This window comes from Serratia proteamaculans (genome assembly GCF_004684015.1).
Taxonomy (GTDB): domain Bacteria; phylum Pseudomonadota; class Gammaproteobacteria; order Enterobacterales; family Enterobacteriaceae; genus Serratia; species Serratia proteamaculans_F.
In genome coordinates this window covers 57,672-111,248 of sequence record NZ_SRIA01000005.1, presented here as the reverse complement: position 1 = coordinate 111,248, position 53,577 = coordinate 57,672, and the positions used below count along the sequence as shown (strand labels likewise).

Below are 53,577 nucleotides of genomic sequence, written 5' to 3'. Positions count from 1 at the left end.
TGTTTTCACCGGCTTGCTTCTTCCTGGCTGGGCGACTGGTTCTCGTTAGAGGAGTCGTTGTTCCCGGTCAGTGGAGGCGCATTATAGGGAGTTCTCAGAAGGCCGCAACCCCTAAATGCAAAAAACTTTTCAAGCGCTCAAATAACAATCAATAAAGCCCTTTTAGGATATTTATTAGCCAGAAAAGTGGTGTTTTAAGGCCGTTAGCCCGGAAAACTCTATGAGAGTAATGAAAACAGATAAAGAAAAGGGAGCGGTCACCCGCTCCCTTTTATCGCAATGACTATAGATAGCCGTTATTGTTTGGCGACGATATGCTCGTCTTCTACATCCAGCGTCACCGGTATGCCCGGAATCAACTTGCCGGAAAGGATTTGCTGCGCCAATGGGTTTTCGATCTCCTGCTGGATAGCGCGTTTCAACGGACGCGCACCATACACAGGATCGAAACCGGTTTTGCCCAGCAGCTCCAACGCCGGTTCGGTCATAGTCACTTCGTAACCGCGTTCTTCCAGACGTTTGTACAGACGCGCCAACTGAATCTTGGCGATCTCGGCAATGTGTTTCTGGCTGAGTGGGTGGAACACCACCACCTCATCTATACGGTTGATGAATTCCGGGCGGAAATGATGCGTGACCATTTCCATCACCGATTCCTTCATCTGCGCATAGTTCATCTGACCGAAGTGTTCCTGGATCAGATCGGACCCCAGGTTAGAAGTCATGATCACCACGGTATTACGGAAATCAACGGTACGACCCTGACCATCGGTCAGACGCCCATCGTCCAATACCTGCAGCAGGATGTTGAACACATCCGGGTGCGCTTTCTCCACTTCATCCAGCAGGATCACTGAATAAGGTCGACGACGCACTGCCTCGGTGAGATAACCGCCCTCTTCATACCCAACATAACCCGGAGGCGCACCCACCAGCCGCGATACCGAATGTTTTTCCATAAACTCGGACATATCGATACGCACCATCGCGTCGTCACTGTCGAACAGGAACGAAGCCAGTGCCTTACAGAGTTCGGTTTTACCCACCCCGGTCGGACCGAGGAACAGGAACGAACCGATAGGACGGTTTGGATCTGAAAGCCCGGCTCGGCTACGGCGAATTGCGTTAGATACCGCGCTTACTGCTTCATCCTGGCCAATGACCCGAGAATGCAGTTCCTGCTCCAGACGCAACAGCTTGTCACGCTCGCCTTCCAGCATTCTGGCAACTGGAATACCGGTGGCACGCGCCAGCACTTCGGCGATTTCTGCGTCAGTCACCCGGTTACGCAACAGCTTCATGGTTTTGCCTTCGGCCAACGTGGCGGCGGCAAGCTGCTTTTCCAACTCTGGGATCTTGCCGTACTGCAGTTCCGACATCCGCCCCAGATCGCCGACGCGACGCGCCTGCTCCAGGGTGATCTTGGCCTGCTCAAGTTCCGCTTTGATATTCTGCGTACCGGAAAGTGAGGCTTTTTCCGCTTTCCACTCTTCTTCCAGCTCAGAATATTCACGCTCTTTCTGCTCCAGCTCACCGCTAAGCATTTCCAGGCGTTTCTTGCTGGCGTCGTCCGACTCTTTACTCAGCGCCTGCTGCTCCAGCTTAAGCTGAATAATGCGGCGCTCCAGACGATCGAGCGATTCCGGCTTGGAGTCCATCTGCATACGGATGCTGGATGCTGCCTCATCGATCAGGTCAATAGCCTTATCCGGCAATTGACGATCGGAGATATAGCGATGTGACAAGGTCGCCGCCGCAACAATCGCCGGGTCAGTGATCTGCACATGGTGATGCAGTTCATAACGTTCTTTCAGGCCTCGCAGGATCGCGATGGTGTCTTCGACGCTGGGTTCCGCCACATAGACTTTCTGGAAACGACGTTCGAGCGCCGCGTCCTTCTCTATATACTGACGATATTCGTCCAGCGTGGTGGCACCGACGCAGTGCAGTTCCCCACGCGCCAGCGCCGGTTTCAACATATTGCCGGCATCCATCGCGCCATCGGCTTTACCCGCGCCAACCATAGTATGCAATTCATCAATAAACAGAATGACGCTGCCTTCCTGTTTGGACAGATCGCTCAGCACCGCTTTCAGACGCTCTTCAAACTCACCGCGATACTTGGCCCCGGCGATCAGCGCCCCCATATCGAGGGACAGCACACGTTTATGCTTTAGGCCTTCCGGGACTTCACCATTAATGATGCGCTGCGCCAAACCTTCGACGATGGCGGTTTTACCCACGCCAGGCTCGCCGATCAATACCGGGTTGTTTTTGGTACGACGTTGCAGCACCTGAATGGTACGACGGATCTCTTCGTCACGGCCGATAACCGGGTCAAGTTTGCCCTGCTCGGCACGTTCGGTCAGATCAATAGTGTATTTCTTCAATGCCTGACGTTGATCTTCAGCACCTTGGTCTTCCACGCTGTCTCCACCTCGCATTTGCTCAATAGCCTTGCTGATTTTATCGGTTGTCGCACCGGCCGCTTTTAACAGATCGGTCAATGTTCCACGATCCTCAAGCACTGCCAGTACAAAGAGTTCGGAAGAAATGAATTTGTCCGCCCGCTTTTGCGCCAGCTTGTCGCACAGGTTAAGGACACGCACCAGTTCATGGGACGGTTGAACGTCACCACCGGTACCTTCGACTTGAGGCTGACGAGACAGTGCCTGTTCGATTTCAGTGCGCACGCGCCCTGCATCGATACCGGCAGAAGTTAAGAGTGGACGAACCGTGCCCCCGTCCTGATTGAGCAGAGCGCTCATCAGATGTAACGGTTCAATAAACTGGTTGTCGCGCCCAAGGGCTAAAGATTGGGCATCGGCGAGGGCAAGCTGGAATTTGTTAGTAAGACGATCCAGACGCATAACACCTCCAAGATTGGTCGAAATTGCTACTGGAGATTAAATGAGGTCATCCCTCAAAAATTCAAGGTTATTTCGACTGTATATTTTCGGTACTACATCATGCGTCTTTGGACCGTCCTAATTCAATAGGTTATATCAGCCAGATTAAACTTGCCAGACGTCCGGTTATTCCATCGCGACGATAGGAGAAAAAATGACTGATTTCGCTCACCGTACAGCGATCGCCACCGTAGATGGCGTGGATGCCTGCGCGTTGCAGGCGCTGACGAGCTAATAAATAGATATCGGCCAGGAATTTATCACCCTGGGGGGTAAAAGCTGCCGCCGCTGCGTCATCCACAGCAATAAATGCCGCACGGACCTCGGCCCCTACCTCAAACTGCTGCGGGCCAATCGCCGGGCCGAGCCAGGCGCTGATGCGCCCCGGTTCAGCAGCAAAAGCAGCCAGCGTTTGTTCCAGCACGCTATTGCACAACCCACGCCAACCGGCATGGGCTGCTGCAACTTCATCACCGGCCTGCGAGCAAAACAGCACCGGCAAGCAATCCGCCGTCATCACGGCACACACTTGCCCCGGGACATTACTGTAAACGGCATCCGCTTGCAGGTCGGCTGGCGTTTGCCCATCCAGCCGCACGACACTAGTACCATGGACCTGCTCCAGCCAGATTGGCATCTGCGGCAAGTCGGCACCCTCCACCAGCCGTTGGCGATTCACCGCCACCGCCTGCGCTTCATCACCCACGTGGGTTCCGAGGTTGAGCGAGTCATACGGCGGCAAACTAATACCGCCATGACGAGTGGTGCTGCAGGCTTTTACCCCTGCAGGCAACGGCCAATCGGGCAGGATGAGCGAATCCATTACCAGTTCATCTGATCTTTAAATTCTTCGGTATCGGCTTTCAGCGCGTTAATCAAATCGACCATATCCTGAGGTAGCGGTGCATGCCACTCCATCTGGATACCGCTGATTGGATGATATAAACGCAGCATGGTAGCGTGCAGTGCCTGACGATCGAAACCGCGCAGCGTGGCAATAAATGCATCCGACGCTCCTTTTGGTGGACGTGGACGGCCACCGTACAGCTGATCGCCCACCAACGGATGGTTGATGTGTGACATATGCACGCGGATCTGGTGAGTACGGCCGGTTTCCAGACGCAGACGCAGACGGGTGTGCGCACGGAAGTGCTCCATAATCCGGTAATGCGTCACCGCGGGTTTCCCCATCGGGTGCACTGCCATATGGGTGCGTTTGGTCGAATGGCGCGAAATCGGCTCTTCGACGGTACCGCCGGCGGTCATGGTGCCAATGGCAACCGCTTCGTATTCACGGGTAATATCCCGCGCCTGCAGCGCTTCTACCAGTCGGGTTTGCGCCGGAACGGTTTTGGCCACGACCATCAGACCGGTCGTGTCCTTGTCCAAACGGTGCACGATGCCGGCACGCGGCACATCGGCAATTTCAGGATAGTAGTGCAGCAACGCATTGAGCACCGTGCCATCCGGGTTACCGGCGCCAGGGTGCACGACCAGGTCGCGTGGTTTATTGATGACCAGAATATCACTGTCTTCGTAGACGATATTCAGCGCGATGTCCTGCGGTTCCCAACGGGCGTCTTCTTCTATCTGTGCATCAATGGCGACCGTCTCTCCCCCCAGTACCTTCTCTTTCGGTTTGTTTATCGTTTTGCCATTAACCTGTACCCGATCGTCCAGGATCCAATCTTTTATGCGAGATCGTGAATAATCAGGGAACAATTCGGCCAAAGCCTGATCTAAACGTTGTCCGAGTTGAGATTCGGCCACCGTTGCGGTGAGTTGTACTTGTTGTGCCATATGCAGCTTCTTCGTTAACGTTGGGTTTTCACGGCGATGCCGTTTAATATAATGTGCTATTGTAACTGGTCTTTGTCGGGAGCTTAACGGACAGTCTCCCGGAATAACACCCTGAGGATAATCAAAACGTCATGACGCGTATGAAATATCTGGTGGCGGCAGCCACGTTGAGCCTGGCGCTGGCAGGTTGCTCCACATCCAAGGATGCGGTTCCCGACAACCCACCTTCGGAAATCTATGCTACTGCCCAGCAAAAACTGCAGGACGGTAACTTTAAGGGCGCGATTACGCAACTCGAAGCGTTAGATAACCGCTATCCTTTCGGGCCGTACTCTCAGCAGGTTCAGTTGGACCTGATTTATGCCTACTACAAATCTGCCGATTTACCACTGGCTCAGGCGTCTATCGATCGTTTCATGCGTCTGAACCCTACGCACCCGAACATCGACTACGTGATGTACATGCGTGGTCTGACCGATATGGCGTTGGATGACAGTGCATTGCAAGGCTTCTTCGGGGTCGATCGTTCAGACCGCGATCCACAGCATGCTCGCGCTGCGTTTCGCGATTTCAGCCAGCTGATTCAGCAGTACCCGAACAGCCAGTATGTGACCGATGCCAACAAGCGTCTGGTGTATCTGAAAGACCGCCTGGCCAAGTATGAGCTTTCGGTGGTGGAATACTACACTAAACGCGGTGCCTACGTCGCGGTCGTTAATCGCGCCGAACAGATGCTACGTGAATATCCGGATACCAAAGCGACGCGCGACGCGCTGCCGCTGATGGAAAATGCATATAAGCAGTTGCAACTGAATGGTCAGGCCGACAAAGTGGCCAAAGTGATTGACGCCAACCCGGCATAACCGAATTGGCAACGATAGAAAAACAAAACGGCAGCTTCGGCTGCCGTTTTCATTTGCTGCGAACTTAGCCAGAGCTGGAAAAATACACAAGCAAAAACACGATGTTAGCAAGTCTGCCTCACCGCTTATCCTTTCAATAATGCGCGTTCCGCTCACAAGACTCAAGTGTTAGATAGCCAATTCAAATGCTGAATCACAGATTGAACTAACTTTGCAAAAAGTGACAAAAATACGTGATTTTCATCACGCATTTAAGCAAAAAGCGGGGTATGCTGGATCCATCCAAGACGGAAAGACAGAGAGGTAAGTTATATGACATTGAACATTACCAGCAAACAAATGGATATCACTCCCGCAATCCGCAGTCACGTCGAAGACCGTCTCACCAAACTGGAAAAATGGCAGGCCCAACTGATTAACCCACATATCGTCTTATCCAAAGAACCGAAAGGGTTTGTTGCCGACGCCACCATTACTACGCCTAACGGCCCGCTGGTCGCCAGCGCAAAACATGAAGACATGTACACTGCCGTTAACGATCTGATCGCCAAGCTGGAGCGTCAGTTGAATAAGGTGCAGCACAAAGGCGAAGCACGCCGTGCCGCGACCAGCGTGAAGGACATCATTCCGGAAGTCGAACCGGAACAGGAATAACCGTTTAGCGGCTGTTTCACATCAAACGCGCCTGAGGGCGCGTTTTTTGTCTGGTTTTTTTATTGACGAGATAAAGGCCTGCGGTTACTTTAAAACCTGTCTCGTACATACTCTGGATGACCCATGCTCCGTAAACCGTTTTTCTTCGCATTCTTTTTTACCTTCCCCTGATTGGGAGGCGTTTCGTCGTGTGATAAAGAATGCGAAGACGAACAGCAAAGCCTCCTGAAACCAGGGGGCTTTTTTTATGGCTTTTTTTATGGCTATTTACGACGTATAAAAAAATAAGGCAGAAGCTGATTATGACTGACAACCCGTTACTCGTGCTGCGCGAACGCATCAGCGCACTGGATCTGAAACTGCTGTCCCTGTTGGCAGAACGCCGTGAGCTGGCGGTAGAAGTAGGGAAAACCAAGCTTCACTCTCATCGGCCAATCCGGGATAAAGAGCGTGAGCGCGACCTGCTGGACGCCCTGATCGCCGCCGCCAAACCCTATGACCTGGACGGGTTCTACGTCACCCGCCTGTTCCAGCTGATTATCGAAGACTCGGTATTAACCCAGCAGTCGTTACTGCAAAACCAGCTCAATCAAGTCAGCCAGCATTCCGCCCGCATCGCTTTCCTCGGCCCGAAAGGCTCTTATTCACACCTGGCAGCACGCCAATATGCAGCTCGCCATTTCGACCAGTTGATCGAGTGCGGTTGCCAAAAATTCCAGGACATATTTACCCAGGTCGAAACCGGCCAGGCGGATTACGCCATTCTGCCGATCGAAAATACCAGCTCGGGTTCTATTAACGACGTTTACGATCTGCTGCAGCACACCAGCCTGTCGATCGTCGGCGAGTTGACCAATCCTATCGACCACTGCGTCTTGGTCGCCAGTGACACTGATCTTGCCCAGATCGAAGTTGTGTATAGCCACCCGCAGCCGTTCCAGCAGTGCAGCCAGTTCATTAATCGCTATCCGCACTGGAAAATCGAGTACTGTGAAAGCACCGCTGCAGCCATGGAAAAAGTCGCCAAATTGAATTCACCGAAAGCTGCAGCATTGGGCAGTGAAGCTGGTGGTGCGCTGTATAACCTGCAGGTGCTGGAGCACAATCTGGCCAATCAACAGCAAAACATCACTCGTTTCATCGTGCTGGCACGTAAGGCTATCGACGTCTCCGAGCAGGTGCCGGCTAAAACCACGCTGATTATGGCGACCGGGCAGCAGTCTGGTGCACTGGTTGAAGCGCTGCTGGTGCTGCGCGAAAACGGCATCATCATGACCAAACTGGAATCTCGCCCGATTAACGGTAATCCGTGGGAAGAAATGTTTTATATCGATGTGCAGGCTAACCTGCGTTCTGAATCAATGCAGAAAGCATTGAGGGATCTGGCGCCAATCACCCGCTCACTGAAGGTATTGGGTTGCTACCCCAGCGACAACGTGGTGCCGGTCAATCCATCCTGATGAAGCAAAATAAAGGGTTCGGCATTGCCGAACCCGGATACTTTATTGCCGACTGTCGTTCGCCTGACGCAACAGCGAACGGCTTTCCACCAGAAAACGCTGCGCATAGTCGCCAAACCAATGTTCGACCTTCTGGAAGCTGTGGATAAACGCCTGTTTATCACCCTGTTCCAGCAGTTTGATCGCCTCGCCAAAGCGCTGGTAGTAACGTTTGATTAGCGCAATGTTCTCTTCCGACGACATGATGATATCTGCGTACAACTGCGGATCCTGGGCAAATAGCCGGCCAACCATCGCCAGCTCCAGCCGATAGATCGGTGAAGAGAGTGCCAGCAATTGTTCCAACTGAACGTTTTCTTCTGCCAAATGCAGACCGTAGGCAAAGGTGGCAAAATGGCGCAGCGCCTGAATGAACGCCATGTTCTGATCGTGTTCAACCGCGCTGATACGGTGCAAACGCGCGCCCCATACCTGCAGTTGCTCCAGCAACCATTGATAGGCTTGCGGCTCGCGCCCATCGCAATAGACCACCACCTGTTTGGCTACGCTGCCTACGTCCGGACCAAACATCGGATGCAAACCCACCACCGGGCCAGAGTGTGCTGCCAACATGGCATTGAGCGGGCGATTCTTTACCGAAGCCAGATCGACCAAGATACAGTCCGCTGGCAACGGAGGTAATCTTTCAATCACCTGTTCAGTCACGTGAATCGGCACACTGACAATCACCATTCCGGCGTCTGCCAGCAAAGTATCGGCCTGTGGCCAATCTTGTTGATCCAATACCTTGACCTGGTAGCCTGACAGCGTCAGCAGGCGATTAAACAACCGGCCCATTTGGCCGTTACCGCCGATAATGACAATCGGACGCAGTTGTGGATTCAGGGTTTTAAAGCCTTTGTCGTTCTCGCTGACATAGGACTCACGCATTACCCGGCGTAGCACGTCCTCGATCAGATCAGGGGGAACACCAAGATTTTCAGCTTCCTGACGCCGTGAGGCCAACATCGCCGCCTCACGTTCAGGAACATACACCGGTAACCCGTGGTGGCTCTTAACCTCACCCACTTCTGCCACCAGCTGCAGGCGTTTTGCCAGCAGCTCCAGCAGCGCCTTATCCACTTCGTCGATTTGATCGCGCAACGCGGTCAGTTCAGCCACCATAACTTACTACTCTCCAGTACGTGCCGTCAGCGCAGTGCCGAGTTCCTGGTGCATATGACGCAGCAGCGTCTCTGTACTTTCCCAGTTAATGCAGGCGTCGGTAACAGAAACCCCGTAGCGCATATCTGCACGCGGTTGCTCAGAGGACTGGCTGCCTTCGTGCAGGTGGCTTTCCAGCATGATGCCGGTGATCGAACGGTTACCCGCTTTAATCTGCTCTACCACGGACTCGGCAACCGTCGGCTGACGGCGATAGTCTTTATTCGAGTTGCCATGGCTGCAATCTATCATCAAGGACGGGTGGAGTCCCGCCTCCTGCATCTGTTTTTCACAGGCCGCAACGTCTTCGGCACTGTAGTTCGGCGTTTTGCCACCGCGCAGGATCACATGCCCATCCGGGTTGCCCTGCGTTTGCAGCAGGCACACTTGCCCTGCCTGGTTGATACCGACAAAGCGGTGTGGCATCGCCGCAGCACGCATCGCATTGATTGCCGTGCCCAGGCTGCCGTCGGTACCGTTTTTGAAGCCCACCGGCATCGACAAGCCTGAAGCCATCTCACGGTGAGTCTGCGATTCTGTGGTACGCGCACCAATCGCTGACCAACTGAACAAGTCGCCCAGGTATTGCGGGCTGTTCGGATCCAACGCTTCGGTCGCCAGCGGCAGGCCCATCCCCACCAAGTCCAGCAGCAGGCGACGCGCGATGTGCAAACCGGCTTCAACATCAAACGAACCATCCATGTACGGATCGTTAATCAGGCCTTTCCAGCCAACGGTGGTTCGTGGTTTTTCAAAATAGACGCGCATAACGATATACAGCTGATCGCTCAATTCAGCCGACAGGGTTTTCAAATGACGGGCGTAATCCAGTGCAGCATCCGGGTCGTGGATAGAACAGGGTCCGCACACCACCAGCAGGCGATGATCGCGCCCCTGCAAAATATCGGCGATGGTTTTACGCGCGGTAGCGATTTCATTTTCATCGCTGGCGCTGAGCGGGAACTGGTTCTTCAGTTCTTCCGGAGTGATCAGAATTTGTTCTGCACTGATATGAACGTTATTGAGCGCGTCTTTTTGCATGATGCTATTCCTGTCGTTTGCCGTTATGCGTAAGCGTTAGTACAACCTTGAGCGTTTCAGGTCCTTACCATATCATGCGATGTAAAGTTTTCAATCCGCTATCTGTAAATAAAAAATTACCACAGTGGAAATACCACCCTGGAACATCGTTACCTCCGGAGTAACCAGAAATCAATATAATGATAAATAACAAGTTAATTGATTTTACACTTAAGGGTATTCTTCACTTTTTTTAAGCGTTAATCATGAAAGCAAATACCGGAACAAGTAAACATATGTTTACATCACTCTTTTGCACTGTACATCAGACCACCGCACGACATCGGTAAACCATGATTATCAAAATAGAGAACTCCCCATAGCGCTGTTGCCTACAGACGACAACCTCGGTCAAAGCCCAGTCAAAGGCTATGGATACTCAGCATGATATGCCGCAGGAAGGGGTTAATTAAGTAGAAGAAAAGTGAATAAGTGAGGATGAGAAATTAAAAACTTAAGCTAATCGTGGCTATTTTGGTCGCCATGACGAACCGATATAATGTGACTGACATCACTTATAATCACACTTAACAACTGGATCCAAAATGCTCTCTTTACGCGCTCGCCGCGCTATTCCGCTGTTCATTAGCTGCTTAACGACTTTCACCAGTGTTTCAGCCCTTGCCGACAATACACTTTTCACCGCGATGGACGATCCGGCCACCGCTAAAAAGCCGTTTGAAGGTAATGTCCAGGCCGGTTACAACTCGCAGTCTGGCAACTCTCAAAGCTCGACGCTGCTGGCCAACACCAGCATGACCTGGTTCAACAGCGATGCCGCCTACAGCCTGTGGGGAGCTGCCAACAACACCACCTCCTCTAACGTGCGCTCGTCTGAAAAATATCAGGCCGGTGGCCGTACTCGTTATAACCTGTCCGATCGCAACTACCTGTTCGGTCAGGCCAGTTGGCTTAGCGACCGTTTCAACGGCTATGATTCCCGCTCCACGCTGACCGGCGGTTATGGTCGCCAAATCCTCAACGGACCGCTCAGCGACCTGCGTGTTGAATTTGGTCCAGGTGTACGTCACGATGAATATCATGGCGGTGGCCGCTCAACCAAAGCCCTGGCTTACGGTGCAGCCAACTATTCGTATCAGTTGACCGACAATACCAAGTTCACCGAAGGCGTTTCCGCCCTGGCGAACGAAGAAACCACGCTGAACTCCGAAACCGCGCTAAGCGTCGCGATTAACGAAAAGTTCGCACTGCGTCTGGCTTATACCGTGACTTACAACAGCAAGCCGCCGGCATCAGCGCCGAAGAACACCGACACCACCACATCCATCAGCTTGGTATACGGTCTGTAATCTCTTCGCCCTGTGCCTCTGATGCCACCAAGCCCATCATCGATGGGCTTTTTTTATGCCTGAGGTGTCAGAGTCAACCAGACCATGCCCAGGGCTTTCAGCGCATCGGTGGAACACTGGAAGTCAGTATTCCCCCCGCTGACCTGAACCTGATTGCCCGGCAAGCGCGCAATATCATAGACATCGATATTACCGTCGATATCGATCAGCCATCGACCATTGGCAATATGCGTCACGGCCAAATCCACCAGCCAGGATAACCGGCCGCCGTCAACGTAGGCTGGCTGCGCGACCCCGGACGGGATCAGTGAACTGTCTGCCAGCCATTCGCCAATATCTTTCAACTGCCCGGCCACCAGCCGGTATTTTGGCAGCGCCCGCCCGCCAGTGGGTGCAACCTCCGCCGTGCCGCCATTGCCCATTTCCCCCTGCCCGGTCGCCAGCCACAACAGAGAAACGCCGGTATCCAGAGCGCAAGTCACCACGATATCCCCCGGGAAATAGTTACGACGAACCCAGGTGCTCATGGTACCCGACGAAATACCCAGTAAATCGCCCAGCTCTTTTTGCAGACTGAAACCATAGGCATCGAGGATGCGGCGCAGCACACTTTTACCACCGGAGGCCAGAACCCGATCGTAAAGCGCTTTGCCCTGCGCGGGTTGAATGGACTTTCGTTCATTTTTTGCTTTTGCAAGTTCTCCGGTCATCAGCCAGGCCAAATCGGCCCCCGTAGCCAGAGCGCAACTGATGATCACATTGCCGGGCACACTGCCGCGCTGCTGCCAACTGCTGATGTTATTGGGGGCTATCCCCAAGATTTCACTCAGCTCTTTTTGCGTGCCAACACCATAAGATGAAAGGATCCTTTCAATCACTGCACCTACTGAGGCGTTATCGTTCACAGTCTCTTCACGCATATCATCACCGATTAAAATCAAAATTTGCATTTACAAGTCGCATTTTGCGATCTAAAGTACCGCCACAATGTTTCACAAACGGCTTTAATGTCACTTTAGTTAAGATGATGCGACATGATTGATGAAAATGCAAACACCGTGGCAGTCCAATAGCAAGTTATCTCTGCTATTGGTGAACGGAATACTCGCACGTCACCCAAGCAGTGATCGTGATTAAACCGAAATTCGCCTCGCTTTTGCAAGCCCATTAATCGTTTAGCATTCGGGGAGGTTGTCATGCTGTTGGCAAGTGAAGAGCAACGGGCTATCGGCCTACGGCGCATCGCTGAAATCCGCCGCACGCTGTTCGCCCAAGATAAAAATCAGGCCGAGGAGATCTACAACACGGCACCGCTGCATCTGCGTCACACGCTTTGTTTTCATGCAGGCTTGACCGAGCATCATGTGATGCTGCGATTCCACGAGATGAGCTATCCCCAGCGGCAGAAAATTGTCGCGGCACTCAATGCATTCATTGAACTTGGCAAGGCACTGCCACGTTATATCAGCGAAGAAGATTGCTTGCTGAATCATAAAAAATAGCCGTTCTGCAACTTCTGGCGTGCAACCCGCCGGATGCCGTTCGGCCCAAATTCCCCCTATCAGGAAAACACATCATGGCTGATACCATTGATATGGCGCAAGAGCGCCAGGCGCTGATGCTCGAAAAGCAGATAGCGCACGCCAGACCCGTAGTCACCCAAGCTTCTGCACAGTTTTGCGTCGAGTGCGATGGAGCGATCCCGGAGGTACGACGCCGCGCTATCCCCGGCGTAAGCCGCTGCGTGGCCTGCCAGGAGGTCGCAGAGGCTCAACAACGTCATTTTATCCGACGTTGATAATGCCAGTTCCCCCGGTCCTTGCAGGCTACCAGACCTCCCCCTTGTTTGAAGGTGCCTATCCCTGGAATGCCCCGCGGCCGGCCATTGGCCGCGAACCCACGCTCAACCGCGATAGGTTGCGCCAGTGGCAGACTGCGCTGGGGCTGGTCAACACCCTGCCTTATTACCTGCGCATACAGTTTACCGAGCGCCACCAACATCTGTTGCGTCAGCAAGGCGCGCAGGCCGCCTGGCACTATCTGGTGCTGGTTTTCCAACGCCGCCTATGGCCACGGATCCAGCAAGTGAACAAGAAATTTGGCCAAAATCAGCAAGCCTCCATGCACTTTGGCAATGAGGCCGACAGCTATAGCGCATTACCAACGCTGGGCGATAAAGCGCTGGAACAATTGGCAAAACGAATCGCCGGTCAGTTACTGGCACTTTATCAAGGCGAGTGCGACACCCTACTCAGCAAGTCTGCGGGGGATACGACTGTGCTGCTGCAGGACGAGGTTCAATCACAGCTGTATGGTCAGATTGCCGGCATGGCACGCGCATTTAATATTCAGCCCATGTATTGGCGCTGTTATCGCAAGGGTTTGCTAGACAGTCACCGCGCGGTAGCGGCACTGTCCAGACTGACCAGTGATCGTTGGTGGCTGCGGCGTCTGAAAATGCAACGTATGCAATGGCGCGAAGCACTGCTGATCGCCATTGGCAACGTCAGCCGCAACACTTCCCCCTATGCCAGCCGCCAGGCTATTCGTGACGTGAAGGCGCGCCGTCAGTCAAATCTGGATTATCTCCGTCGCTGCGATTTGGAAAATACCGTCACCGGGGAGCGTATCGATCTGATGGAAAAAGTGCTGGGCAGTATTGCCAACCCGGCGATCCGCCGTATGGAGTTAATGAATACCCTCACTGGCATTGAAAGCTACGCCGCGCGTACTAACCACATTGGTTTGTTTGTTACCCTGACGACGCCCGCACGTTTTCATCCCACTCGTACCCTTGGCGGTCAGGGTAAGGCACGCTTCAATCACCGCTGGGACCGCGAAGATTTCACCCCGAAAGATGGCCAACGCTACCTGGTGAAACAGTGGAGCAAAATGCGCACCGCTTTTAAGGATCGTCAGCTGCAAGTCTACGGTGTCCGGGTAGTAGAACCGCATCACGACGGCACGCCGCATTGGCACCTGATGCTGTTTACTCCGCAGCCTCAGCGTCAGCAGGTGATCGATATTCTGCTCCGTTATGCACTGCAGCAGGACGCCGGGGAACCTGGGGCGCAAGAGAATCGTCTTCAGTATAAGCACCTGAACCGGGGAGGCGCGGCAGCTTACATGGCCAAATACGTTGCCAAAAATCTCGATGGCTATGCGCTGGAGGAAGAACTCGACCATGAGACCGGCACCCCGCTCAGTGAGACCGCCAATGCGGTCAGCGCCTGGGCCAGCACCTGGCGTATTCCGCAGTTTCACCCTTTCGGCTTGCCCAGCATAGGCGCATACCGCGAATGTCGCCGCATTCGTGGGCAAAGCCTGTCACAGCTGTTCGATGAGCGAACCGAAGCCGTACGCGCTGCCGCCGATGCCGGAGATTTTTCCGGTTATATTGACGCCCAGGGAGGCGCCAACGTGCCCCGCAACCGGCAATGGGTCCGTGTCGCGCGTGATGATGCGCCCACGCTCAACAGTTATGACGAACGGGTGCAAAAAGTGATCGGTATTTATGCTCCCCATCTGGGCCCCGATCGGGTTTACCGAACCCGCACGCTGCAATGGCGCATCGTCGCCAAAAACAACGAATCTGCGACACCTTGGAGTTCTGTCAATAACTGTGGATTACCCCCTTTTAACGCCCCAAAACCGGCGCCCTCCGCACGTCTGACCCCAGCACAACAGCAGTATTGTCTGACTATTGCCCGCAATCTTCGACAGACAGGCATCGATCCGCAGCGCTGGCAGTTGGAAGTCTTAGCAAGAGGAGGGAAAATCAGCTTTGACGGACGACTTGTACAATTTCCGCTAATCAATGACTGGGCCAAATTTTACTGCACAAATGATAAATCCAATCATTGACGCCTTTAGCGTTTTGCTTAATACTGTATAAATAAACAGTATACTTAAGAGAGGGCAAGAACAGTGGAAATTATGGATAAACAACAGCTAACACTGTCCCGCATCCAGTTCATCGCCGATGTTTCGCAGGCTGCGCAGTGCAATGCCGCCGAATTTCTGATCGCCATGTCGCTGATTTCGGATCTGGCCGGCCAGGTGCTGCCAGACAATGATTATCAAGAAATATTTTACCCGGCCGACGGACAAGACTCTCGTTAAACCAGTCCCTGCTTGTGCTAACCCCCCCTTTTCCAACACCCGCCGCCGGCGGGTGTTTTCGTTTCTGCGTTTGGTATTTTCTCCCTTCAGTTGTGCCAGCCCATCCACAACCCCATCGCGTTGCCGATGCCTGTCGCGCGCGGGAAACTGACAGATATCCAGGGCCTCTGCGCCCATTTCATATCCCCCACACAGGAGCGTAATGATGAAAATTTATGCACAACAAGGCGACACCATCGACGCGATTTGCTGGCGCTATTACGGCAGCACTCAACGTCTGGTGGAACAGGTCTATCTCGCCAATCGCGGCCTGGCCGACGCAGGCCCGCTACTCCCCCACGGTCATCCGATCGAACTGCCGGATCTGCCGGCAGCCGCTCAGCGAGAAACCGTCAAACTGTGGGACTAAACGATGGAGAAACTCACCTCAACGCTTGCCTACCTCACGGCGGCCTGCCTGGCCTGGATGGGGCGACATTCCACACAGGACATTGCCCTTTTGGTCGGTGCTGCAGTCGGTGTCGGTACATTCGCAGTGAATTGGTACTACCGGCGTAAAAGCTACCAGCTGTTGAAATCGTTAAATAAAAACGGTCTGAAACACGGAGTCTACGATGAGCTCACTCGCTAAACGCTGCAGCGTAGCGGCTATTTTGGCCCTAGCCGCCCTGCTGCCACAGTTCAATACCCTGCACACTTCGGAGCAGGGGCTGCGCCTGATTGCCGATTTCGAAGGCTGCCGGCTCTCGCCCTATCAGTGCAGTGCCGGTATCTGGACCAACGGCATCGGCCATACCGCCGGGGTGAAATCAGGCACCGTCATCAACGAGCGTCAGGCAGCGGCCAATCTGATCGAGGATGTCCGCACCGTCGAGCGAGGGATCGCCCGCTGCATGGCGGTAGATATGCCTCAGCCGGTTTATGACGCAGTCAGCGCCTTTGCCTTCAACGTTGGCGTAAGCGCTGCCTGCAATTCCACATTGGCCACCTTTATCAAACGCCAACAATGGCAGGCAGCTTGCGACCAGCTACCGCGCTGGATCTATGTCAACGGCGTAAAAAGCCAGGGGCTGGAACGCCGCCGTAATACCGAACGGGCACTGTGTCTGCAAGGCGTCCAGCGCTGATCGCAGCAGCTTTGATTCAACCATTCAAGGAGAAACACCATGTTAAAACCCGATCAGTTGCGTACTGCACTGACCAACGCTCTGCCAGACCTGCAAACGCACCCCGATAAGCTGCGTATCAGTCTGGATAATGGCCGCGTGGTCTCGACATTAGGCCCATCGCTGTCTTTCGAATACCAATACCAACTCAACCTGACGCTGAACGTTCAGACAGCCGAAGAAGACCTGGTGATGGTTACCGTATTGGCGTGGTTACGCAGCCATCAGCCCGACATTCTCGCCAACCCGGAAAAACGTAAAAACGCTTTTGCTTTCAAACGCGACGTCAGCGCCGCCGGTCAGCTTGATCTGCAGGTGCAACTGACTGAGCGCATTGAGGTGGAACAACGCGACGGTGCTCTGCATATCACTCCGCTGGCCGAGCCACCAGAGCCGGAGAACGTCATTCGCTTCACCCAGGTTTACCTGCACGGTGAGCTGATCAGCCAATTTCAGCAACCCTAAACTGACTCTCGGGACGGCTTCGGTTGTGCTGGCGCCAGCTAAACGCCGCCGCGTTGTCGCCCCCCTTATACGGCGGCATTCTTAACCGATGAACACAGACAACTTCGATATTCAGCGCCTGGTGCGCAACCTGATACGCATTGGCACCGTCAGCGAGGTCGATCTCGATCGCGGGCGCTGCCGTGTCGCCACCGGTGGCAATCTCACCGACTGGCTTAACTGGCTGACCGGCCGAGCCGGTGATGCTCGCTGCTGGTGGGCACCCAGCGTAGGTGAGCAGGTGCTGGTGCTGTCGCTGGGCGGAGAGCTCGACACCGCCTTCGTGCTACCCGGCATTTTTTCCGATGCTCATCCTGCGCCATCAACCTCGGCCCAGGCGGCACATATCACCTTCCCCGACGGTGCGGTGATCGAATACGAACCGGCGGCGGGCGCGCTGAAAGTCACGGGTATCAAAAGCGCCACCATTGAAGCCACAGAGCAGGTAAACGTCACTGCACCGGCTATCACCTGCCGTGCAACGAGCAAGATCACGCTGGATGCCCCCGAAGTGGAATGCACCCAGCTATTAACCACCGGCACCATCGCCATCCGGCAGGGCGGCTCGATGACCGGCGATCTCAACCACTCCGGCGGCAGCATCAGTTCTAACGGCGTGGTGGTACATACCCACACCCACGGCGGCGTGCAAAACGGCGGAGGCCAAACGGATAAACCAGCATGAATAACGCGAAATATCTCGGCATGAAGCGCGGCTCCGGTCGCACGATCACCGATCTTGACCATATCCGCCAGTCGGTTAGCGACATTTTAATCACTCCGATCGGCTCACGCATCATGCGCCGCAATTACGGTTCGCTGCTGTCCGAGCTGTTGGATCAGCCGCAAAACGACGTGCTGCGGTTGCAGATTATGGCCGCCTGCTACAGCGCGCTGCTGCAGTGGGAGCCGCGCATTCAACTAAGTGGCATCACTTTTAACACCACCATCGACGGAAAAATGGTGGTCGACATTACCGGCAACCGTACCGATACGCCGGATACCTTTTCTCTTTCTGTTTCTGTGAGCTGACACCATGGCAACCATTGACCTGAGCTTATTACCCGCCCCCACGGTGGTGGATCCCCTCGACTACGAGTCGCTGCTGGCCGATCGCAAAGCCACGCTGATTTCCCTCTACCCGGAAGAACAGCGTGAAGCCATTGCACGCACGCTGACGCTGGAGTCGGAACCGATCGTCAAACTGCTGCAGGAAAACGCCTACCGCGAACTGATCCTGCGCCAGCGCATTAACGAGGCCGCACAGGCCGTGATGCTTGGCTATGCCGGCGGCAGCGATCTCGATCAGCTCGGCGGTAACTTCCAGGTTGAACGCCTGGTGGTTCAACAGCCTGACATGACGGTCATTCCGCCGGTAGCGGCAATTATGGAATCCGACAGCGATTTCCGTGTACGCATCCAGCAGGCATTCGAAGGGCTGAGCGTTGCCGGTTCCAGCGGTTCCTACGAATACCATGGTCGCTCCGCCGATGGCCGGGTAGCCGATGTTTCTGCCACCAGTCCCAGCCCGGCCAATGTACTGATTTCAGTACTCTCGCGTGAGGGCGACGGCACCGCCAGCGCCGAGCTGGTGGCGATTGTCGATAAAGCGCTGAACGATGAAGATGTGCGCCCGGTGGCGGATCGGGTCATCGTTCGCTCCGCCACTATCGTCAATTATCGTATCGATGCACTGCTCTATCTCTACCCCGGCCCTGAGGCCGAACCGATCCGCCGCGCTGCCGAAGCCAAGCTGAAAAGCTATATCAGCGCGCAACACCGCCTGGGCCGTGATATTCGTCTGTCGGCGATTTATGCCGCTCTGCATGCCGAAGGGGTACAACGGGTAGAACTGAAAAGCCCGCAGGCCGACATCGTGCTGGATAAAACCCAGGCATCTTACTGCGCCAGCTATCTTCTGACGGTAGGAGGTTCCGATGAGTAACCGTTTATTACCGGTCGGCTCCTCACCGCTGGAGGTGGCTGCGGCCGCCGCCTGTGCCGAGCTGGCCGCGATGCCGGTGCCATTGCGGGAACTGTGGAACCCGGCCACCTGCCCGGTCAATCTGTTGCCGTATCTGGCCTGGGCGTTTTCGGTCGATCACTGGGATGAGAGCTGGACAGAAGAAACCAAGCGCAACGTTGTCTCCTCGGCCTTCTTCGTGCATCGCCATAAAGGCACCATTGGCGCCATCCGCCGCGTGGTGGAGCCGTTGGGCTATTTGATCAAGCTGCGCGAATGGTGGGAAACCAACGCTGAACCCGGCACCTTTTCACTGGATATCGGCGTGCTGGAAAATGGCATCACCGAAGAAATGTACCTGGAAATGGAACGGATGATCGCCGACGCCAAGCCGGTCAGCCGCCACTTGACCGGCTTGGCGCTGAATCTGGAGGCCGCAGGCACTGTCGAGGTAGCCGGTGGTCATTACGATGCCGAAATCACCACCGTCTATCCGGATTATGTCGAGTTCGCCCGCCAGATGCTGGAAGGCCACTATCAGTTTTTACAACGTAATACCGGCACCACCCTGGATTCAACCCAGCAACATTTTGTTCTCAACGCAGAACATGTTCTGGCTGACTCACGCCATGAACGAGAGCTTTCTCGCATGGCGGGATTGCCCAATGACGCCACCACCGAAGGGCAGGCGTTGCAAATTCTCGGCTACGCCCATGCCTATCTGGCGACTCAACAACAGAAGTATCTGGATCAGGCCATTGCCTGTTTCGACGCTTATGTGACTCATTTTTACGACGGTACCCCCATCCCGGAAACCCCTCAGCGCTGGGTGGCCAACTGGATCGTCAACGCCAAGGAGCCGGTACCTGCCAACTGGCCGGTAGACAGTAAAGATCCGACGCACAGCGGTTTCAAAGGCGTCCCCATGACCTTCATTAAAGGCAAAACGCAGATCCCGCAGGGTGCACCTTACTGGGGCGAATATCTGGATATCGCTACTTTCGCCTTTGACGGCACCCTGGCCTGGGACGCCATCAATGCGCAGGTGCGTGCGGTTGACGCCGCCGGTCACGTGGACTGGAGCAGTGACGGTAAACGCTACGACGTCGCGTGGATCATTAACTGGCAGGGCTATCAGATTGACGCTGACGGCAATATTCTGGCCAAGGGACAGCCCGCCGCGCAGTTTGGTACCGTTCAACTGAAAGACGGCACGCTCAACGGCAGCCATAAACTGAACTTCGCCAATCGTCAGCCGGTCGAGCACGGCGGCGTCATGATTGAACGTAATCAAATCCAGCATAATCGCCCACTGCACGTGCCTGTCCCGCACAATGCCATGGGCAATGCGGCAGACGCCGAGCTGTGGTTCGCCGATGCCTGCCATTTGCTGCACAAAATCACCAGCGAGCGGCGCTATTTCAACGCCTGGAAAAGCGTTGAATTCACCGCTATGGAATATACCGATATTGACGCGCAGGATAAGTTCTTCCGCCAGAGCTTGCATGCCAATACTCCCTTCACCGACGGCATCTCCTACGACTGGTCATATCCTGCCGATGCCCCCGTCAGCTATGCACGCAATGCCGAAGGCATGATCAGCCTGCGCAAAGAAGTGGCGTCACAACAGTCGCTGGAGCAGCAAGCGGTGTGGTTTCGCATCAACAACCAATCGAAAATACGCACCAGTTTCGGCGGTGTTGATGACAAAAACCAGCCGATTTCCTGCAAATTACAACTTGCTATCGCACCAGAAAAAGATGCGGCACAAGCCACTGCCTGGGGCATCGGTCTGCCGCAGTCTACCCAAACCCAGGTAAAAACTTACGATATCGCACTCACCAGCCTGGCGGCGTTGACCCGCAAAGATGGCAGCGATTATCTGCTAGCCGACCTGCGTGCCGTGACCGATTACGGCGGTTGCGCGATCAGCAGCCTGTTTGAGGAGCAAGTTTACGATCGGCGCAGCGCAACGGTAATCAACGCGCACTACCCTAACGATGACGCCGGAATGGTGATCGGTGCCTGGCTGACGGCCGAAGAGCGTTTTCCCGTTAACCAACTGGTTTATCGCGCCGATGCCGACTTCAACCTGCGGCTAGAGGACGACGACAAATGGCGCTGGTACTGGATGCTGCCAGCCACCGAGGGCCAATGGAGACTGGCGACCTTTGACCCTGCAAACGCGGTACTAAGCGGTTATCAACCGGACCATCAGGATACTGATGAGAAACCTGCCCATCCTAATTTCAGTACGGTTGACCAGATCACCATCCTGCAAGACGGCAACGTAGCGGACGCCAGCTTCAGTTACTACGTGCTGAATGATATTCCGCCGACCTTCAGCGCCGACGATGGTTACACCATCAAATACCGCGTCACGCTGCAGGCAGAAAATCCCTATACCGCGCTACTGGGGGATTGCACCCTGCTGGGCCATCGCCAGGACAGCCTGTTCTGCACGCCCGGCGTGATCCCCTTTTCCAATATCTATCAGGCAGACAGCCAACAGTTCGACGGCTGGCACGGCATGCCTTATCCGGGCTACCAGTACCCCTTCATTTTCGTGCATGCCGAGGCCGATCCCAACGGCCTGATGCTGAACAACATGACCGAGTTTCTGTGGCGGTCACAGCAATGGTACCAGCAGCAGTTTGGCGTATTGGGGCCCGGCGCTTCCGCTTATATCTGGAATCGCTGGGACAACCTGAGCTATGGCAACGCGGACAGCTGGACCATGTATCACTGGGGCGATGGGACTGCCTGGTCCGGTTATCAGCCGCGAGCGTTCTTTGGCGCTGCACGCGCCTGGCACGAGTTGAAACTGGCGGGTAAAACACCGCCGGCCAAATTGGTCAGCTATGTCGAAAACTGGTTGAGCTGGCTGATTGGTTTTACTCAGGATTCTGGCGGTATTACACCGACCGATTTCCCGATGACCGGCATCCCACAACCCGACAAACATGACTTTACCGGCCATATGTGTGGTCTTTGGTTGGCCGGGGCCGTGATGGCAAAAATGGCCGGTAGCGAGGTCATCGGAACAGAACACTTTATTGAACAATGCGTTACGGAGTTACAGAAGAATTATCTCACCAGTGGGGATGTGATGGATGGCGCCTGGTCGCCGGCACCGCGTCCCGGCACGGACAACGGGATGTTCTTTGGTTTTTGGTCGGGTGAAATCCTGCGCGGATTGAGCCTATATGTGATGTACAAGAGCGGCCTCAACTATCCGGCCGACAAACAAAAGAGAGCAACGACATGACAGCAAAATACCGCGCCCTGCTCACCGATCAGGGTAAAGCGCTGCTGGCTAACGCCGCGGCAACCGGCCAGAAGCTGGAGATCACCCAGATGGCGGTCGGCGACGGCGGTGGCTCAGCCACTTTGCCCAGCGAAAACCAAACCAAACTGGTGAACGAGAAGCGACGCGCTGCGCTCAATTCCCTGCAGGTTAACGCCAACAGCAGCAACCAGGTGATCGCCGAGCAGGTAATCCCCGAAGATACTGGCGGCTGGTGGATCCGCGAACTGGGGCTGTACGATAAAAATGGCGTGCTGGTGGCAGTGGCTAACACCCCCGACACTTACAAGCCGCTATTGGCCGAAGGTGCCGGTCGCACCCAGGTAGTGCGCATGGTTCTGCTGGTAAAAGGTGACGCCAGTGCAGTGATCGTGGCGGACAAAACCGCCGTGCTGGTTTCACGCGATACGCTGGATGCGGCTATCGCCGAACATGCCCGTTCACGCAACCACCCGGATGCCACCCTGCTGGCCAAAGGGTTTACCCAATTGAGCAGCGACAGCAACAGCAACAGCGAAACCCTGGCGGCGACGCCAAAAGCGGTGAAAGCGGTTAATGATGCAAGCCTCAAAAAAACCGATAACCTTTCGGATCTGACCAACAAGGCCGTCGCACGTGGCAATCTCGCACTGGGTAATGCTGCAACGAGAAATGTGGGGACTGAACCTACAAATTTGATGGAGGTCGGGGCATTCGGCCTCGGCGCAGGATCAAGACATCATGCCGACACCTATAGTAACCTTGGCGAAATTTATCGGGTCAACGGCACATCAAAAAATTCGCCTGGTGGCGGTGTCTATGGCGTGCTAAACCTTCCTTGCGATGGCGGCCCTTCCAGCGGATATCTGGCAGTACAGAACAATGGGACTGCCTTTATCGGCCAATCCACCACGCCAGAAAAACCGTTGTCGTGGTACCGAATTTATACCACAGCCTATAAACCTACAGCGGCAGATGTCGGGGCCTACAGCAAGGCCGAGACCGACGGCAAGTTTGTCAAACAGAGCGGCGATACCATAACCGGTGGTTTGACAGTGAATGGTGCTATCGAAACAAAATCTGGGCTGACCACTCCGTCATTATCGGTGAATGGCTCAACCACTATCTCAGGTGGACTTACAACCAAGGCTAATGTTGAACTTTACGGACCAACTCCATATATAGATTTCCATTATGATAATAGCGCCGGTGATTTTGATACCAGATTAGTTAATGATAATAAAGGTGTGCTGTCTTTCCATGGTTCTGAGTATTATGTTAATGGAAAATTGAGCGCAACCGGCGACATTTGGTTCGGCGGTAAAATTAACATTGATGGTACTCCTAATTTCTATAGCCGTGAATTTATTACCAAGTATGGGAATATGACCCTCACTGGCGGCGTCAGGCAAACCAATGGTTTTCGCCTGCAAGGCCAGGGAGATCTGTGTTCCGACATTTACCATGGTGAAAAAGTCGGGAGTTATCATGAAATGGGTATTCATGTGGCTAACGGTGGTGCTGATGGTTGGTTCACTTTTCGTAACAACGGCGAGTTTCGTGCTAATGGTACAGTCTTCGCTTCAGGTGCAGCGTATCAAACCAATGGCGATATAAACGGCAGCATTTGGGGGGGCTATCTATCCAACTACCTTAATCAAAATTTTGTACGCGATATTCGTCTTGGCAATGTAGAGAGCGCACCATCCTGGAATGGGCCGGGTTACAATGATAGTGCGGGCTACGTACTGACAGGGGCAACAAATAATAATATAGATGAGTATATAGATGTCATTTACCGCCGCCCTCTGCAAAAGAATATTAATGGTAATTGGGTTACCGTCTGGAGCGTTTAAAATGAAAAATATAAAAAATTTCACTCTCACTGAACCTGAAAGTTCAGAGCAAAAGCTACTGGCAGCCTCGCACGGCGTTTTATTCTTGAAATCTGACAGCGGTGATGATTGGTATGAATGCCAAAAGACATTTCGCAATGACACAATCAAGATAATGTATGATTTGAATGGCATCATTCACTCAATCTCCAACAAGCCAAATGCTGAGGGGTATTTTGATGTCTCTGGTTTTTTCCCGGAAAATATGAGCGTAGCCGAAATAGAGCAACTGCCGGAACATGCTGATATTGATGGTTGCTGGTTTTTTGACGGAACACAGGTTAAGCCTCGCGAGTATTCAGTCAAAGAGTTGCAACACCAAGCCATGAATAAAAAGCAGGACTTGATTAAACAAGCCACGCTTCAAATAACAACACTCAACGATGCCACCGAGTTAGGCATGGCGAGTGAGAATGAGCAACGGCAGCTAACTGCCTGGAAAACCTATCGTGTTCTGCTCAGCCGTGTCGATCCTGGCACCGCCCCAGACATCGACTGGCCACAGCCACCGCAATAACTACACGCTCAACGCCCCGCCCGGGGCGTTTTTTTTATCTTGATTTTCCTGCTGTTGTACCAGTTCTCATACATACCCAATGAGATGCGCGCCCCCGTCACGCAAGGCATTCTGTTGTTACCAACCACAAACGGAGTAATGCTATGGGTGATTATCACCACGGCGTGCGTGTCCTCGAAATCAATGAAGGCACCCGCGTAATTTCCACCGTCTCAACGGCGATTATCGGCATGGTTTGTACTGCAGAAGATGCCGATGCAACCCTGTTTCCCCTCAACACTCCGGTGTTGATCACTGACGTTCTGGCCGCCAGTGGCAAGGCCGGCAAGAATGGTACCCTGGCACGCTCGCTGCTGGCGATCGCCGAACAGGCCAAACCGGTCACCGTCGTGGTACGCGTGGCGGAAGGCAAAGACGAGGCCGAAACCACCTCGAATATCATTGGCGGCGCTGATGAGAACGGTAAGTATACCGGCATGAAAGCCTTGCTGGCGGCACAGGCCGAGCTGGGCGTGAAGCCACGTATCCTGGGTGTACCGGGCCACGACAACCTGGAAGTGGCTACCGCGCTGGCCGGCATCTGCCAGCAACTGCGCGCCTTCGGTTACATCAGCGCGTACGGCTGCAAAACCGTTTCCGACGCCATCAAGTACCGTGCAGGCTTCAGCCAACGCGAACTGATGCTGATCTGGCCGGACTTTGTTAACTGGAACACCACCACCAACAGCAGCGATATCGCTTACGCCACCGCTCGAGCACTCGGTCTGCGCGCCAAAATTGACCAGGAAACTGGTTGGCATAAAACCCTGTCCAACGTCGGCGTTAACGGCGTCAGCGGTATTTCGGCCAGCGTATTTTGGGATCTGCAAACCGTCGGCACCGACGCTGACCTGCTAAACCAGGGCTGTGTGACCACCCTGATCCGCAAAGACGGCTTCAAGTTCTGGGGCTCACGCACCTGTTCCGACGATCCGTTATTCCAGTTCGAAAACTACACCCGTACCGCGCAGGTATTGGCTGACACCATGGCCGAAGCACATCTGTGGGCCGTTGACCGTCCGGTGACGCCAACGCTGATCCGCGACATGATCGACGGTATTAAAGCCAAGTTCCGCGAGCTGAAATCCGCCGGGCTGATCATCGACGGCGACTGCTGGTATGACGAAAGCGCCAACGACAAGGAAACCCTGAAGGCCGGCAAGTTGTTTATCGATTACGACTACACCCCGGTACCGCCGCTGGAAGACTTGACCCTGCGTCAGCGCATTACCGACCGCTACCTGGCGAACTTCGCCGCGTCCGTGAACAGCTAAGGAGACCTGAATCATGGCACTGCCAAAAAAACTGAAATACCTGAACCTGTTTAACGATGGCTTCAACTACATGGGCGTGGTCTCCGCCATGACCCTGCCAAAACTTACCCGCAAGCTGGAGAAATTCCGCGGTGGCGGTATGAGCGGTGCAGCGTCGGTGGACTTCGGTCTGGACGACGATGCGCTGGTGGTCGAATGGACCATGGGCGGCATCGATGAGCTGGTGCTGAAGCAATGGGGCCGCGTCGATGCGGTACCCCTGCGCTTCACCGGCTCTTTCCAGCGCGATGACACCGGTGAAGTATCGGCGCTCGAAGTGGTCATGCGCGGTCGCCACAAAGAAATCGACAGCGGCGACTTCAAACAAGGCGAAGACACCGAGACCAAGGTTTCTACCGACTGTACCTACTTCAAGCTGAGCATCGACGGCAAAGAGCTGATCGAGATCGATACCGTCAACATGATCGAAAAAGTCGACGGCGTGGATCTGCTGGCGGCCCACCGCCGCGCTATCGGCATGTAATTTATCACTTCAATGGCCAGCCTTGGTGCTGGCCCTGTTTCCCCTGACAATAATTGGATACCCCCATGGAATTGAATGCATCCCCAGAAAATACCGTTGTACTGGAAACCCCGATCAAACGCGGCGACAGCGAGATCCGTGAAGTGCAGGTCACCAAACCGAATGCAGGTAGCCTGCGCGGTATCGGTCTGGCGGCGCTGGCCAACGCCGACGTCGACGCCCTGATCACCATCCTGCCGCGCGTGACCTATCCAAACCTGACCAAAGAAGAATGCGCCCGCCTGGAACTGCCGGACCTGATTGCGCTGGCCGGCCAGGTGATCGGTTTTTTGTCACCGAAATCGGCCGAGTAAACATCGACCCCGTTCTGACCGTGGACGATCTGATGGCGGACATCGCAGTGATTTTTCACTGGCCGCCCTCGGAGATGAACGGCATGACGCTGACCGAGCTGATGGACTGGCGCTATAAGGCCCTTCAACGTAGTGGAGTAAAAACAGATGAGTAGCAGCGGGCAGGAACTGGAGTCGCAAAACGAGATAATTAAAGGGCTCGAAGCGATCGAAAAACAGACCAACGCTCTGATGAAGCAGTTGCGTCAACCCCTTGGTAATAAAAGTCTATACAACATGCTGGGCAATGATATTCGACGTGCGGAGAAAAACCTGAAAATCCTGCATCAGCAGGAAAATGGCATCGATTCATTCAGGAAAAATAATCAGGAACTGGTTAGAACCAATAAATTATTAACAGAATCGCGGAAAAAATATTCCGTGCTTGAAACGTTGGCAAAAGGTAGCTCGCCGGGTCAACATTCCCAACAGATGAATAACGAAGTTGCGCTGGTGGCGGAAACCATTAGCGCTTTGGAGAAAAAGCACGGACTGCTCAAAACCATCGATCGCAACCAGCGCGATAGCCTGACCAGGCAAGGTATTAATCTTAAGTCACTCAGCAACGAGCAACGACAGCTTCGCGACAAAAAAATCAATGCCAATGCCGCTATTGTCTCGATGAAAAACCAACGGCAGGTGATGACCGGCCAGAGATTCAGCGCCGCACATGCCGCCAATCAGACTCGCCGTGAAAACCTCAGCAAAATAAACAACGCTAGTGCCGCGGGCTTCACCATCGCCAAAACGGCCGCCATCGGCGGAGCCAGGCTGCTGGCTCCAGGTGTTAATTTCGAAAAACAGCTTTCTCAATTGCAGGCGCAACTAAAGCTGGATAAATCCGATCCGCAACTTGCCGCACTGAGTCAGCAGGCACGCAGTATGGGCCAATCTGGCACCTCACCGGATAAAACAATCCAGGCACAAACGGCACTGGCTAAAAAAGGGTTGGGTGCCAATGAAATCATGGGGGCATCACCTGCCGCGCTCAGGCTGTCGAATGCCACAGACAGCGGCGTCAATGAGACTGTCGAGGCGATGACCTCGGTGCAGAACGCTTTTAATCTGCCCGCCGACCAGTTCGATCGGATTGCCGATGTGCTGGCACTAGCCAGCAGCCAATATGGTATGTCAGTACAATCCGTCGGTGCAGCCTTAAAAAGCAAAGCAGGCTCAGGGACCGACCTGTTCACTGCGGCGCAAAGAATTGCCCCCGCAGGCACAGAAAAACTGCAGGCCAACCAGGTTGGCGGTGCCGCGCAGCATTTGGTCACCGTCAAAGGCGACAATTTGGATGGGGACATCCAAAAGTTGTTTGCCTCCTGGGACAGCCTGCGGATCAATTTGTTTTCCGGCCAAAGCGCAGCCCTGCGGGAGTTGACCCAAACGGCGACGCAATGGTTGGTGCAACTGAACTCCTGGGTGACCAGTAACCCCGCATTGGCCAGCACCTTGTTGCAAGTCGCCGGCGGACTCACGTTATTGCTTGGTGGGCTTAGCGGCGTCAGCCTGGTCGCCACTCAGGTACTCCAGGGGTTCACCATCATTAATGGTGCAATCCTCAAAGCCGGGCAGGCCATGATTTGGCTGGGGCGCATGGCAATGGCCAACCCATTGCTGGCCATTGTCGGCTTGATTGCCATTGCGGCTTTTGCGGTGATCGAAAACTGGGACAAGCTGGCACCATTCTTTAGCAATCTGTGGGAGAGCATCTCTGCTGGATGCAAGGCAATGGAGAAGTACATTACGGACACCATTGATAGCTGGATAAAAAAATTCATGTCGCTGACTGACATGCTCCCCGACTGGATGTCATTTGGCAATAAAAGCAGCGATGCAGGCCATACCGAAAATCAAGATGACGAAGATAGATTCTCGTTCGCCGGCAAGTTTGATTCCGGTGGGAATATTCCTGCCGGGCAATTTGGCCTTGTGGGTGAAAACGGCCCGGAACTGATCGGTGGTCCGGTACAGGTGACCAGTCGTCGCCGTACGGCAGCGATGTCGGCGGCATTGCTGTCGCTCAGTGCCCCGGTGATGGCGGCCTCACCGACACCGGTTTCACCCACAACGCAGATCCAAATCCCGTCAGTCACTATCAATGTTACCTCCAGCCCCGGCCAGAGTGAGCAAGATATCGGTCGTGAAGTCGCGCGGCAATTTGAGTTGCTGACGCGACGTCAGGCCGCAGATGCTCGCAGCCGAATGAGTTAATTGAGGAGAAAAAACCATGATGCTTACCCTCGGCATGTTTGTTTTTATGCTGAAAACCGTGCCCTACCAGAGCATGCAGCGCAGCAGCAGTTTCCGTTGGCCAACCAACGCACGCATCGGCCAGCGCCCTTCCGCGCAGTTTTTGGGTGCCGACAGCGAAAAAATCACCCTGACAGGGGTGCTGATGCCGGAAGTCACCGGCGGAGCACTGTCGTTGATGACGTTGCAACTGATGGCTTCTCAGGGACGAGCCTGGCCGCTAATTGAAGGCAGCGGCACTATTTATGGCATGTATGTCATTGAGAGCATCGCTGAAACCAAAACCCAGCTTTTCTCTAACGGCAGCGCCCGGCAGATTGAGTTCACCATCAACCTGATGCGCGTTGATGAGTCACTGATCAGTATGTTTGGCGATCTGCGCCAGCAGGCGCTGGATTTGGCGGACAAGGCAGGGCAAGGCGTCCAACGCATTGGGGGGTTGCTGTCGTGATCACCCAAACGCCATTACCTATAGGGGCGCAAGTCGCCCCGGACTATGCCCTATTTCTGCAACAGCAGGACGTGACGGAAACCTTCAGGCACCGGTTGCTATCCCTGACCCTGACTGATAATCGGGGTTTTACTGCCGACCAACTGGTTCTTGAGCTTGACGATGCCGATGGCCAGGTGGTGATGCCGGCGCGTAATCAGGTAATTACCCTGAAGCTGGGCTGGAAGGGGCAGGGGTTAGTCAATAAGGGCAAGTTCACCATTGATGAAGTCGAGCATCAGGGTGCGCCGGACAAACTCACCCTACGCGCCCGCAGCGTCGACTTTAGAGGTTCGATGAATACCGCTCGCGATCGTTCCTACCATGACAAAACCCTGGGGGAAATCGTCAATGAGATAGCGAATCGCAACCGCATGGGCAACACGCTGGCGGCGGGACTGGCCGAAATAAAGATATCCCACATAGACCAGGCTCAAGAAACAGATGCCGCATTTATGACCCGGTTAGCCGCCATGAATGGCGCGGTGGCAGCCATCAAGGATGAGCGTCTGCTGTTTCTCATCCCTGGCTCAGGGCAAACAGTTTCAGGCAAACCCATAGCACCGCTTATCCTGCAGCGTAACGACGGCGACCGGCACCATTTTAACCTGGCCGATCGCGGAAATTACACCGGCGTTCGCGCCAAATGGCAGGATACCGAGAACGCCCAACCGCAACAGTTGACGGTCCAACGGCAAAATGGCGCAGCCAACGGCACAGAGAGTCCCAGCTATCTTGAGGGTGACAGCAATAACGTTTTCACCCTGCCCAGGGCCTATGCCAACAAAGAGAGCGCCATACGGGCAGCCAAGGCAACCTGGGAACGCATCCAGCAAGGAAGCGTGCAGTTTTCTATCAATCTGGCAATGGGCCGACCCGAACTTTATCCAGAGATGCCTATTCAGGTACGCGGATTCAAAGAGGCCATCGACCAGCAAAGCTGGATAATCAATAAGGTGGTTCACACATTAAACGGCAGTGGCTATGTCACAGAAATCGCTCTTGATGTGCTGACTCAACGGGTTGAATTCGCTATTATCGAATCTTGATTTTCATTTGAGTTTTAATCTTGCTTTTGCAAGTCATTGGGCTATTATAAGTCATATAACTTGATGCAGTCGAAAGAGGGATTCAACTATGATGCACTGTCCACTTTGCGGTAGCGTGGCCCATACTCGCTCCAGCCGTTACCTGAGTGAAGCGACCAAAGAGCGCTATCACCAATGCCAGAACATTAACTGTAGCTGCACCTTCGCCACGCATGAGTCCGTTGCGCGAGTGATTGTGAAGCCTGGCGATATTATTCCGGCTCAGCCGCACCCGGAAAAAGCCAAACCGCGCGCCGCCGCACTGTAACGCAAAGAGCCTGCCACCGCAGGCTTTTTTATATCTGCGGAAACTTACTTTTACGAAACTAAATCTTGCAAATGCAACCAACAGATTTTAAGCATAAAAAAAGGGGTCGGCATATTGCCAACCCCTTCATAGTTATTAACTTTTGGATGCAGCGTTAGCCGACGCGGTTCAGACGCTCTTTGATACGAGCAGACTTACCAGTACGCTCACGCAGATAGTACAGTTTGGCTTTACGAACGGCACCACGACGTTTAACAGCAATGCTGTCAATTACTGGTGAGTGAGTCTGGAATACACGCTCAACACCTTCGCCGTTGGAAATCTTACGAACAGTGAATGCAGAGTGCAGACCGCGGTTACGGATAGCGATAACCACGCCCTCGAATGCCTGCAGACGTTTTTTGCTACCTTCAACGACCCATACCTTAACTTCCACGGAATCACCCGGACGGAATGCAGGTACGTCTTGCTTCATCTGCTCTTGTTCAATTTGCTTAATAATGTTGCTCATAATATGTCTCTTACCCTAGGTAAACTGATATATCGGTCCCGTCGAGCCAATTGCTCAGACGTTCCCTTCATAGTCCTGCTGCTTGGTCTGAAGTTCCCGTTGGAACTCAGCCAGCAACACCGCTTGCTCGTCAGTCAGAGCTAGGCTTTCCAGAAGTTCAGGTCTTCTAAGCCAGGTACGGCCCAGCGACTGCTTTAAGCGCCAGCGACGTATCTCGGCATGGTTGCCCGACAGTAAAACTGGCGGAACCTCCATCCCTTCCAACACCTCAGGACGGGTATAGTGCGGGCAGTCCAGCAATCCATCGGCAAAAGAATCTTCTTCTGCTGAAGCCTGATGGCCCAGCACACCCGGTATAAAGCGGGCGACTGAATCAATCAGGGTCATTGCCGGCAGTTCCCCGCCGCTGAGGACGTAATCGCCGATTGACCATTCTTCATCAATTTCGGTTTGGATTACGCGCTCGTCTACCCCTTCATAACGACCGCACACCAGAATCATCTTCGGGTTGGCCGCCAGTTCGCACACGCCGGTTTGATCCAGCTTGCGCCCCTGAGGTGACAGATAAATCACCTTTGCTCCCTCGCCTGCCGCTGCTTTTGCTGCATGAATGGCTTCCCGCAAGGGTTGCACCATCATCAACATTCCCGGGCCGCCACCATAAGGGCGATCGTCCACGGTACGATGCCGGTCGTAGGTGAAGTCACGTGGACTCCAACACTGCACGCTCAGCAGGCCATTTTTTACTGCCCGGCCAGTCACCCCGTAATCGGTGATCGCGCGGAACATCTCAGGAAACAGGCTTACAATACCAATGAACACAAGCCAATCCCCATACTGTCATTCCACTTGTTTCGACCGTTTAATTCGGAGGTCAAAAACCAGGATCCCAATCTGCTTCAATCACGCGAGCAGTGAGATCGACTTTCTTGATAACCTGCCCATGAAGAAACGGGACCAACCGCTCCTTCATGCCGAACGCATCTTTCAGGTTAGCTTTCACAACCATCACATCGTTCGAACCGGTTTCCATCATATCGATGACTTTACCCAGTTCGTAGCCGGTGGTGGTGACGACCTGGCAGCCCATAAGGTCTTTCCAGTAATAATCATCACCCTCCAGCGGAGGAAGTTGTTTTGAATCTACCAAGATCTCGCGATTGGTCAGTAGATTCGCAGCATCCCGATCGTCAACGCCTTTGACTTTGATGATCAGGTCCTGACTGTGGCGCTTCCAGTCTTCCAACTCGACAAGCTGCCATTGACCCGCCTGCTGGATAAACCACGGCTGATAGTCAAAAATGCTTTCGGCGTTCTCGGTGGATGAAAATACTCTGAGCCAACCACGGATGCCGTAAGTAGACCCCATTTTACCGAGTACAATCGGCGCGATCGGTGCTACCGGTTTGAGTTGCTTGCTCATTGCCACCACCGCGACAGATTAAGCTGCTTTCTTAGCGTCTTTGATCAGCGCGTGAACGCGATCAGAAACAGTTGCACCCAGGCCGACCCAATGTTCGATGCGGTCCAGGTCCAGACGCAGTGCTTCAGCCTGACCAGATGCGATCGGGTTGAAGAAGCCTACGCGCTCGATGAAACGACCATCACGAGCATTGCGGCTGTCGGTCACTACTACTTGATAGAACGGACGCTTTTTTGCGCCGCCACGTGCCAAACGAATTGTTACCATAACATCCTCTTTAGTTAATAAAACAGCCGGGCCCCATTGAGGGAACGGGGCCCGGTTGCAATATAAAAAGCCCGAAAATTTTACTCATTTTGGCGCAAAAAGCAATCGAAAGCGTAGATCGTCGTCAACTACTTTTTATCGCCAGTAATATTTCGGGCGGTTTTCACCGCGAACGGCAAATGCTTAAACGCGCTCACCCCAGAGGGCAAGCGGCTATCAGCGGCCTGGGAAGCCCGGCGGCATCATACCTTTCATGCCGCGCATCATCTTCGCCATTCCGCCTTTCTTCATCTTTTTCATCATGCGTTGCATGTCGTCGAACTGCTTTAACAAGCGGTTAACATCCTGCACCTGCATGCCGGAGCCCACCGCAATACGACGCTTGCGCGAACCTTTGATGATTTCAGGTTTGGCGCGCTCTTTCAGCGTCATCGAGTTGATCATCGCCTCCATGCGCACCAAAACCTTGTCGTCCATCTGCGATTTCACATTGTCCGGCAGTTGGCCGGCACCGGGCAGTTTGCTCAGCATGCTGGCCATACCGCCCATGTTACGCATCTGCTTGAGCTGCTCCAGGAAGTCGGTCAGATCGAAACCGTCGCCCTTCTTCAGCTTGTTAGCCAGTTTTTCCGCCTGCTCGCGGTCAACTTTGCTTTCGATATCTTCGATCAGCGACAGCACGTCGCCCATGCCGAGAATACGCGATGCCACGCGGTCCGGATGGAATGGCTCCAGCGCTTCGGTTTTCTCACCCACGCCGAGGAATTTAATCGGCTTGCCGGTAATGTGACGGATGGACAGCGCAGCACCGCCGCGCGCGTCACCATCGACCTTGGTCAGCACCACGCCAGTCAGCGGCAGCGCTTCGTTAAAGGCCTTGGCAGTGTTGGCCGCATCCTGGCCGGTCATGGCGTCGACCACAAACAGGGTTTCCACCGGCTTAATCGCCGCGTGCACCTGTTTGATCTCGTCCATCATCGCTTCATCAACGTGCAAACGGCCGGCGGTATCGACGATCAGAACATCGTAGAATTTCAGCTTGGCCTGTTGCAGTGCACGGTTAACGATGTCGATTGGCTTGTCTTTAACATCGGACGGGAAGAAGTCGATGCCGACACTTTCCGCCAGCGTTTCCAACTGTTTGATCGCCGCTGGGCGATAAACGTCAGCGGAAACCACCAACACTTTTTTCTTCTGTTTTTCTTTCAGGAATTTGCCGAGCTTGGCGACGCTGGTGGTTTTACCGGCGCCCTGCAGGCCCGCCATCAACACCACTGCCGGCGGTTGTGCTGCCAGGTTCAGTTCGGTGTTCACTTCGCCCATTGCGGCAATCAGCTCGCTCTTGACGATTTTTACAAACTCTTGCCCCGGCGTGAGGCTTTTGTTGACTTCATGACCGACCGCGCTTTCTTTTACGCGATTGATAAAGTCCCGCACCACCGGCAGCGCAACGTCCGCTTCCAGCAATGCCATGCGCACTTCACGCAGGGTTTCCTTGATATTTTCTTCGGTCAGCCGCCCACGGCCGCTGATATTGCGCAGGGTGCGCGACAAACGATCGGTTAAATTTTCAAACATCGTCTCTTGCTCAACGTGTAATGACAGGCCGCTCTGGCGACATAATTGCGGCGATTATAACACGAAGCGTTAAGGATCTCTGCCTCAGCGTTGGAGATCGGTTGGAGTGGGACGCGCTCAACGCTATACTGACAATCCCATTCACCACGCCGAAGCAAAATTAAACGCTATGCCAGTTTTCTCCATTGTGGCTTTGATCGCCTACCTGCTCAGCCTTGGACTGATTATTCCCAGCTTGTTGCGGAAGAACAGCGCATACCGTCGGCTTGCTCTCGTCTCGGCGGTGGTGGCACTGGTTTGCCACGCCATCGCACTGCAGCAGCGTATTTTTGACGTCAGCGCCGGACAAAATCTCAGCTTGTTGAACATCGGCTCGATAGTCAGCCTGATCATCTGTTCGGTCATGACCTTCGTCGCCTCACGCGACCGCGGCTGGTTCCTGCTGCCGATTGTTTATAGCTTCGCGATGATCAATCTGGCCTTCGCCAGCTTTATGCCAGGTGAATTTATTACCCATCTGGAAGCCAGCCCGGAATTGATGGTGCACATTGGCCTGGCACTGTTTTCCTACGCCACGCTGATTATTGCCGCGCTGTATGCGCTGCAACTGGCCTGGCTGGACTATCTGCTGAAAAACAAAAAGCTGTCGTTCAGCGCCGATATGCCACCGCTGATGAGCATCGAACGCAAGATGTTCCACATTACCCAGATTGGGGTCGTGCTGCTGACGCTCACACTGTGCACCGGCCTGCTCTATATGGATAACCTGTTCAGCAAAGAAAACGTGCACAAGGCCGTCCTGTCGATCATGGCATGGTTTGTCTATATCGTTTTGCTGTGGGGCCATTACCATGAAGGCTGGCGTGGTCGCCGCGTCGTTTGGTTCAGCTTTGCCGGCGCCTTTCTGCTAACCCTGGCCTATTTCGGCAGCCGTCTGATCCAGCAAGTGATGGTTCGCTAAGCCCTCTGGCTATCTTTCTCCATACATAAGGAATACCGCGTTGGAGCACGTTTCGACAGGGACCCTGATCATTATCCTGGTGGTTATGATCGTGGTTTCCGCTTACTTCTCAGCATCCGAAACCGGCATGATGACGCTAAACCGCTATCGTCTCCGTCATCTCTCCAAGCAGGGCAACCGCTCTGCTCGCCGGGTCGAGAAGCTTCTGCAAAAACCGGATCGTCTGATCGGCCTGGTGCTGATCGGCAATAATCTGGTCAACATTCTCGCCTCAGCGCTGGCAACCATTGTCGGTATGCGCCTGTATGGCGATTTAGGCGTCGCTATCGCCACCGGTATCCTGACCTTTGCCGTGCTGTTGTTCGCCGAAGTGCTGCCGAAAACCTTCGCCGCGTTATATCCGGAGCGCATCGCCTTTCCCAGCAGCGTCTTACTGGCACCGCTGCAGAAGGTGATGTTTCCGCTGGTGTGGCTGCTTAATGGCATCACCACGCTGGTCTTGCGCCTGTTCGGTATCCACACCAATGTGCGGGTCAGCGATGCCGTCAGCAAGGACGAGTTGCGCACCATCGTTAATGAATCCCACTCACAGATTTCTCGCCGCAATCAGGACATGTTGATTTCCGTGCTGGATTTGGAGAAGGTGACGGTCGACGACATCATGGTGCCCCGCAACGAAATCGTCGGTATCGATGTCAACGACGACTGGAAGTCGATCATGCGCCAGCTCACCCACTCGCCGCACGGTCGCATCGTGCTATACCGCGGCTCACTGGATGATGCCATCGGCATGCTGCGGGTACGTGAAGCCTATCGCCTGATGACCGAGAAGAAAGAGTTCAACAAAGAGAACCTGCTGCGCGCCGCCGATGAGATTTACTACGTGCCTGAAGGCACGCCGCTCAACGTCCAACTGGTAAAGTTCCAGCGCAATAAAGAAAAAGTCAGCATCGTGGTGGACGAATACGGTGATATTCAGGGGCTGGTAACGGTCGAAGATATCCTGGAAGAAATCGTCGGTGATTTCACCACCTCCATGTCACCAACGCTGGCGGAAGAGGTCAATCCGCAAAGCGACGGCTCAGTCCTGATCGACGGTACTGCCAACGTGCGCGAGTTGAACAAGGCATTCAACTGGACACTGCCGGCCGCCGATGCACGCACCATTAACGGCATGCTGCTGGAAGAGCTCGAAGAGATCCCGGAGGTGGGCACCCGGGTCCGGGTTGGCCATTACGACGTCGACATCCTTGACGTGCAGGACAACATGATCAAACAGGTGCGGGTCACGCCGATAAAATCGCTGCAATCGAGTGTTCAACAACACTGACCGCCCACCAGAAAGGAAAAAAGACGCGAACATCGCGTCTTTTTTTATCGCTGTAGCCAGATGTCGAACTAGATATGCAGTTCCTGCAGCTTCTCTTTCGGCAGCGCCAGCTCTTCGTTGTGGTTCACTACCACGTCGTGATCAAGAATGTGCTTGGCAATTTCCTGTGCTTCTTCCAGTGAGTGCATGTGGTAAGTACCGCACTGGAACTCATTCAGCTCAGGGATTTTGCGCTGATCGGTCACTTTCAACACGTCGCCCATCGCGGCTTTCCAGGCATCGGCAACACGCTGCTCTTCCGGCACGCCAATCAGGCTCATGTAGAAGCCCGTACGGCATCCCATTGGGGAGATATCGATAATCTCAACGCCCTGGCCATTCAGATGGTCACGCATAAAGCCGGCAAACAGGTGTTCCAGCGTATGGATGCCGCGTTCAGGCATCACTTCCAGATTCGGGCGGCAAAAGCGCAGATCGAATACGGTGATAGTATCGCCATGAGGAGTTTTCATGGTTTTCGCAACGCGGACAGCCGGGGCTGCCATGCGGGTATGGTCTACGGTGAAGCTATCCAGCAGTGGCATTTCGTTACCTCCTCGTAAAAGAGTATTTATTTCGAAACTTTTTTATCTATCCAGGAAACCTTTTCTAACTCAGCGAGTCTGAATATGTGAAAGACGCGCATTTGTTATCATCATCCCTGTCATCAGAGATGCATATTTGGCCACATTGATGTGGCCTTTTTCTTTTTCAGCTCCCGCCATGTAGCTTCAGGAACTCTTCAAAGCTTAGCGTATCACTGGCTTCTATGTTGCGTTGACGCTGCCATGAGGCTTCCTGCTCCTTCGCCAGCTCGGCTTCAGTCAGGATTTCCAACGGCTCTTCAATCAGCATCTGACGGTATTGCTCAGCCAATTGCAGACCCACACGACCGGTACCCTCTTCCTTCATCGCTTTCAGGATGCGGGCCGAGAACGTCAGTTCCGGATCGTCAAACGCTGCAACCAGTTCGTCACACACTTGCTGATACTGGCGATCGCCCGCTTCACTATCCAGCACTTCTGCCACGCGGCGCAAATCGTCAAACAAGGCTTTGCCTACTTTTGCCAACGGCTCACGGCTGTCATCACAACCGATGCCAATGGTCTGGCCCGGTTTACGCCCTTCGAGGATCACCCGGTTCCAGTTTTTGCGCGTGCAGAGCAATTCATCACTGCTCATCTCCGGCGCATCGGCCAACACACACCATACCAGGAACAGGTCCAGGAAACGTGCCTGCACCGCATCCACGCCGATTGGCGAGAACGGGTTGATGTCCAGCGAGCGAACCTCGATGTATTCGATACCGCCGCGCAGCAGCGCATCTGATGGTGTCTCACCGCTTTTTGTCACCCGCTTCGGCCGGATCGGCGCATAGAGTTCGTTTTCGATCTGCAGCACGTTACTGTTCAACTGCAGATGACGATCGCCATCTTTCACACCTAATTTGGCAAACTCTTCCGAAGGCGTAACAATCGCCCGCTTCAGGCCTTCAACATAGCTTTGCAGGTCGTTAAAGGTAATGCCCAGATTGCTTTGTGATTTATTGGTGTAACCCAGGTCACTCAACCGTAGCGAAGTGGCATACGGCAGATAACACATCCCTTGCTCGGTACGCTCAAACGGCAATGAAGTTTCGCGCCCTTTCAGGAACGAGGAACAAATTGCCGGCGATGCGCCAAACAGATACGGGATCACCCAACCAAAACGGTAATAGTTGCGGATCAGACGGAAATAGCCGGCTGAAATCTGTTCCTTACCGCTTTCGGCATCTTTAACGCCGGCCCATGCCTGCCAGAACTCCAGCGGCAGGGAAAAGTTGTAGTGCACGCCGGAAATGGTCTGCATCAGCGCGCCGTAACGGTTCTTCAACCCTTCACGGTATAACGTCTTCATGCGGCCAATATTCGACGAACCGAACTGCGCCAGTTCAATGTCCTGCTCGGCCTCAATAAAGCACGGCATGCTGAGTGGCCACATGCGCTCTTCACCCAGGTTACGCGCTACGTGACGATGAATATCACGCAAGAACGTCAGCAGGTGATCGAGGTTGTCGTCAACCGGCGTAATAAACTCTAACAGCGCCTCGGCAAAATCCGTGGTTATCCAGTGGTGCGTTAATGCCGCCCCCAATTTTTCCGGATGTCCGGTTGTTGCCAGCTTTCCGTCTTCGGTGACGCGCAACGTTTCACGCTCAATACCGCGACGAATGCCTTTTAATGCATGGGGATGGGCTTCCAACCAAGAAAGCGCCTGGGATACGTCCGGGATCAAATTGACCTCCCGCTTCTAAAAACAAGAACTCGTAAGCATACTGAATCTGCACCCGAGAGAATATTGAGTTATATTCACGTCGTTAATGCCACCAGGCCATTCCCTGTAGCGTTATCATAGTCAAAATGATGTAACGCAGCGCCTTTCCGATACACAGAAATAGCGTAACAGGGCCCCAGGGCATGCGCAGCCAGCCTGCCAACACGCACAATAAATCGCCCACTACCGGTACCCAACTGAGCAACAGCGCAGCCGGGCCGAAGCGTTGCATCCACCCAAGCGCTGTATCCAGCCCTCGCTGTGGTTTCAACGCCGGTAACAGGCGCCCGATAATGACATTGGTCAGCCCACCGAGCGTATTGCCCAACGTCGCGGCCAGCACCAATAACTCCGGTGAGACACGGCTGTTGGTCAGCAAGGCAACCAAAATAATCTCTGAATTTCCCGGCAGCAACGTCGCACTGAGAAAGCTGCCGCCGAATAACGACATCACGGCCAGCGTACTACTCACAGCGTACGAACGTCTACCACGGCCATATTCGCGCTTTTCGCCGCCTGAATGCCGAAATCTGCGTCTTCAAACACCACGCATTTCTCCGGCGGTACGCCAATCAGTTCAGCACAGCGCAGGAAAGTGTCTGGTTCCGGCTTGTGACGCTGCACATCATCGGCACCCACGATCGCATCGAAGCAATGAAACAGACCCAGATGGCGCAGCAAGGTTTCCGCCATACGATGCTCGCTACCGGTACCTACCGCCATCGGGCGGCGACCATGGTAGGCTTTCACTACCTCGATCAACGGCAAGGGCTGTACGCTGTCCAGCAGCATCGCCTCAACAGAACGGGTTTTCTCTGCAGCCAGCTGGTGGGGATCAAGATCGGCCTGATGACTGGCAATGATCGCCTGGGCAATGCGCCAGGTCGGAGAACCGCTCAACGCCATCACCGCGGGCTCATCAAACGTCATACCGTAACGGGACAACACTTCACGCCACGCCTTTCGGTGCGTCGGCTCGGTATCGAGAATGGTGCCGTCCATGTCGAAAATAAGACCCTGATAGCGGTCGTACATCGTTACTCCATGATCGTTGAGGAAAGAAAACTACTTTAGCGTAAAGCCGGAAGGTTGTCGCTGATCGCGTAATAGCGGAATGTGCTGTGCACAAGAGGAAAGATGATGGAATTACAGCAGCGTATCGCCGAATGCCAGAAAGCGAAAAACCCGCCTTGGCGGGTTTTTCTTAGATGGTGCATCCAGGAGGATTCGAACCTCCGACCGCTCGGTTCGTAGCCGAGTACTCTATCCAGCTGAGCTATGGATGCATTACTATTTTTGGTTTGTCTGCTTGAAGGAACAAGTTTGACAGAAAGAATGGTGCATCCAGGAGGATTCGAACCTCCGACCGCTCGGTTCGTAGCCGAGTACTCTATCCAGCTGAGCTATGGATGCACAGGAATTCTTTTTTGATACCGTATGGTACGTTGTTACTACCCCACCATACTGCAAAATATGGTGCATCCAGGAGGATTCGAACCTCCGACCGCTCGGTTCGTAGCCGAGTACTCTATCCAGCTGAGCTATGGATGCAAATGGCGGTGAGGCGGGGATTCGAACCCCGGATGCAGCTTTTGACCGCATACTCCCTTAGCAGGGGAGCGCCTTCAGCCTCTCGGCCACCTCACCATACGCTTCTTGCGAATTGTGCCTAACTTGCTTTGGAGAAGCTCATCGGCACTGCGTGGCGCACATATTACTTTCTCCGACTTTTAAGTCAAACAATTTTTCCCATCTCATGTGCGTTTGCACAATTCACACTCAACATGGGCGATTTCACGTCAAAAAGATTGTTTTATCAACAGACAATAACAGTGGATCAGCAAACAAAGTGGGAGGAGTTGCAGGAAGAATTAACAGGGTAAGTCAGAGGATGGTCTGTGGGGGGCATAAAAAAGCTCAGTAGCGTCTCGCTGAGCAACGAGACGCTGCATCGAAATCAGTAAGTCGTCGGTTGAGACTTCTCTGCCTGAATGCGCTGATAGATTTCTTCGCGGTGAACTGACACCTCTTTGGGGGCATTCACACCAATACGAACCTGGTTGCCCTTGACCCCTAACACTGTGACAGTGACCTCATCGCCAATCATGAGGGTTTCACCAACTCGACGAGTCAGAATTAACATTCTTTGCTCCTTGAAAGATTAAAAGAGTCGGGTCTCTCAGTTTCCCCGTCATTATCCATCATATGCTGCGAAAACGTAAGTCATGTAATCCACAATAAGTGTAAGCAGACTTGGTCTCACCTCAGATAATGATAAGTTTAGCCGACCTGAAAAACTTTGTTCCCGTAATTGTAACCAAATTGTGTTAGCACAGGTTAAAAACGCCATAATCAGTAATGAGTTATGGCGTTTGTAAGTGCTATTTATTTATATTCACAGTTTCGAGGCCACCCAGGCTTCTACGCTGTCTAATGCCGCTGGCAGGGCGCTGACATCTGTCCCCCCGGCCTGCGCCATATCAGGGCGTCCGCCCCCTTTACCGCCAACCTGCTGCGCTACGTTACCGATCAGCTCGCCGGCTTTTACCCGGTCGGTCAGATCTTTGGTCACGCCGGCAATCAGGCTCACCTTATCATCCGCCGTGGTGGCCAGCACGATAATCGCCGAACCCAGTTGATTTTTAAGGTCATCAACCATAGTACGCAGCATTTTGGCCTCAACATTATCCAGTTGGCTGACCAACAGCTGTACGCCGTTAACCATTTTCGCCTTGCTGGACAATGAAGCGCTTTCTTGCGCCGCCTGCTGGTCTTTCAACTGCTGCAGCTCTTTTTCCAATGCGCGGGTACGATCGAGCACCGCACGCACTTTGTCCGTCAGGTTATTGCTGTCACCCTTAACCAGATGAGCAACGTCCTGTAACAGATCGTTTTGCTGATGCAAGGTGGCAATCGCGCCGTCACCGGTAACCGCTTCAATACGGCGGATACCCGCGGCGGTACCAGACTCACTCAGAATGCGGAACAGGCCGATATCGCCGGTACGGCTGGCATGGGTGCCGCCACACAGCTCCGTCGAGAAGTCGCCCATGGTCAGTACGCGGACGTTGTCGTCATACTTCTCACCGAATAGCGCCATAGCGCCCTTCTCTTTGGCATCATCCAACGCCATGACCTCGGTTTGCACCGGCAGGTTACGACGAATTTGTTGGTTCACCAAGTCTTCCACGGTGCGAATTTGCTCCGGCTTCATCGCTTCAAAATGCGAGAAGTCGAAACGCAGGTATTTATCGTTAACCAACGAGCCTTTCTGCGCCACATGCTCACCCAGCGTCTGACGCAGTGCAGCGTGCAGCAGGTGGGTTGCGGAGTGGTTCAGACGAATGCGGTTACGGCGAACGGTGTCGATCTGCGCGTCAACGCGGTCGTTCACCTTCAGCGAGCCATGAGACAGCTTGCCCTGATGGCCAATAGCCTGACCGTATTTCTGGGTGTCGCTCACTTCAAAATCAGCGTTGGCGGCTTTCAGCACGCCCTTATCGCCAACCTGGCCACCGGACTCACCGTAGAACGGGGTCTCGTCCAGTACCACCACGGCTTCTTCACCGGCATGGATCTCGTTCACCGGTTGACCATCACGGAACAGCGCGGTCACGGTGGACTGCTGTTGCTCGTGGTCATAGCCGCTGAATTGGCTGGCGCCATCTACTCGGATCATGCTGTTGTAGTCTGCACCGAAGCCGCTGGACTCACGCGCACGGCGGCGCTGTGCTTCCATGGCCTGCTCGAAACCGGCTTCATCCACTTTCAGACCACGTTCACGGCACACATCCGCCGTCAGATCGACCGGGAAACCGTAAGTGTCGTACAGACGGAATGCAGTTTCACCATCCAGGGTATCGCCCTGCAAGTTGGCCAGTTCTTCGTCCAGTAGCGTCAAACCACGTTCCAGAGTGCGGGCAAACTGATCTTCTTCGGTTTTCAGCACTTGCTCAACCAGTGACTGCTGACGCTTCAGTTCGTCGGCTGCCGGGCCCATCACTTCGATCAGCGGTGCAACCAGCTTGTAGAAGAAGCTGTCTTTCGCGCCCAGCATGTTGCCATGGCGAACGGCGCGACGGATGATGCGGCGCAGAACATAACCACGACCTTCGTTGGACGGCGTCACACCGTCCGACACCAGGAAGGCACAAGAACGAATGTGGTCGGCGATCACGCGCAGGGATTTGTTATCCAAATCTGTGGCACCGGTTACCTTGGCCACGGCGGCAATCAGCTTGCTGAACAGGTCGATTTCATAGTTGGAGTTCACGTGCTGCAATACTGCGGCAATACGCTCCAGCCCCATACCGGTATCTACCGACGGTTTTGGCAGCGGCAGCATAGTACCGTCGGATTGACGGTTGAACTGCATGAAAACGAGGTTCCAGATCTCAATGTAGCGATCGCCGTCTTCTTCCGGGCTGCCCGGCGGGCCACCCCAGATATGATCGCCGTGATCGTAGAAAATCTCGGTGCACGGGCCGCATGGACCGGTATCGCCCATCTGCCAGAAGTTGTCAGAGGCAAAGGCGCCGCCTTTATTGTCGCCAATGCGGATAATACGTTCTGCCGGCACACCAATCTGCTGCTGCCAGATGTCGAAGGCTTCGTCATCGGTTTCATAGACGGTCACCCATAGCCTTTCTTTCGGCAGGTTAAACCAGTTTTCACCGGTCAACAGTTCCCACGCGTAGCTGATGGCATCGTGTTTGAAATAGTCGCCGAAGCTGAAGTTGCCCAGCATCTCAAAGAAGGTGTGGTGACGTGCGGTATAACCGACGTTCTCCAGATCGTTATGCTTACCGCCCGCACGCACACAACGCTGTGAGGTGGTGGCTCGGGAATAGGCACGCTTGTCCAGCCCCAGGAAAACATCTTTAAATTGGTTCATGCCGGCATTGGTAAACAGCAATGTCGGATCATTGTCAGGCACCAGGGAGCTGCTCGCTACAACCTGATGGCCCTTACTATGAAAGAAATCGAGAAACGCTTGACGGATCTCAGCGGTGCTCTTGCTCATAATTTTCCCGGAAAGGCTAGAATAACGACACGTGAGCAAGATACGCGACATCCTGACGATGGCATCTAACTCACGAACAAAAAGTGGGGATAAGATAAATTTTCTTCAGAGGGAAGTAAAACCCCGTGTGCGTTCATTGCGCAAAATCACGGTAAATTGACTGAATTTCTTCCTGAAAGAAGCCACGATAGAGCAGATAACGCTGCACTTTGGCTTTCTCCTTCCAGTCCGTTGGCAATGATTCGCCAAATTTACGTTGAGCCACCTGCTTGGCCTGCTCACACCAGTCAATCTCGCACTCCGCCAGCGCCGCCTGCGTCAGTTCTTTATCCACACCTTTTTGCATCAATTCGGAGCGAATGCGCTGCGCGCCATAGCCTTTACGGCTGCGGCTGCCTATATAACTGCGGGCAAAACGTTGATCGTCCAGCCAGTTATGCTGGTAGCAATAGGCAATAACCTGTTCTATAACGGCAGGATCGACGGGTTCTTCAGGGAGCGGAGCGGAGGACGAGGGAGTTTTGGTGCCAAATCTGGCTTTCGCCATAAATGGCTGCGCCGCAAGTTTGCGGCGCAGTTCAGCTTCACTATGATCGCGTTGCGACAGCAGGCGCATGGCGCGGCTTAGCAAGTCATTCATTTTTCAAGCCTGATTTAGTTGACGTCCGTGAACCTATAACGGTGTTCACGAACGCCAGCAGCGATTAAAACTCTTCGCTGGTTTCAGCTTCGTCATCGAAGCCTTCGTTGGTTGCAGCAACCAGTTCGCCGTTGCTGTGCAGCAGCAGTTCACGCAGTCTTTTATCCAACTCAGCAGCAACCGCCGGGTTTTCTTTCAGGAAGTTACAGGCGTTTGCCTTACCCTGACCGATTTTATCGCCGTTGTAGCTGTACCAGGCGCCGGCTTTCTCGATCATCTTGTGCTTAACGCCCAAATCGACCAGTTCGCCACGGCTGTTGATACCTTCACCGTACAGGATTTGGAACTCAGCCTGTTTGAACGGCGCAGCGATTTTGTTTTTTACCACTTTTACGCGGGTTTCGCTGCCGACCACTTCATCGCCTTCTTTCACCGCGCCGATACGGCGGATATCCAGACGAACAGAAGCGTAGAATTTCAGTGCGTTACCACCAGTGGTGGTCTCAGGGTTACCGAACATCACACCAATTTTCATACGGATCTGGTTGATGAAGATCAGCAGGGTGTTGGCGTTTTTCAGGTTACCGGCCAGCTTACGCATCGCCTGGCTCATCATACGCGCCGCCAGGCCCATGTGTGAGTCACCGATTTCGCCTTCGATTTCCGCTTTTGGCGTCAGCGCCGCTACGGAGTCAACGATGATCACATCGACCGCGCCAGAGCGGGTCAAGGCATCACAGATTTCCAGCGCTTGCTCACCGGTGTCCGGCTGCGAACACAGCAAGTTGTCGATATCAACACCCAGCTTTTTCGCATAAATCGGATCCAGCGCGTGCTCGGCATCGATGAACGCACAGGTTTTACCTTCGCGCTGTGCCGCAGCGATAACCTGCAGCGTCAGGGTAGTTTTACCGGAAGACTCCGGGCCATAAATTTCAACGATACGACCCATTGGCAGGCCGCCCGCACCCAGTGCGATGTCCAGTGACAGTGAGCCGGTAGAGATCGTTTCTACGTCCATAGAACGGTCTTCACCCAGACGCATGATGGAGCCTTTGCCGAACTGTTTCTCAATCTGGCCCAGTGCCGCAGCTAGCGCCTTTTGCTTGTTCTCATCAATAGCCATTTTTGCTCCTTCGTTACGCAATGTCGGTGTTACCCCACACTGCCACTGATTGTATGTTGTGCAGGAAATGTCACTAATTATACTGTATGGTCATACAGTATCAAGCCTAATTTTACAAAAAATCATCAAGCGCGGTTTGCAGCGCAAAAATCGTCGCCTGAAGCCGCACTGCATCGCGATCGCCGGAAAATTGCTTCCTGTATGCCAGTACCCGCCCAGAGCCGTCGGCAAAGCCAAACCAAACGGTGCCCACCGGTTTTTCCGCACTGCCGCCGTCCGGTCCGGCAATACCGCTGACCGACAGCGCCAGACTGGCCCGCGCCGCGTGCAATGCTCCTACAGCCATCTCGCGCACCACCTCTTCGCTCACTGCGCCATGGGCCGTCAGGGTCGCTTCTGCCACGCCCAGCAACTCATGTTTCGCCGTATTGCTGTAGGTGACAAAGCCACGATCGAAATAGGCAGAACTGCCGGCAATGTCGGTGATGGCTTTGGCAATGCCGCCACCGGTGCAGGACTCCGCGCAGGTGATCCACTGGCCATTGGCCTTCAGTTTTTCGCCCACCGCAATACTGAGTTTACGCAGTTGATCTTCACTCATAACCTCTCCTTAGCGAATCAGGTATATGCGCCCGATAGTAGCATTTATCAAGCTTGCCTGACGGCGCGATGACAGAAATGCGCGGCGCTTAGCAGGCGAGGCGGTGTTAAGCAGCAAACCAAACTGCTAGTATCGAATGTAGCGCTCGGGTTAACGGGCGGTGTTTTGCACGAGGGATCTCACCGGGTTGTCTTTGCCGTCAGCAAGGCCAGCCCCAGGGCAAACCAGGATAAAGATTAGGATGATAGAGTGAAAAAAACGTTAGGCGTCTTCTTTCCGTTGTATACCACCACCCTGCTGATGCTGCTGGGTTCAGGGTTGCTCACCACTTACATCTCCCTGCGTTTAACCTCTATCCACGTGACCGGTGCGCTGATCGGGGCAATTATTGCCGCCAACTACATCGGCCTGGTGATCGGCGGCAAGGTCGGCCATTTTCTGATTGCTCGCGTCGGCCATATCCGCGCCTACGTTTCCTGCGCCGGCATTATCACCGCGGCGGTGCTGGGGCATGGCCTGACGGAATACATTCCCATATGGGTAGTACTGCGGCTGATTATCGGCATGTGCATGATGTGTCAATTCATGGTACTGGAAAGCTGGCTGAACGATCAGGCGGAATCCAATCAGCGCGGTATGGTTTTCGGCTTTTATATGGCAGCCACTTATCTGGGCATGTCATTGGGTCAGGTGGTGTTAATGCTGCAGAGCAATCTCGGCATCACTACTCTGCTGGTAATTGCCCTGTGCTTTGCACTCTGCCTGGTGCCTATCGCCCTCACCACCCGCACCAATGCACGCCATATGTCACCGGCCCCTATGGAGTTGCGCTATTTTATCGGCGCCATTCCCAAAGTGTTGGCAACCACGCTGGTGATCGGCATGGTGGTGGGCTCCTTCTATGGTTTGGCACCGGTGTACGCAAGTCTGCAATCGCTAACCACCCAGCAAACCGGCCTGTTTATGGCGATAGCTATCTTCGCCGGGCTGGTGGCGCAGTTCCCGCTCAGTTGGCTGTCAGACCGTTACAACCGTACGCTGCTGATGCGTATCAACGCCATTTTATTGATCGTAGCTTCCCTGCCGCTGGCGCTGCTGCCGCACATTGATTTTCCGGTGTTGCTGGTAGTGGGCTTTATCGTCAGCATGTTGCAGTTCACGCTGTATCCGCTGGTCGTCGCCCTGGCGAACGATTTGATCGAACCGGAGCGGCGCGTATCCCTGGCGGCCTGTTTGCTGATGGCCTTCGGCGTCGGGGCCAGTATCGGCCCATTGGCGGTCGGTTCACTGATTGAACCTCTGGGCGGTAATATTCTGTATGCCTTCTTCTCGCTTTGCGGCGTGTTGCTGGTGGGCTTCAGTCGGACGGTGAAACAGGACGAGTCGCAGTTTGCGCAGGATGCACCACTGCCGCATATTCCCCTGCCGGATAGCCTGACCAGTTCCCCACTGTCTCCGGCGCTGAACCCAACCTTCGATGAGCAGATCATCCATGACACCATGCCGCCACCGGAAGCGGCACCTGATCCGGTAGAGCCACAGACCAGTGAAATTTCGGAAGAAGAAGCCGATGAGCCCATCCCGCAGGGTGCCGATCCTGATGAGGATACCGGGCTGAAGAAAGCCCACTCGATGCTCTAAGCAGGCAACCCCAGAGGCTCGGGCAGGCTACAGGTCGAGGAAGGAGCCCAGACGGTAGCCGCGCTCTGCGATGGCGTTTTTGATGCCCGGCGAGGTCAAAACGTCTACTTCGGCAAGCCGTGGATAGCAATATTTGCTCTCTAAAATGGTCCTGTCCAAAAACGCCGGATGGCACATCATCTCCACCGATTGGGCACCGCGCTGGTCAGTACGCTCGAGCACTTGCAAGAACAGTGCCTCGGATATTTCCTCACCATAAAAGCCCGCATCAAACCATTCGGTGCTGCGGCCATAGCGCAGTGGAATGCCTTGCCGTTCCACCTCCTCGCGTCCTATGCGCAGCGGCAGGGATTTGGACTGGGCAAAAGCCTCTACCAGCGGATAAATCTGCGGCAACATATGCACATGATGATGGCTGTCGATATGCGTCGGCGCCTTGCCGAACACCGCCACGAATTTGTCATATTGACTCACCAACTCGTCGTGGATCTCATCCAGATCCAACAACTCGGCCCCAGCCCTTTCCCATAACCACTTGCCCAATTCCCCACCTTCGTTGACCAGCGACGGCATGGCAGTCAGGGGTTTCCCGTGGGTCAGCACAAAGTGCAGGCCAATCTGCAGCCCGGAATAAAGCTGGCTGAGCCTGGCAGCATGGTGCACATCCGCGCTATTGACCATGGCAGTGGTTGAAGAGACAACCCCGTAGTGATATGCCTCGATAACGCCATAGTTTTGGCCCTTGCTCAGACCAAAATCGTCAGCATTCACTATCAGTAACTTTTCCATTTTGGCATCCATTTAACAAATTTTTGGCAAGGGAATACCGTCCGTCAGGTACGGCAATTCCCCTTCGCTTAAGCAAAGAAATTTATCTCATCAGGCTATTGGCGGCCTGAAAGGCATTCGGAATATCGGCGTTGATGCTTATCGGGATCGGCCCTAAATAGGGCCGTAGAACTTTTTTCGGTAATTACCCGGCGTCACTTCAGTGAGTCTTTTAAAGTTTTTAATAAACAGGCTCACGTCGCCATAGCCCGAATCAAAGGCGATATCCGAGACCGAGTAGTTGGTAACCTCAAGCTGGGTTTTAGCGAAATTAATACGGATTTCATTAATCACCTGCATCGGTGTTTTATGGTAATAACGTCGCATTGCCCGGGTCAGGTATTCCTGCGTTTTCCCCGACAGCTCAACCATATTGAGCAACGCCTTTTCACCAAACATCGCTTTATCATGCATGCCGGCCAGGGTGTTCTTCAGCCACTGGGGAATATCATCCCCCTCGCCGCTCTCTTCCTTATAATGACGAATGCGACTGATGATATAAAAAGTCAGCGTTTCCAGAAATTCGGCAAAATCATCCTCACGGAACTGTGGCGAACTGACCACCGACTCGATATAAGCCAGGAACTCATTCTTCAGGCTATAGGCCTGAGAAGCGACAAAACAGCGAGGCAGCTGCTGCAGGTAGTTTTCTTCAAAGAAAACCTTGCCGACCGCCACGTTAAAGATCTTCGCAGCGCCGAACTCATAGAAGCTCTGGTGATGCGAGCCAATGGGGATAAACACAAAATCCCCCCGCTCCAGCAGCACCCGCTTGCCGTTAATCTCCTGGTAGCATTTGCCGCTCAGGACGATGGTGAATTCGTAATAATCATGCTGATGCAGCCCGGTGGCGCTCTCCACTTTGTTATAGATAAACAGATGGAAATCTTTGCAGTTAAAAAAATCCTGCTCCCGAATCAGCTTAACGTCGTTCGCATTCAGCGAAACCAGGTTGTCAGACACTGCGCACGCTCCCATTAATCAAAACCGTTTTGCCTGGCCGTCTCGGCAAACCAATAGCCGCTCTTTTTGATCGTGCGTTGCTGGCTGTCCCGCTCCAGCCGAACCAACCCGTAGCGATTTTTGTAGGCATTCAGCCAGGACCAGCAGTCAATAAAGGTCCACAGATGGTAGCCCTTGCAGTTGGAACCCTCGGACAACGCCTGATGCAACCATTTCAGATGGTCGCGAATGAAGTCGATTCGATAATCGTCCTCTACCCGCCCACTGGCACCGATGAAAGCCTCTTCGCCTTCTACCCCCATGCCATTTTCTGAAATATAGCAGGGAATGTTGCCGTAGTTTTCCTTGAGATCCATCAGGGTGTCATACAGGCCTTTTTCATAGATTTCCCAGCCACGGTGCGGGTTAATCTTGCGGCCCGGCATCTCGTAATAGCTGAACAAGTCTTCCGGCATCGTTACCGGGTCGCTGGCCCGATAGCCTGGCTTCGCTTTGACCCGGCGCGGTTGGTAGTAATTGACGCCCAGAATATCCACCACCCCATCGGCAATCAGCTGCGCGTCTTCCGGCGCGGTCTGCGGCAACAAGTCATTGGCGCGCAGTATATTCACCAGATCGTCCGGATAGCGCCCTTTGGTCACCGGATCGAGGAAACTTTTGTTCAACAGCAGATCCGCATGATGGGCGGCAACCAAGTCTTCCTGGCTGTCCGAACGCGGATAGGTCGGACTCAGGTTCAAAATAATGCCTACGGAGCCCTGGCTCCCCAGTGCCCTGAACTCGCTCACCGCCTTGGCATGAGCCAAAACGCTGTGGTAAGCCACTGCAATCGCCCTTTTGAAATCAACCACACAAGGATAATGCAGGTCGTTCAGATACCCGGCTTCGACCGGGACAATCGGCTCATTGAAGGTGAACCAATGGCTGACCCTATCGCCGAAAAGGCTGAAACAGGTTTTGGCATAACGCGCATAGGCATCAACCACCGCCCGGCTTTCCCAGCCACCCTGTTGCTGCATGCACAGCGGCATATCGAAATGGTAAAGGTTGATAAATGGCGTAATGCCCTGAGCCAGCAGGCTATCGATCAGTGCATTATAGAAAGCGACCGCCTTCGGGTTCACTTCGCCATCCCCTTGCGGGATCAAGCGCGACCAGGAGATCGAGGTTCTAAAGCTATTGTGCCCAAGGGCCTTTAACAGCTGGATATCCTGCTGGAAATTATCATAAAAGGTGGAGGTTTCGGATGGGCCAACCTGATGATGAAAGCGTTCTGGTGCAATCTCATACCAGTAATCGAAGATATTTTGGCTTTTGCCATCCCGCGCGGCTGCTCCTTCCGACTGCGGAGCCGAGGTGGCGCTCCCCCACCAGAAATCGTCAGCAAATTGATATTTCATCCGAAGCCCCTCTAAAACCGGGGCAGCGGATTGCTGCCCCAGACTGCAGTTAGAATTTCAACGCCTTGGCGATGTCTTCTTCACTTTCCGTCGCCTGATCGATCTGACTCTGTGCCTTGTTGGAGATCATCACGAACGGCAGGTAAATCAGGGTCGCTACGCCCAGGTTGAAGAAGCTCAGCAACATGGCAACGATACTGCCGTTGGTGTTGAAGAACGCCCCCAGCCCCACCGGCATGGTCCATGGCGCAATGTTGGTGATTGGCGGGATCAATCCGGTGTAATAAGCCACCGTGGTAATAATCGTCAACACCGGCTGAACCAGAATAAACGGAATAAACATCACCGGATTCATAATCACCGGCAGGCCGAACAGGATGGGTTCGTTGATCTGGAAGATGCCCGACGGCGTTGCCAGCTTGGCGACCTGACGATAATCTTCACGGCGTGAGGCGATAAAGATGGCAATAATCAGCCCCAGCGTCGAACCTGTCCCGCCCAGATAGATGTAGGAGTCAACGAACGGCTTCGCCCACATGTGGAACTCTTTACCGGCAGCCACCGCGGCTTCGACGGAACCGTACTTGTTGTACAGCTCGACGTTCTCCAGTGCGAATGGCGTCATGATGCCGCTGTCCAGTGCGGCCAGCGCCATGGAACCATGTACCCCAAAGAACCACAGCAGTGAGGAGAACATCACGTATACCCAGCCCACGACGCTGCCCATTTTCGCCAGCGGTGCCGAGATACTGTCCATGATGATTTGGTGGAAGTTGGTGCCCCACAGCGTCAGGCAGTAAGCCAGTACGCCCATGATCGACAGGATAAGAAAGCCGGGGATCAAGGCAGAGAACGAACGTGACACTGAAGACGGTACGCTGTCCGGCAGGCTGATCACCCAATTGCGGCGCACCACAAAGGTGAACATCTCCGCCACCACCAGGCCGATCACCATACCGGAAATAATGTTGGCACCACCCAGCCAGTTAGCGCCTACGGCATAAGCTTCGCCGACGCTGAACGGGGTCAGGGTCATAAAGGCGGCAACCGCCAGCAGCGCTGCGGCCAACGGGTCGACTTTGCGCTCTTCAGCTAAAGCCATACTGATAAAAAAGGGCGTCATCAGGGACATAATCCCCAGGGTACCGTTATAAACGCTGCCACCGATGGCCTTCAGGCCATTCAACGTCTCAATGGTAGACGCATCCAGCCGCACGCCCATTGAAAAGAAGAATGATCCTTCGCCGAAGCTAAGAAACACGTTGTTGATCAGCACGAACATCGCGCCGGTCAACGTCAGTGGCATCAAGCGAATGAACCCGTTTTTGATGGCATTAACGTGGGGCTGTTTACCAATTTTCACGGCAAAAGGCAGAATGACCTTTTCCAACGAGGCAATTAACGTATTCACGGCAGACCCCTTTATTGGTTAGCTTTTTTTATGGTGGCGACTGCGGCCTTCAATACGCCAAGGCCATCGAGCTTGCCGTACAAAGCAGAATCGATCACTTCAACGGGCTTGTTGGGTAACTGCTTTTGCACTTCGGCTAGCGTGTAGGCAATCTGTGGCCCGAGCAGAATCAAATCTGCCTCGGCACCCTTTTCTGCGGCCAACGCCTCAGGATAGGCGGCAATGATCACCGGCACTTCGTACTTCTCGGCCTGTGCTTTCATTTTTGAAACCAGCAGGGAAGTCGACATACCGGCAGAACAAAACAGATAGATTTTTTTCTTTTCCATACCCAATCCCTCAAGATAATCAAAAAAGCCCCGTGTCATTTGTTTGCCAGATGCAATAGCCATTGCCTCACGCACATTCCTTATGAAAATTTCCGTCACTTTGCCCTGGTTGCAGACAGTATACGGAGGCAGTC

Annotated in this window: 54 protein-coding genes, 4 tRNA genes, 1 pseudogene and 1 other annotated feature; of the genes and pseudogenes, 30 read left to right on the top strand and 29 right to left on the bottom strand. The window is 54.0% G+C overall.

Translation table 11 applies throughout. The features are described from left to right. Positions 1–296 precede the first annotated feature (296 nt). From clpB to rluD, 3 genes are all read right to left on the bottom strand, one after another. Complete coding sequence (gene clpB / locus E5C26_RS04390; protein WP_135315214.1) at positions 297–2,870, bottom strand: ATP-dependent chaperone ClpB; 2,574 nt, start codon at positions 2,868–2,870, stop codon at positions 297–299. A 130-nt stretch (positions 2,871–3,000) separates the two neighbouring features. Further along, the gene (gene yfiH / locus E5C26_RS04385; RefSeq protein WP_135315213.1) at positions 3,001–3,732 is read right to left on the bottom strand and encodes a purine nucleoside phosphorylase YfiH; all 732 of its coding nucleotides are present in this window, start codon (positions 3,730–3,732) and stop codon (positions 3,001–3,003) included. Further along, positions 3,732–4,709, bottom strand: coding sequence for a 23S rRNA pseudouridine(1911/1915/1917) synthase RluD (gene rluD / locus E5C26_RS04380; protein ID WP_135315212.1), 978 nt, complete (start codon positions 4,707–4,709; stop codon positions 3,732–3,734). Before rluD ends, yfiH begins: the two co-directional genes overlap by 1 nt. 131 nt (positions 4,710–4,840) lie before the next feature. Between rluD and bamD the strand changes: the two genes are divergently transcribed. The 4 genes from bamD (at position 4,841) to pheA (ending at position 7,686) form a co-directional block, all read left to right on the top strand. Then, positions 4,841–5,572, top strand: a complete 732-nt coding sequence (gene bamD / locus E5C26_RS04370) for an outer membrane protein assembly factor BamD (protein WP_135315211.1) — start codon at positions 4,841–4,843, stop codon at positions 5,570–5,572. A gap of 312 nt (positions 5,573–5,884) precedes the next feature. Next, complete coding sequence (gene raiA, locus E5C26_RS04365) at positions 5,885–6,226, top strand: ribosome-associated translation inhibitor RaiA (RefSeq protein WP_012005327.1); 342 nt, start codon at positions 5,885–5,887, stop codon at positions 6,224–6,226. A gap of 122 nt (positions 6,227–6,348) precedes the next feature. Then, positions 6,349–6,475 (top strand) — a sequence feature (Phe leader region). Then, positions 6,350–6,397, top strand: a complete 48-nt coding sequence (gene pheL, locus E5C26_RS24695) for a pheA operon leader peptide PheL (RefSeq protein ID WP_198010413.1) — start codon at positions 6,350–6,352, stop codon at positions 6,395–6,397. It overlaps the preceding feature by 48 nt. Positions 6,476–6,528: 53 nt before the next feature. Beyond that, positions 6,529–7,686 (top strand): bifunctional chorismate mutase/prephenate dehydratase, encoded by a 1,158-nt coding sequence (gene pheA, locus E5C26_RS04360; protein WP_135315210.1) that lies wholly within the window; start codon positions 6,529–6,531, stop codon positions 7,684–7,686. 42 nt (positions 7,687–7,728) lie between these two features. On the opposite strand, the gene tyrA is transcribed toward pheA, so the two are convergent. Both tyrA and E5C26_RS04350 read right to left on the bottom strand, forming a co-directional pair. After that, positions 7,729–8,850: a bifunctional chorismate mutase/prephenate dehydrogenase gene (tyrA, locus tag E5C26_RS04355; RefSeq protein WP_135315209.1), complete on the bottom strand. Its 1,122-nt coding sequence runs from the start codon at positions 8,848–8,850 to the stop codon at positions 7,729–7,731. Between the two features lie 6 nt (positions 8,851–8,856). Beyond that, positions 8,857–9,930 (bottom strand): 3-deoxy-7-phosphoheptulonate synthase, encoded by a 1,074-nt coding sequence (locus E5C26_RS04350; RefSeq protein WP_135315208.1) that lies wholly within the window; start codon positions 9,928–9,930, stop codon positions 8,857–8,859. Positions 9,931–10,514: 584 nt separating this feature from the next. Here E5C26_RS04350 and E5C26_RS04345 point away from each other — a divergent pair. After that, the gene (locus E5C26_RS04345) at positions 10,515–11,279 is read left to right on the top strand and encodes a DUF481 domain-containing protein (protein WP_167796609.1); all 765 of its coding nucleotides are present in this window, start codon (positions 10,515–10,517) and stop codon (positions 11,277–11,279) included. 53 nt (positions 11,280–11,332) lie between these two features. Here E5C26_RS04345 and E5C26_RS04340 read toward each other — a convergent pair whose 3' ends face one another. After that, positions 11,333–12,229 carry a phage repressor protein CI gene (locus E5C26_RS04340; protein WP_135315207.1) on the bottom strand — a complete coding sequence of 299 codons (897 nt, stop codon included), beginning with the start codon at positions 12,227–12,229 and terminating at the stop codon, positions 11,333–11,335. A 246-nt stretch (positions 12,230–12,475) separates the two neighbouring features. On the opposite strand from E5C26_RS04340, the gene E5C26_RS04335 reads away from it, so the two are divergent. From E5C26_RS04335 to E5C26_RS04225, 22 genes and pseudogenes are all read left to right on the top strand, one after another. After that, positions 12,476–12,781: a hypothetical protein gene (locus E5C26_RS04335; RefSeq protein ID WP_135315206.1), complete on the top strand. Its 306-nt coding sequence runs from the start codon at positions 12,476–12,478 to the stop codon at positions 12,779–12,781. Positions 12,782–12,855: 74 nt separating this feature from the next. Next, entirely contained in the window at positions 12,856–13,077 is a 222-nt protein-coding gene (locus E5C26_RS04330; protein WP_135315205.1) for a TraR/DksA C4-type zinc finger protein, read from the top strand. A gap of 2 nt (positions 13,078–13,079) precedes the next feature. After that, the gene (locus E5C26_RS04325; protein ID WP_135315204.1) at positions 13,080–15,143 is read left to right on the top strand and encodes a replication endonuclease; all 2,064 of its coding nucleotides are present in this window, start codon (positions 13,080–13,082) and stop codon (positions 15,141–15,143) included. Positions 15,144–15,206: 63 nt separating this feature from the next. Further along, positions 15,207–15,401 carry a hypothetical protein gene (locus E5C26_RS04320; protein ID WP_135315203.1) on the top strand — a complete coding sequence of 65 codons (195 nt, stop codon included), beginning with the start codon at positions 15,207–15,209 and terminating at the stop codon, positions 15,399–15,401. 205 nt (positions 15,402–15,606) lie between these two features. Then, the gene (locus E5C26_RS04315) at positions 15,607–15,810 is read left to right on the top strand and encodes a tail protein X (RefSeq protein ID WP_135315219.1); all 204 of its coding nucleotides are present in this window, start codon (positions 15,607–15,609) and stop codon (positions 15,808–15,810) included. Between the two features lie 3 nt (positions 15,811–15,813). Continuing rightward, on the top strand, positions 15,814–16,032 hold the full coding sequence (locus E5C26_RS04310; RefSeq protein WP_135315202.1) for an HP1 family phage holin: 219 nt from the start codon (positions 15,814–15,816) through the stop codon (positions 16,030–16,032). Continuing rightward, the gene (locus E5C26_RS04305; protein WP_135315201.1) at positions 16,016–16,528 is read left to right on the top strand and encodes a lysozyme; all 513 of its coding nucleotides are present in this window, start codon (positions 16,016–16,018) and stop codon (positions 16,526–16,528) included. The genes E5C26_RS04310 and E5C26_RS04305 overlap by 17 nt, the downstream gene beginning before the upstream one ends. Before the next feature lie 39 nt (positions 16,529–16,567). Beyond that, positions 16,568–17,032 carry a phage tail protein gene (locus E5C26_RS04300; protein ID WP_135315200.1) on the top strand — a complete coding sequence of 155 codons (465 nt, stop codon included), beginning with the start codon at positions 16,568–16,570 and terminating at the stop codon, positions 17,030–17,032. 88 nt (positions 17,033–17,120) lie between these two features. Then, entirely contained in the window at positions 17,121–17,756 is a 636-nt protein-coding gene (locus E5C26_RS04295; protein ID WP_135315199.1) for a phage baseplate assembly protein V, read from the top strand. Then, on the top strand, positions 17,753–18,103 hold the full coding sequence (locus E5C26_RS04290) for a GPW/gp25 family protein (protein ID WP_135315198.1): 351 nt from the start codon (positions 17,753–17,755) through the stop codon (positions 18,101–18,103). The genes E5C26_RS04295 and E5C26_RS04290 overlap by 4 nt, the downstream gene beginning before the upstream one ends. 4 nt (positions 18,104–18,107) lie before the next feature. Further along, the gene (locus tag E5C26_RS04285; protein ID WP_135315197.1) at positions 18,108–19,016 is read left to right on the top strand and encodes a baseplate assembly protein; all 909 of its coding nucleotides are present in this window, start codon (positions 18,108–18,110) and stop codon (positions 19,014–19,016) included. Further along, positions 19,009–19,530: pseudogene (locus E5C26_RS24940) on the top strand (phage tail protein I); the annotation flags it as partial. The gene E5C26_RS04285 and the pseudogene E5C26_RS24940, both read left to right, overlap by 8 nt. A gap of 2,768 nt (positions 19,531–22,298) precedes the next feature. Beyond that, complete coding sequence (locus E5C26_RS24755; protein ID WP_240775897.1) at positions 22,299–24,176, top strand: phage tail protein; 1,878 nt, start codon at positions 22,299–22,301, stop codon at positions 24,174–24,176. A 1-nt stretch (position 24,177) separates the two neighbouring features. Beyond that, complete coding sequence (locus E5C26_RS04265; protein ID WP_135315195.1) at positions 24,178–24,732, top strand: tail fiber assembly protein; 555 nt, start codon at positions 24,178–24,180, stop codon at positions 24,730–24,732. A gap of 143 nt (positions 24,733–24,875) precedes the next feature. After that, the gene (locus E5C26_RS04260) at positions 24,876–26,045 is read left to right on the top strand and encodes a phage tail sheath protein (protein WP_135315194.1); all 1,170 of its coding nucleotides are present in this window, start codon (positions 24,876–24,878) and stop codon (positions 26,043–26,045) included. A gap of 13 nt (positions 26,046–26,058) precedes the next feature. Then, entirely contained in the window at positions 26,059–26,568 is a 510-nt protein-coding gene (locus E5C26_RS04255; RefSeq protein ID WP_135315193.1) for a phage major tail tube protein, read from the top strand. Between the two features lie 65 nt (positions 26,569–26,633). Then, positions 26,634–26,921, top strand: coding sequence for a phage tail assembly protein (locus E5C26_RS04250; RefSeq protein WP_012005306.1), 288 nt, complete (start codon positions 26,634–26,636; stop codon positions 26,919–26,921). A gap of 20 nt (positions 26,922–26,941) precedes the next feature. Next, positions 26,942–27,076: a GpE family phage tail protein gene (locus tag E5C26_RS04245; protein WP_099062810.1), complete on the top strand. Its 135-nt coding sequence runs from the start codon at positions 26,942–26,944 to the stop codon at positions 27,074–27,076. Further along, complete coding sequence (locus E5C26_RS04240; RefSeq protein WP_135315192.1) at positions 27,069–29,174, top strand: phage tail tape measure protein; 2,106 nt, start codon at positions 27,069–27,071, stop codon at positions 29,172–29,174. The genes E5C26_RS04245 and E5C26_RS04240 overlap by 8 nt, the downstream gene beginning before the upstream one ends. 16 nt (positions 29,175–29,190) lie before the next feature. Then, entirely contained in the window at positions 29,191–29,664 is a 474-nt protein-coding gene (locus E5C26_RS04235; protein ID WP_135315191.1) for a phage tail protein, read from the top strand. Further along, a complete protein-coding gene (locus tag E5C26_RS04230; RefSeq protein ID WP_135315190.1) occupies positions 29,661–30,752 on the top strand; it encodes a phage late control D family protein in 1,092 nt (363 codons plus the stop codon). Before E5C26_RS04235 ends, E5C26_RS04230 begins: the two co-directional genes overlap by 4 nt. A gap of 88 nt (positions 30,753–30,840) precedes the next feature. Next, complete coding sequence (locus E5C26_RS04225; protein WP_017891661.1) at positions 30,841–31,059, top strand: ogr/Delta-like zinc finger family protein; 219 nt, start codon at positions 30,841–30,843, stop codon at positions 31,057–31,059. Positions 31,060–31,213: 154 nt separating this feature from the next. Here the strand turns inward: E5C26_RS04225 and rplS are convergent, their stop codons facing one another. The 5 genes from rplS to ffh all read right to left on the bottom strand — a co-directional run bounded on the left by rplS (position 31,214) and on the right by ffh (position 34,838). After that, positions 31,214–31,570 carry a 50S ribosomal protein L19 gene (gene rplS / locus E5C26_RS04220; RefSeq protein WP_012005300.1) on the bottom strand — a complete coding sequence of 119 codons (357 nt, stop codon included), beginning with the start codon at positions 31,568–31,570 and terminating at the stop codon, positions 31,214–31,216. A gap of 54 nt (positions 31,571–31,624) precedes the next feature. After that, the gene (trmD, locus tag E5C26_RS04215; RefSeq protein WP_135315189.1) at positions 31,625–32,392 is read right to left on the bottom strand and encodes a tRNA (guanosine(37)-N1)-methyltransferase TrmD; all 768 of its coding nucleotides are present in this window, start codon (positions 32,390–32,392) and stop codon (positions 31,625–31,627) included. 52 nt (positions 32,393–32,444) lie between these two features. Continuing rightward, positions 32,445–32,993 (bottom strand): ribosome maturation factor RimM, encoded by a 549-nt coding sequence (gene rimM, locus E5C26_RS04210; RefSeq protein ID WP_037424830.1) that lies wholly within the window; start codon positions 32,991–32,993, stop codon positions 32,445–32,447. An 18-nt stretch (positions 32,994–33,011) separates the two neighbouring features. Then, complete coding sequence (gene rpsP, locus E5C26_RS04205; RefSeq protein WP_004932501.1) at positions 33,012–33,260, bottom strand: 30S ribosomal protein S16; 249 nt, start codon at positions 33,258–33,260, stop codon at positions 33,012–33,014. Between the two features lie 216 nt (positions 33,261–33,476). Next, a complete protein-coding gene (gene ffh / locus E5C26_RS04200; protein ID WP_135315188.1) occupies positions 33,477–34,838 on the bottom strand; it encodes a signal recognition particle protein in 1,362 nt (453 codons plus the stop codon). Positions 34,839–35,007: 169 nt separating this feature from the next. On the opposite strand from ffh, the gene E5C26_RS04195 reads away from it, so the two are divergent. Next, positions 35,008–35,799 carry a cytochrome C assembly family protein gene (locus tag E5C26_RS04195; RefSeq protein WP_017891659.1) on the top strand — a complete coding sequence of 264 codons (792 nt, stop codon included), beginning with the start codon at positions 35,008–35,010 and terminating at the stop codon, positions 35,797–35,799. Positions 35,800–35,839: 40 nt separating this feature from the next. Beyond that, complete coding sequence (locus tag E5C26_RS04190) at positions 35,840–37,129, top strand: HlyC/CorC family transporter (RefSeq protein WP_167796608.1); 1,290 nt, start codon at positions 35,840–35,842, stop codon at positions 37,127–37,129. A 68-nt stretch (positions 37,130–37,197) separates the two neighbouring features. Here the strand turns inward: E5C26_RS04190 and luxS are convergent, their stop codons facing one another. The 13 genes from luxS to pncC all read right to left on the bottom strand — a co-directional run bounded on the left by luxS (position 37,198) and on the right by pncC (position 46,871). Further along, positions 37,198–37,713, bottom strand: a complete 516-nt coding sequence (luxS, locus tag E5C26_RS04185; RefSeq protein WP_037424812.1) for an S-ribosylhomocysteine lyase — start codon at positions 37,711–37,713, stop codon at positions 37,198–37,200. Between the two features lie 166 nt (positions 37,714–37,879). Further along, the gene (gshA, locus tag E5C26_RS04180; protein ID WP_135315187.1) at positions 37,880–39,442 is read right to left on the bottom strand and encodes a glutamate--cysteine ligase; all 1,563 of its coding nucleotides are present in this window, start codon (positions 39,440–39,442) and stop codon (positions 37,880–37,882) included. 82 nt (positions 39,443–39,524) lie between these two features. Then, on the bottom strand, positions 39,525–39,953 hold the full coding sequence (locus E5C26_RS04175) for a YqaA family protein (RefSeq protein ID WP_135315186.1): 429 nt from the start codon (positions 39,951–39,953) through the stop codon (positions 39,525–39,527). Continuing rightward, positions 39,950–40,516, bottom strand: coding sequence for a fructose-1-phosphate/6-phosphogluconate phosphatase (gene yqaB / locus E5C26_RS04170; RefSeq protein ID WP_135315185.1), 567 nt, complete (start codon positions 40,514–40,516; stop codon positions 39,950–39,952). The genes E5C26_RS04175 and yqaB overlap by 4 nt, the downstream gene beginning before the upstream one ends. Positions 40,517–40,690: 174 nt before the next feature. Beyond that, positions 40,691–40,767: transfer RNA gene (locus E5C26_RS04165), tRNA-Arg, on the bottom strand. A 50-nt stretch (positions 40,768–40,817) separates the two neighbouring features. Further along, positions 40,818–40,894 (bottom strand) — tRNA-Arg (locus tag E5C26_RS04160). Positions 40,895–40,955: 61 nt separating this feature from the next. Then, a tRNA-Arg gene (locus tag E5C26_RS04155) sits at positions 40,956–41,032 on the bottom strand. A gap of 3 nt (positions 41,033–41,035) precedes the next feature. Beyond that, positions 41,036–41,128, bottom strand: a tRNA-Ser gene (locus tag E5C26_RS04150). A 310-nt stretch (positions 41,129–41,438) separates the two neighbouring features. After that, positions 41,439–41,624: a carbon storage regulator CsrA gene (gene csrA, locus E5C26_RS04145; RefSeq protein ID WP_002209449.1), complete on the bottom strand. Its 186-nt coding sequence runs from the start codon at positions 41,622–41,624 to the stop codon at positions 41,439–41,441. A 252-nt stretch (positions 41,625–41,876) separates the two neighbouring features. Continuing rightward, positions 41,877–44,504: an alanine--tRNA ligase gene (gene alaS, locus E5C26_RS04140; RefSeq protein ID WP_135315184.1), complete on the bottom strand. Its 2,628-nt coding sequence runs from the start codon at positions 44,502–44,504 to the stop codon at positions 41,877–41,879. 133 nt (positions 44,505–44,637) lie between these two features. Continuing rightward, positions 44,638–45,144, bottom strand: coding sequence for a recombination regulator RecX (recX, locus tag E5C26_RS04135; protein WP_135315183.1), 507 nt, complete (start codon positions 45,142–45,144; stop codon positions 44,638–44,640). Between the two features lie 64 nt (positions 45,145–45,208). Then, positions 45,209–46,270 carry a recombinase RecA gene (gene recA / locus E5C26_RS04130; RefSeq protein ID WP_135315182.1) on the bottom strand — a complete coding sequence of 354 codons (1,062 nt, stop codon included), beginning with the start codon at positions 46,268–46,270 and terminating at the stop codon, positions 45,209–45,211. Positions 46,271–46,382: 112 nt separating this feature from the next. Continuing rightward, positions 46,383–46,871 carry a nicotinamide-nucleotide amidase gene (pncC, locus tag E5C26_RS04125; RefSeq protein WP_135315181.1) on the bottom strand — a complete coding sequence of 163 codons (489 nt, stop codon included), beginning with the start codon at positions 46,869–46,871 and terminating at the stop codon, positions 46,383–46,385. Between the two features lie 249 nt (positions 46,872–47,120). On the opposite strand from pncC, the gene E5C26_RS04120 reads away from it, so the two are divergent. Further along, on the top strand, positions 47,121–48,512 hold the full coding sequence (locus tag E5C26_RS04120; protein WP_135315180.1) for an MFS transporter: 1,392 nt from the start codon (positions 47,121–47,123) through the stop codon (positions 48,510–48,512). A gap of 27 nt (positions 48,513–48,539) precedes the next feature. Here the strand turns inward: E5C26_RS04120 and chbG are convergent, their stop codons facing one another. From chbG to E5C26_RS04095, 5 genes are all read right to left on the bottom strand, one after another. After that, the gene (gene chbG, locus E5C26_RS04115; protein ID WP_135315179.1) at positions 48,540–49,301 is read right to left on the bottom strand and encodes a chitin disaccharide deacetylase; all 762 of its coding nucleotides are present in this window, start codon (positions 49,299–49,301) and stop codon (positions 48,540–48,542) included. Positions 49,302–49,454: 153 nt separating this feature from the next. Next, on the bottom strand, positions 49,455–50,318 hold the full coding sequence (chbR, locus tag E5C26_RS04110) for a transcriptional regulator ChbR (RefSeq protein ID WP_135315178.1): 864 nt from the start codon (positions 50,316–50,318) through the stop codon (positions 49,455–49,457). Next, positions 50,318–51,703: a glycoside hydrolase family 1 protein gene (locus E5C26_RS04105; RefSeq protein ID WP_135315177.1), complete on the bottom strand. Its 1,386-nt coding sequence runs from the start codon at positions 51,701–51,703 to the stop codon at positions 50,318–50,320. The genes chbR and E5C26_RS04105 overlap by 1 nt, the downstream gene beginning before the upstream one ends. Before the next feature lie 49 nt (positions 51,704–51,752). After that, the gene (chbC, locus tag E5C26_RS04100; protein ID WP_135315176.1) at positions 51,753–53,114 is read right to left on the bottom strand and encodes a PTS N,N'-diacetylchitobiose transporter subunit IIC; all 1,362 of its coding nucleotides are present in this window, start codon (positions 53,112–53,114) and stop codon (positions 51,753–51,755) included. Positions 53,115–53,125: 11 nt separating this feature from the next. Then, positions 53,126–53,443, bottom strand: a complete 318-nt coding sequence (locus tag E5C26_RS04095; protein ID WP_020825274.1) for a PTS sugar transporter subunit IIB — start codon at positions 53,441–53,443, stop codon at positions 53,126–53,128. Between the last annotated feature and the right edge of the window lie 134 nt (positions 53,444–53,577).

What these genes read in the sequence shown, in the direction of transcription:
- E5C26_RS04290 (WP_135315198.1), top strand. Translation starts at nt 17,753, where the DNA reads ATGAATAACGCGAAATATCTCGGCATGAAGCGCGGCTCCGGTCGCACG.
- E5C26_RS04235 (WP_135315191.1), top strand. Translation starts at nt 29,191, where the DNA reads ATGATGCTTACCCTCGGCATGTTTGTTTTTATGCTGAAAACCGTGCCC.
- E5C26_RS04300 (WP_135315200.1), top strand. Translation starts at nt 16,568, where the DNA reads ATGTTAAAACCCGATCAGTTGCGTACTGCACTGACCAACGCTCTGCCA.
- rpsP (WP_004932501.1), bottom strand. Translation starts at nt 33,260, where the DNA reads ATGGTAACAATTCGTTTGGCACGTGGCGGCGCAAAAAAGCGTCCGTTC.
- E5C26_RS04335 (WP_135315206.1), top strand. Translation starts at nt 12,476, where the DNA reads ATGCTGTTGGCAAGTGAAGAGCAACGGGCTATCGGCCTACGGCGCATC.
- E5C26_RS04325 (WP_135315204.1), top strand. Translation starts at nt 13,080, where the DNA reads ATGCCAGTTCCCCCGGTCCTTGCAGGCTACCAGACCTCCCCCTTGTTT.
- rimM (WP_037424830.1), bottom strand. Translation starts at nt 32,993, where the DNA reads ATGAGCAAGCAACTCAAACCGGTAGCACCGATCGCGCCGATTGTACTC.
- E5C26_RS04285 (WP_135315197.1), top strand. Translation starts at nt 18,108, where the DNA reads ATGGCAACCATTGACCTGAGCTTATTACCCGCCCCCACGGTGGTGGAT.
- E5C26_RS04250 (WP_012005306.1), top strand. Translation starts at nt 26,634, where the DNA reads ATGGAATTGAATGCATCCCCAGAAAATACCGTTGTACTGGAAACCCCG.
- rplS (WP_012005300.1), bottom strand. Translation starts at nt 31,570, where the DNA reads ATGAGCAACATTATTAAGCAAATTGAACAAGAGCAGATGAAGCAAGAC.
- yqaB (WP_135315185.1), bottom strand. Translation starts at nt 40,516, where the DNA reads ATGTACGACCGCTATCAGGGTCTTATTTTCGACATGGACGGCACCATT.
- E5C26_RS04255 (WP_135315193.1), top strand. Translation starts at nt 26,059, where the DNA reads ATGGCACTGCCAAAAAAACTGAAATACCTGAACCTGTTTAACGATGGC.
- clpB (WP_135315214.1), bottom strand. Translation starts at nt 2,870, where the DNA reads ATGCGTCTGGATCGTCTTACTAACAAATTCCAGCTTGCCCTCGCCGAT.
- pheA (WP_135315210.1), top strand. Translation starts at nt 6,529, where the DNA reads ATGACTGACAACCCGTTACTCGTGCTGCGCGAACGCATCAGCGCACTG.
- E5C26_RS04260 (WP_135315194.1), top strand. Translation starts at nt 24,876, where the DNA reads ATGGGTGATTATCACCACGGCGTGCGTGTCCTCGAAATCAATGAAGGC.
- csrA (WP_002209449.1), bottom strand. Translation starts at nt 41,624, where the DNA reads ATGTTAATTCTGACTCGTCGAGTTGGTGAAACCCTCATGATTGGCGAT.
- E5C26_RS04195 (WP_017891659.1), top strand. Translation starts at nt 35,008, where the DNA reads ATGCCAGTTTTCTCCATTGTGGCTTTGATCGCCTACCTGCTCAGCCTT.
- rluD (WP_135315212.1), bottom strand. Translation starts at nt 4,709, where the DNA reads ATGGCACAACAAGTACAACTCACCGCAACGGTGGCCGAATCTCAACTC.
- chbR (WP_135315178.1), bottom strand. Translation starts at nt 50,318, where the DNA reads ATGGGAGCGTGCGCAGTGTCTGACAACCTGGTTTCGCTGAATGCGAAC.
- ffh (WP_135315188.1), bottom strand. Translation starts at nt 34,838, where the DNA reads ATGTTTGAAAATTTAACCGATCGTTTGTCGCGCACCCTGCGCAATATC.
- tyrA (WP_135315209.1), bottom strand. Translation starts at nt 8,850, where the DNA reads ATGGTGGCTGAACTGACCGCGTTGCGCGATCAAATCGACGAAGTGGAT.
- E5C26_RS04225 (WP_017891661.1), top strand. Translation starts at nt 30,841, where the DNA reads ATGATGCACTGTCCACTTTGCGGTAGCGTGGCCCATACTCGCTCCAGC.
- E5C26_RS04330 (WP_135315205.1), top strand. Translation starts at nt 12,856, where the DNA reads ATGGCTGATACCATTGATATGGCGCAAGAGCGCCAGGCGCTGATGCTC.
- E5C26_RS04345 (WP_167796609.1), top strand. Translation starts at nt 10,515, where the DNA reads ATGCTCTCTTTACGCGCTCGCCGCGCTATTCCGCTGTTCATTAGCTGC.
- bamD (WP_135315211.1), top strand. Translation starts at nt 4,841, where the DNA reads ATGACGCGTATGAAATATCTGGTGGCGGCAGCCACGTTGAGCCTGGCG.
- yfiH (WP_135315213.1), bottom strand. Translation starts at nt 3,732, where the DNA reads ATGGATTCGCTCATCCTGCCCGATTGGCCGTTGCCTGCAGGGGTAAAA.
- recA (WP_135315182.1), bottom strand. Translation starts at nt 46,270, where the DNA reads ATGGCTATTGATGAGAACAAGCAAAAGGCGCTAGCTGCGGCACTGGGC.
- E5C26_RS04240 (WP_135315192.1), top strand. Translation starts at nt 27,069, where the DNA reads ATGAGTAGCAGCGGGCAGGAACTGGAGTCGCAAAACGAGATAATTAAA.
- pncC (WP_135315181.1), bottom strand. Translation starts at nt 46,871, where the DNA reads ATGAGTGAAGATCAACTGCGTAAACTCAGTATTGCGGTGGGCGAAAAA.
- luxS (WP_037424812.1), bottom strand. Translation starts at nt 37,713, where the DNA reads ATGCCACTGCTGGATAGCTTCACCGTAGACCATACCCGCATGGCAGCC.
- E5C26_RS04105 (WP_135315177.1), bottom strand. Translation starts at nt 51,703, where the DNA reads ATGAAATATCAATTTGCTGACGATTTCTGGTGGGGGAGCGCCACCTCG.
- chbG (WP_135315179.1), bottom strand. Translation starts at nt 49,301, where the DNA reads ATGGAAAAGTTACTGATAGTGAATGCTGACGATTTTGGTCTGAGCAAG.
- E5C26_RS04305 (WP_135315201.1), top strand. Translation starts at nt 16,016, where the DNA reads ATGAGCTCACTCGCTAAACGCTGCAGCGTAGCGGCTATTTTGGCCCTA.
- E5C26_RS04310 (WP_135315202.1), top strand. Translation starts at nt 15,814, where the DNA reads ATGGAGAAACTCACCTCAACGCTTGCCTACCTCACGGCGGCCTGCCTG.
- alaS (WP_135315184.1), bottom strand. Translation starts at nt 44,504, where the DNA reads ATGAGCAAGAGCACCGCTGAGATCCGTCAAGCGTTTCTCGATTTCTTT.
- E5C26_RS04340 (WP_135315207.1), bottom strand. Translation starts at nt 12,229, where the DNA reads ATGCAAATTTTGATTTTAATCGGTGATGATATGCGTGAAGAGACTGTG.
- E5C26_RS04265 (WP_135315195.1), top strand. Translation starts at nt 24,178, where the DNA reads ATGAAAAATATAAAAAATTTCACTCTCACTGAACCTGAAAGTTCAGAG.
- E5C26_RS04295 (WP_135315199.1), top strand. Translation starts at nt 17,121, where the DNA reads ATGAACACAGACAACTTCGATATTCAGCGCCTGGTGCGCAACCTGATA.
- raiA (WP_012005327.1), top strand. Translation starts at nt 5,885, where the DNA reads ATGACATTGAACATTACCAGCAAACAAATGGATATCACTCCCGCAATC.
- E5C26_RS24755 (WP_240775897.1), top strand. Translation starts at nt 22,299, where the DNA reads ATGACAGCAAAATACCGCGCCCTGCTCACCGATCAGGGTAAAGCGCTG.
- E5C26_RS04095 (WP_020825274.1), bottom strand. Translation starts at nt 53,443, where the DNA reads ATGGAAAAGAAAAAAATCTATCTGTTTTGTTCTGCCGGTATGTCGACT.
- E5C26_RS04350 (WP_135315208.1), bottom strand. Translation starts at nt 9,930, where the DNA reads ATGCAAAAAGACGCGCTCAATAACGTTCATATCAGTGCAGAACAAATT.
- recX (WP_135315183.1), bottom strand. Translation starts at nt 45,144, where the DNA reads ATGAATGACTTGCTAAGCCGCGCCATGCGCCTGCTGTCGCAACGCGAT.
- E5C26_RS04315 (WP_135315219.1), top strand. Translation starts at nt 15,607, where the DNA reads ATGAAAATTTATGCACAACAAGGCGACACCATCGACGCGATTTGCTGG.